Genomic DNA, 57176 nt, shown 5'->3' with positions numbered 1-57176 from the left:
ACGAGCACCGTGGCGCCCTCCTCGGCGCACCGGTCGCGGACACGGTCCAGGCGCATCGCGACACCGGGCGGCACCGCGACCTCACCCGTGTGCGGGATCTGCTCCAGCGCCGCGGCGACGTCGGCGGCGAACTCACCGGCCGCTCCCGTGTCGCCGACGAACACCGCCGCCGTCGGCGAGCTGCACATCTGCTGGCCGAGCGTCGTCATCGCGGTGGCCAGCGCCGAGGCGTACCCGGCGCGGTCGGTGGCCACCTCGTCCCCGCTGAGCAGGGCGACACCGCTCAGCGGCTCCATCGGCACCGCGACCGGGTGCCGGGGGTTGCGACCCAGCGCCGCGCACAGCTCGTCGAGTGCGTCGCCGCCGCCCCAGAAGTTGCCGACGGCGAACGGCCCGGTCGCCGCCAGGTGCTGCAACCGGCGGGCGTCGACGGGGTCGCGGTGGTCGAGGAAGAACGGGTGCACCTGGGCGACGAGCGTGCTCAGGACGGGGTCACCGGCGCCGTCGAGCAGCGCGAACACCCGTTCCAGCAGCGCGTGGTTGACCCGGGATCCCCGGAGCGCGACCGGGCAGCCCGCGAGCAGGGCCGTGGTCGTCGCCATGAGCGCCGGGACGAAGGAGTTGCCGCTGCCGACCAGCAGCACCGGCCCGGCCGGGGACAGGCTCACCCGCACGCCGCCGTCGACCGCGACGAACCCGCCGTCGAGGGCGTCGGGCCCGCCCGGCACCGACGCCGGGTTCGCGACGACGGCGTGCAGGTACCGCGCGGACAGCAGCTCGGGCAGCACCCCGACCTCGGCCCGCGCCGACGACGGCGGGTAGCCGCGGCCGGTCAGCGAGGCCACGAGGTCCCCGGCGTGCGCGGCGAGCACCCGGCCGCCGCGGTCCAGGGCGGCGATCTTCTCCGCCGTCGGGACGGTGGTCAGGACCCGGACCCCGGCGAGCAGCGCGTCCTCGAAGCCGAGCGGAGCGGGGTCGACGGTGGGGTCGTCGAGGGTCAGCGTCATCCTCCGCACCCCTCCCGGACCTGGAAGCCCTCCGCGGCGTCCGCGCGACGACGGTGCACGATGCCGTGCTGCGGCCAGTCCGGGCGCGGCACCCGTTCGACGAGGTCGCCGGACACGACCGCCTCCAGGTAGTCCACGCAGGCGAGGTCGGTGAAGAACAGCAGGCGCTCGGGGCCGAACTCGTCGTCGGGCACGACACGCAGCCGCGACGGGCTCTCCAGCGGGCCGACGTAGGTCAGCGGGTGCGGGCACTTGACCCAGGTGTCGGCGTCCTCGGGGTCCCCGGGACGGCCCGGGAACACCGACGTCGACTCGGTCAGCCCGAGCATGTCCCCCACCGGCGGCGCGACGAGCTCCCCGTCGCGTCGGGCACGGAACACCGTCCGGGCGGTGCGCAGCAGGTCGAGCACGGAGGCGAACCCGCGCAGGCCCTTGAGCCCGCCGCCGGTCAGCAGCATCCCGCCCTCGCCGAGGTCGAGGAAGTCCTCACCGGTCGGCGAGATCGCCCGCACCAGCTCCGGCTGCGAGGCCAGCGTCGCCAGCCCGGACGGCGTCGCCAGGAAGATCTTCGGTGCTCCCGGGGCCAGCAGGAACCGGCGGACCTCTTCCACGTCCGGCTCGATCCGCGTCCACGGGCTCGCCCCCGGCGGCCCGTCGCCGAGCCGTGCCCCGAAGAACACCGAGGCGCCAACGAGGGCGAACCCGGCCGGCACGGTGCCCGGCATCGCCATCACCGGCACCATCTCCGGCGCCGCCTGGATGACCATGTCCGCGCCCGCGGCGCGGCCCGGTCCGCCGAGCAGCCACTCGATGCTCCCGGCGATGGTGCGCACCGACAGCTCCGAGGTCAGGGCCGAGCGCAGGATCGTCACCGGGCCGTCGGTGTTCCGCGTGGTGCCGCTGGAGCCGTAGACGCGGGTGCCCGGGCCGTCGGCGGCGGCCCCGGGGACCAGACGGCGCCGCTGTCCGTCGGAACGCAGGTCGTCGGAGTGGATGCGCAGGGCGGCCAGGTCGGGCAGGCCGACGTCGGCCCGGACGCCGCCGGCGTCGTCGAGCAGGCCCTTGCGGGCGAACAGTCCACGGTGGTGCCCGCGCGCGGTGTCGTGGCGCAGGAAGAAGTCCAGGAACGGCACCAGGAGCTCGCGCTGGCGTGCCCGAGTGTCCTCCGGCGAGCCGGTGAACAATGACGGGTCGTCGAGATGGGTGGTCAGGAGCCGGACGTAGGGGTCGCCGCGCAACGCCTCCATCCCCTGCTCCGTCGTGCCCGGGCGTACCGCGACCTGCTCGACCATCACGTCTCCTCATCACCGGTCGGCCCCGAGCGTGGCGCAGGCCGGTACGGCTGCACGAGCGCTCTCGTCGAACGTGCCTAGACACTTCTGAGGAGGGCGCCCGGCGCGCGGCGTGCCCCGGGTGTGACCACACTCGACCTGCTGGGCGGTGTCCCCGACGGCTACGCTCCGGCTCCGGACCGACCAGAGGAGAGCATGTGAGCACCGAGGCGCCGGTCCACGGCCGCGGCCGGGTGATCGGCCAGGGACTGTCCTGGACGTCGCGCTGGAGCGTGCGGCTGCTGCTGACCGCGGCCGGAGCGACGCTGATCGGGCTGCTGATCGGGCAGCTGTGGTCGATCGTGTTCCCGGTCCTCATGGCGCTGCTCGTCGCGACCGTGCTGTGGCCGCCCGCGGCCTGGCTGCGTCGCCACAAGGTGCCACCCGCGCTGGCCTCGGCGCTCGTGCTGCTGCTCGGGCTCGGGGTCGTCGCCGGGCTGATCACCATCGTCGGCACGTCGGTGTCGGGCAGCGTCGGCCAGATCGCGGCGAGCGTGTCGGCCGGCATCGAGGCGATCGGCGCCTGGCTGACCGGGCCGCCGCTGAACCTCGGCCAGTCCCAGCTGGACACGGTCGTGCAGACCGGGATCGACCGGATCCAGTCCAGCGTCACCGCGATCGCGACCAACGTCCTGGCCACCGTCGGCTCGTTCGCCTCCGGCCTGGTCACGACCGTGCTGACGCTGGTGCTCGCGTTCCTGTTCGTCAAGGACGGCCCGAAGTTCCTGCCCTGGGTGCGCCGGGTCGCCGGCGCCGGGGCCGGCGGGCACGTCAGCGAGGTGATGCGCCGCATCTGGACGACGATCAGCGAGTTCATCCGGACCCAGGCGGTCGTCGCGTTCGTCGACGCCCTGTTCATCGGGATCGGCCTGCTGATCGTCGGGGTGCCGCTCGCGCTGCCGCTGGCGGTGATCACGTTCCTGGGCGGGTTCATCCCGATCGTCGGCGCGGTCGTCGCGGGCGCCCTGGCGGTGCTGGTCGCGCTGGTCAGCAACGGGTTCACCGCGGCGGTGATCGTCCTGCTGATCGTGCTGGCGGTGCAGCAGATCGAGGGCAACGTCCTGCAGCCGATCCTGCAGTCGCGCAGCCTCGGCCTGCACGCCGCCGTGGTCCTGCTGGCGGTGACCGCGGGCAGCACGCTCTACGGCATCGCCGGGGCGTTCCTGTCGGTGCCGGTGACGGCCGCCGCCGCGGTGGTCCTGCGCTACCTCGGCGAGCTGATCGACCAGCGCACCGGCGCGCATCCGTCGATGACCGACATCGACGACGACGGGCGGGCCGAGCACGCGGAGAACGGCGGGAACCAGGACGACAAGAGCGGGGACGACGGGAGCGGTGACCGGGACCGCTCCGGTGAGGACGCGACGACGGAGCGCGACGACACCCCGTCCGGTCCCCCGGCCGCCGCCGCACAACCGGACTGACGCCGCGGCGTCCTCCCCACCGCCGAAGAGCCCGCCCCCGTGGAACATCTGCCCACGGGGACGGGCTCTTCGGCGTCGTCGGGACGGTCAGGAGACCGACTGCACCGCCCGCCACACCGTCTGCGGGGTGAGCGGCATGTCGACGTGGCGCACGCCGAGGTGCGACAGGGCGTCGATCACCGCGTTGTGCACCGCCGGGGTCGAGCCGATCGTGCCGGACTCGCCGATGCCCTTGGCGCCGAGCGGGTTGAGGTGCGTCGGGGTCTCGGTGTTCGAGGCCTCGAACGAGCACAGGTCCGCCGCCGTCGGGATCGCGTACGACGCCAGGTTGCCGCTGGTCGGGTTGCCGTCGTCGTCGTAGGACACCAGCTCGAACAGGGCCTGCGAGATGCCCTGCGCGATCCCGCCGTGCTGCTGGCCCTCGACCAGCATCGGGTTGAGGATCTTGCCGCAGTCGTCGACGGCGACGTGGCGGCGCTGGGTCACGAAGCCGGTGTCGAGGTCGACCTCGACGACGGCGATGTGCGAACCGAACGGGAAGCTGGACTGGCCCTGCTTGAAGTCCAGCTCCTCGCGCAGCGCCGAGACCGTGCCGTCCGGGCTGCCGGTGCCGTCCTCCGCCGCGGCGGCGGCCTGGCTCCAGGACACGACCTTGCCCGCGACGCCCTTGACGCCCAGGCCCTCCTCGGTCAGCTCGACGTCGTCGACGCCGGCCTCGAGCAGGTGCGCGGCGATCTCCCGCGCCCGCTGGACCAGCTCACCGCTGGCGGTGTGGATCGCGCTGCCGCCGGTCTGCAGCGACCGCGACCCCAGCGTGCCCACGCCGCGCGGGACCTTGGCCGTGTCGGACTGCACGAGCGTGATCTTGTCCATCGGCACCTTGAGCACCGCGGACGCGACCTGCGCGAACGCCGTCGCGTGGCCCTGGCCGTGGGCGCTGGTGCCCGCCGAGATCGTGAACGAGCCGTCCGGGTGCGCCTGCGCCGAGCCCCACTCCCCGTCCAGCCCGAGCGGGGCGGTGACCTCGACGTAGCAGCCGACACCGATGCCCAGAGCGACCCGGTCGCCGCTCTCGCGGCGCTTGCGCTGCTCGGCGAGCAGGTCCTGGTACCCGGCCGCCTCGATGGCCGCGTCGAGGGTCTTGGCGTACTCGCCGTTGTCGTAGGGCGCGCCGGTCAGCGTGGTGAGCGGGAAGCTCTCCGGCGGGATGAAGTTCGACCGCCGCAGCTCCAGCGGGTCGATGTCGAGCTCGTCGGCGGCGATGTCGAGGATCCGCTCGAGCATCTGCGTCGCCTCGGGCCGTCCGGCCCCGCGGTAGGCACCGATCGGGGTCGTCGTCGTGGCGACGGCCTGCCAGTTGAACTGGATCTTCGGGATGTCGTAGACGCCCTGCGACATCAGCTGCGTCAGGCTCGGCAGGATCGAGCCGAGCATCGGGTAGCCGCCCGCGTCGCCGATCACGTCCGCCTTGAGCCCGACGATCTTCCCGGCCTTGGTCAGACCCAGCTCGACGTGCTGGACCTGGGCCCGGCCGTGGACCATCGAGAGCATGTTCTCCGAGCGCGTCTCGGTCCAGCGCACGGCGTGCCCGAGCAGCTGGGCGGCCTTGGCCACGACCGTCCACTCGATGTACTCGAACGCCTTCGGCCCGAACCCGCCACCGACCCGCGGGGCGATCACCCGGACCTGCGACGGGTCCAGGCCCAGGTCGCCGGCCAGCGCGCCCTGCGCACCGTGCGGGGTCTGGGTGGACAGCCACATCGTGATGCCGCCGTCGGGCTCGCCCGGCTGCGCGACGCACGCGTTCGGCTCCATCGGGACGCCGGCCACGCGCTGGTTGTGGAACGTCCCCTTCACGACCGTGTCGGCGCCGTCGAACAGGCCCTCGACCTCACCGGTGCCGCCGGCCGCCGCGATGTTCGAGCCGTTGTCGTCGAACAGCAGGGTGCCGCCCTCGGCGGCCGCCTCCTCCAGCCCGATCACCGCCGGCAGGGTGTCGATCTCGGCGAACACCGACTCCGCGGCGTCCTGCGCCTGGGCGGCGGACTCGGCGACGACGACGGCGACGATGTCGCCGACGAAGCGGACCTTGCCCTTGGCCAGGTGCGGGCGGGCCATCGCCTCCGGGACGACGCCGGGCAGGCCCTGCCGGGGCGCGAGGCCGATGTCGTCGTAGGTGTAGACGGCGACGACGCCGGGCAGGCCGCGCGCCTCCTCGGTCTCGATCGAGGTGATCGTCCCGTGCGCGAACGGCGAACGGACGAAGGCGACGTGGTACGCGCCCTCGACCGGGAGGTCCGCGGTGTAGTCGCCGGCTCCGGTGATCAGCTCCTGGTCCTCCGTGCGGAGTACACGGTTGCCCAGGAAGGAGCCCTGCGTGGTGAGGGTCATGGTGGTTGCGTCCTCTCTGACGCCGACGCTGACTTCGGGCGCGCGCGGGTACGCCGGCGCCACCGGGGTGTGCTCCCGGACACGCTAACCGGCTCCGACCGCCATCGGAACAGGTGATCTCCGGGGCGAAGTCCCTGGTCACGACTTCGCGGCGGGCCGTACGGACCGATCATGAACAGTGGACACGCACACCGGTGACCAGACACGTGAAACACCCGCATATGCGGATTCGAGGGTCGCCGTGGGACTCCCGGGTGCGGACGTCGGGACGCCGACGCTCCGCGTCCGGCACGGGACCGAGGGTGAGGCGGCGCGACGGTGGCTCCCACCCGTCCGGGGCCGTAGGAAGGGGCGATGCCGACCTCACCCGACGTCCTGACCGCCTACGTCGACGCGGCGGACACCGTCGTGGCGCTCGTCGAGCGGATCGGCCCTGTCGACGCCCGCTGGGACGGCCCCGGACTCGGTCACTGGACGCTGCGCGACCTCGTCGGGCACACCGGCCTGGCGCTGTCCAACGTCCTCACCTACGCCGACCGGCCGGCCGGCGTCGAGGACATCGGCTCGGCCGAGGCCTACTACGCGCTCGACGCGTCGCAGACCGGAGAGGGCGCCGACGACGCGGCGATCGACCGTCGTGCCCGCGACGCGGGCGTCGCCCTCGGCACCGATCCCCCGGCCGCGTTCCGTGCCCTCGCCCACCGCACCGTGGCCCGGGTCGACGGGGCCGACCCGGACGCGCTGGTCCGCTGCGTCGCCGGTGGGATCCGGCTCGGCGCCTACGTCGCGACCCGCACCGCCGAGCTGGTGCTGCACGGCTACGACATCGCCGCCGCCGTCGACGTGGCGGTCCTCTTCAGCGACCGGGCACTGGCCGAGACCGCGACGGTGCTGGCCCGCACCGGGGTCGCGCGCGGGACGGGACCCCGGCTCGTGCTCGCCCTGAGTGGCAGAGGGCGGCTGCCGGACGGCTACGGCGTCTTCTGACCACGTCGTCCCGCTCCGCGGAACGCCGGGTATGCGGAGAGGGGTGACGTGGATCACCGGTCCGGGTTAGCGTCGGGCCGGACCGCCACGTCGACCTCGGGCATTCGGCACCGGGGCGGTCGGACGAGCATCCCGGAATCAATGGAGATCAGATGCGCTTCGGAGTCTTCCTCGCACCGTTCCACGCCGAGCTCGGGCAGAACCCTGTCTCGGCCCTGGCCCGTGACGTCGAGCTGGTCAAGCACCTCGACCGCCTGGGCTTCGAGGAGGCCTGGATCGGTGAGCACCACTCGTGCGGCACCGAGATGATCGCCAGCCCGGAGATCTTCATCGCGAACGTCGCACCCCAGACGACGAGCATCAAGCTCGGCACCGGCGTCCTCTCGCTGCCGTACCACAACCCGCTGTGGGTGGCGGACCGCGCGATCCTGCTGGACTACCTGACCCGGGGCCGGTTCATGCTCGGGCTCGGCCCGGGTTCGCTGCCCACCGACGCCGCGATGATCGGCATCGACCCCGTCGAGCAGCGCAAGGCCCTCGAGGAGGACACCGACGTCCTCATGCAGCTGCTGCTCGGCGACGAGCCGGTGACGCACAAGAACTCCCGCTACAACCTCGTCGAGGCGCGCTGCCAGCTGCGGCCCTACACGCGCCCGCTGTTCGAGGTGGGCATCGCCGCCATCGCGTCGCCGTCCGGCCCGCGGATCGCCGGCAAGTACGGCGCCGGCCTGCTCTCCATCGGCGCGACCCTGACCGGCGACACCGACCTGCTGGCGCTGCACTGGGACGTCGCCACGCAGCGCGCCGAGCAGTTCGGCCAGACGATGGACCGGGAGGCCTGGCGCCTGGTCGGCCCGATGCACATCGCGGAGACCAAGGAGGAGGCCTACCGCCAGGTCGAGTACGGCATCGACTACTGGTTCGACTACCTGCAGCACACCGCGGCCGTGCCGCACTTCGAGCCGGCCGGGACGACGCTGCAGGAGCGGATCGACTGGGTCAACACCAGCGGCGTCGGCGTCATCGGCACGCCCGAGGACGCGGTCCGCCAGATCCGCACCCTGGAGGAGCAGTCCCAGGGCGGGTTCGGCGCCTACCTGATGATGGCGCACGAGTGGGCCAACCCGACCGACACCAAGCGCCACTACGAGCTGTTCGCCGAGTACGTGACCCCGCAGTTCCAGGGCAGCCTGGACCGGCTGGCATCGTCGAAGGCGGCCGCCCGCGGCAGCCGCGAGCACCTGTTCGGGCGCATGGGCAAGGCCCTCGAGGAGGCCCAGACCCGTCACCAGTCGGAGACCGCCGCGTCCACCGCGGGCTGAGACGTCCGTCCGCCGCGCCGCGGCCGGGGATCCGGTCGCGGCGCGGCGTCGGTCAGGCGCCGACGGCCGTGTCGCCCTCGCAACACATGCCGTTCCCCGTTCGGTCGCGATCGGGAGGACGATGGCAGGGTGACGACGGCGACGCACGACGGCGGCCCGACTCTCGACCTGCCCAGTACCGGGCCCGAGCCGCTGGAGTTCGACACGGCGCTCGCCGCGGTGCTCGGCTACGCCCGGGGACGGCGGCCGTTCCGGTTCCGCTCCCCGGACTTCCCGCGCGGGCACTGGGTGCAGCTGCCCGCGTTCGGCTGGTCGCGTTTCGACACCCGGCCGGTGACCTGGTCCGACGACGCCGCGATCCTGATCGGCGAGGGCCTGCACGGCCGGCTCAGCCGCCCCGGATGGACCGAGGTGCACGACGCGCTGGACCGGGTCCGCCCGCTGTTCGACGACGTCGTCGAGCACTCCGCGGGGCGCGCGTTCTGGGAGCTCAGCGACGAGGAGCTGTCGGTGCTGGGCGAGCCGCGCACGGTCGGGGCCGACCTGCGCGAGATCGGGCGCCGCGCCGGGCAGCACCCCGCACACGTGTTCGCGGCGCTGCACCACCGCCGTCCCGACCTCGTGCCGCACCTGACGCGCAGCACGCGGCGGGCGCTGCTCCCGCACACCGAGGAGGGCGACAGCGACGTCGGCGCCGTGATCCTGCGCGAGCTGCGCGCCAACGACACCGCCTTCGGCGTGCTGGAACGCACCGCGGCAGCCCTGCTGGGCGACGCGTCACCGACGCGGCTGCGCCTGCACGACATCCTGCTGTGGCTCACCACGACGCTGCGGATGACGCACGCCGTCGCCCTCGGCCGGGCGACGGAGGAGTGGCGGGTGCACTCCTCCGTCGTGGGCTCCCAGCGGTGAGACGCGGCGGGACTCAGTACCGGAGACCGGCCTCGCGCATCAGCGGCATGACGGCCTCGCCGAAGTAGTCGAGCTCCTCGTTGTAGTCGAGGAAGCCCATGATCATGCCCTCCATGCCGGCGTCGGAGAGCTCCTGGAAACCGTCGACGATCTGCTCGGGCGTCCCGACCAGCGGCATCCCGGCCCAGCCGGCGATGAACCGCTCCTGGAACTTCTCGATCTGCTCGTTGAACGACTGGCTCTCCATGCCGATGATCGACATCAGGTTGCGCGCACCGGGCCAGTCGCCCTTGTCGATGATGTCCTGGTGCACGCGCTTGGCCTCGGCCTCGGTGTCGCGGCAGACGACCAGGCCGTAGGTCATGGTGCTGATCCGGCGCTGGTACTCCTCGCGCGCCTTGGCCTTGATCGCCTTCGTGTAGTCACCCATCTTCTCGATGTCGAGCGAGGCGAAGTTGATGTCGCAGTACTTCGCGGAGAAGTCGGTGCCCGACGGCGAGTTGCCGGCGTTGATCAGCACCGGGCGCGGGTTCTGGAACGGCTTGGGCTCGGACTCGCAGTGCGTCGACTGGAAGTACTTGCCGTCGAAGTCGAACTCGCCCTCGGCGGTCCAGAGCCGCTCCACGAACTCCAGCCACTCGCCCCCGTAGACGTAGCGCTCGTCGTGCTCGAGCTGCTTGGGGTTGAACATCTGCATCTCGGGGGTGAACCAGCCCATGACCAGGTTCAGGCCGTAGCGGCCGGAGGCGATGTGGTCGTTGGTGACGGCCATGTTCGCCGCGACGATCGGGTGCACGGTCGGGATGTGCGTGGTGGTGAAGATGGTGATCTGCTCGGTCGCCTCGGCGAGGCCCGCGGCCCAGGTGAACGTCTCGAAGTTCGTGCCGTTGAAGTTGACGTTGCCGCCGAAGCCCTTCCAGCGTGCGACCGGGACCATCGCCTCCATGCCGAGCCGGTCGGCCTTCTGCGCGATCGACTTGGTGTGGTCCCAGGTGATCTCGTAGGTCGTCTCGGCCTCGGTCATGCACAGACCGCCCGAACAGTTCGAGCCGAACAGACCGAGCTTCATCTTCTGGTCGTTGAAGATCGACGGGCCGGTGCGGGTGTGCTCGAGCGGCAGCGTCTTCTCGCGGCCGTGGGTGACGGTCTGGACCATGGGATTACCTCCATCGGCGGTGACGGGGAGACGGCGCGCCCGCGGCCGGGCCGCCGGACGCCGTGATCGCCACCACGCTAGGAAGGCCGTCCGGCGACGACCATCCGCGACGCGCAGCCGTCTATCCGATCGGCGCACCGCGGCGGTGGTCTCCGGCGTTCGTCACGAGCGCAGCGTCTGCGACGGCAGCACGCCGAACTTGCGGCGGTACTGCTCGGAGAACCGGCTCAGGTGCACGAACCCCCAGGCCCCGGCCCGTTCGGTGACAGAGGTGTCGGCCGGGTTGCCCGCGACCAGGTCGGCGTGCACCCGGGTCAGGCGCACGTCGCGCAGGTACTCGCTCGGGGTCACGCCGAGGTGGCGGGCGAAGCTGATCTGCAGCGACCGGACCGACACCCCGGCGTGCCGGGCCAGCGCGGGCACGGTCAGCGGCTCGTCGGCGTGGGCCTCGATGTACTCGACGACGCGGCGCACCGCCGCGGGGTGCTCGCGCTCGGAGGGGGCGCGCAGGTCGTCGCTGTAGCGGTGCCCGACGCCGTGCAGAAGCGCCGTCATCACGTAGGTCTCGAGCTGCGCGCGGGCCAGCGGCGCCTCGGCGATCCCGCCCGGGCGGTCGATCTCGGTCCGCAGGAACCGCACCGCGGAGTGCAGCGCGGCGCCCGCTCCGGAGGTCATGTCGAAGGACACCGCGAAGTCGAGCGGGTCGGTGACCGGCTGCCCGATCAGCGCACCGAGATGCTCCTCCAGCGGCCCGCGCGGGAACTTCATCGCGTACTGGGTGGCCTCCGGGGTCCACGTGACCGTCGAGTCCTCGTGCGGCAGCAGCACCGCGCCGCTGCGCCCACCGGACGTGCTCGCCTCCTCTCGCCCGCCGCGGCGGGTGACCCGCGTGCGCCCGCTGAGGGTGAGGTTGACGTGGTAGCAGTGCTCCAGCGGCGGCAGCGTCAGCGCCGCGTTCGCGCCGTAGACGAGGTAGCCGAGCGTCAGCCGGGGCGAGGCGACGCAGTTGAGCCGGGCGTCGAGGGGGAGGCCGCCGGAGGAGTCCAGGTCGTGCGGGACGTAGACCTCGGTGACGACGTGCCTCGCCTCGTCGACGTCGTCGGTGTTCATGACCGCGTGCGCGCGCAGCGGCTCGTCCACGGGCTCCGTCGCCACACTCACCGAAACCTCCTCGGCCGGTTCCTCGCCAAGTGCGTGATCAGCGTGGCATGCGACGACCCACCGGTGCATCCGCTGCGACGGCCACCCCGCTCCCGGCGCCGGGCGGTGACCGGGGGGCGGCCGTGCGCAAACGGGCTGATCGGTTTCGCCTCGCGGATGTGGACCACCCGGGGTCGGGCCTAACCTCGCGGGTGGAACCACCTCACCACCGGAAGGACCCGTCACCGATGACGAGCGCACCGGCCGACGCCGGACCGCGGATCCTGGCCCTCGTCGGCTCCCCGACACCCGGGGGGAAGACGCTGACCGCCGCGCACGCCGTGCTGGCCGGGGCCCGCGACGCGGGTGCCCGGACCACGCTGCTCGACCTCGCCGGGGGCCCCTCGCCGGAGGCCGTGCAGGTCGCGCTGACCGACGCCGACGGCATCGTGTTCGCCTCCCCCACCCACCGCGCCCGCTGCAGCACGCTGATCAAGAGCGTGCTGGAGGGCACCCAGCGCGGGGCCGCCGGGGAGACGAGCTCGCCGCTGCTGGGCAAGGCGACCGCCGTCGTGCAGGTCGGCGCGAGCCTGCACCACTTCCTGGCCGTCGAGGACGTGCGCTCGATCCTGGCCGGGTTCTTCGCCGCGCAGGTGCTCTCCCCCGGGCTCTACCTGCACAGCGACGACTACACCGACGACCCGGCCGGCCCCGTGCCGACCGGCCCCGTGCTCACCACCGAGGCCGCCGCCGTGGCCGCCGCGTACGGCCGGGCACTGACCGAGTTCACCGCCGCGTTACGCGCCGCACCGGGCGTCCGCGCGCTCCGTCCCCAGATCTGACCCGACGAGTAGGAGACCCACCCATGGCCGATCTCGAGCAGTTCCGGATGCTGATCGGCGGCAAGGCCGTCGATGCGATCTCCGGGAAGACCTTCGAGTCCCAGAACCCCTACACCGCGCAGAACTGGGCGACGATCCCCGACGGCGGCCCCGAGGACGTCGACGCCGCCGTCGCCGCGGCCCGCTCCGCCCTGGACGGCGAGTGGGGGCAGATGACCGGCTTCGCCCGCGCCGCCTGCCTGCGCCGCCTCGGCGACCTGGTCACCGAGAACGCCGAGAAGCTGGCCCGCCAGGAGGTCAACGACTCCGGCAAGCTCTACCGCGAGATGATCGGCCAGCTCAACGGCCTCGGCGGCTGGTACCACTACTACGCCGGGCTGGCCGACAAGATCGAGGGACGCCAGATCCCGTCGCCCAACCCGAACTACCTCGTCTACACCCGCCGCGAGCCGGTCGGCGTCGTCGCCGCGATCACCCCGTGGAACTCGCCGCTGCTGCTGATGACGTGGAAGCTCGCCCCGGCCCTGGCCGCCGGCTGCACCATCGTGATCAAGCCCAGCGAGCACTCCCCCGGCTCGACGCTCGGCTTCGGCGAGCTGATCGAGAAGGCGGGCATCCCGGCCGGCGTGGTCAACATCGTGACCGGTCTGTCCCGCGAGACCGGGGAGCACCTGGCGAGCCACCCGGACATCGACAAGGTCGCGTTCACCGGCTCCACCGCGACCGGGCGCTCCGTCGCACACGCCGCCGCCGAGCGGCTCAACCCGGTCACCCTGGAACTGGGCGGCAAGTCCCCGCAGGTCGTCTTCCCCGACGCCGACCTGCAGGCAGCCGCGAACGGCCTGATCGCCGGCGTGTTCGCCGCGACCGGCCAGACCTGCATGGCCGGGTCGCGCCTGATCGTGCACGCCGACGTGCACGACGAGCTGGTCCGCCTCGTCGCCGAGCGCGCCGCGACGATCAAGCTCGGCGACCCGAACGCCGAGGACACCGAGATGGGCCCGGTCGCGAACAAGCCGCAGTACGAGAAGGTGCTGGGCTACCTGGAGACGGCGAAGTCCGAGGGCGCCACCGTCGCCTACGGTGGCGCGGCCGAGGACGCCCTGGGCGGCTACTTCGTCAAGCCCACCGTGCTCTCGGTGAAGCCGAGCGACACCGTCTTCCGCGAGGAGGTGTTCGGCCCGGTGCTCTCCGCCGTCACGTTCACCGACGAGGACGAGGCCGTGAAGCTGGCCAACGACACCCCCTACGGCCTGGCCGGCGCCGTCTGGACCAAGGACGTGCACCGGGCCCACCGGATGGCCGCGAAGATCAAGGCCGGCACGGTGTGGATCAACGCCTACCGCGTGGTCGCGCCGAGCGTTCCCTTCGGTGGGTTCAAGCAGTCCGGCCTCGGGCGGGAGAACGGCTCCGGGTCCCTCGACGCCTACCTCGAGGACAAGTCCGTGTGGGTCGAGCTGACCGGCGGCACCCGGGACCCCTTCACCCTGGGCTGACGCCGGTCCGGATTCACCCTTGACCGCAGAGCACAGGCAAGGCTAACTTTAGCGAGTCGCTTCGTGGTGGGAGCGGCGCGTCAGTTCGGGCAGACGGTGGGCCGGTCGCATGCGACCGGCCCACCGTCGCGTCGGGACCCGGAGATCCGCTCACGAGACGAGCTCGTCCGTTCACCGTCGTGCCGGGACTCCCGTGCTGCGGGGACGGCCGGGATCTCGCTCCGTCCCGTGTTCGGCCGATCGGCCATATCGGTACAACCGGGCGGAGGTGGCCCGAATGCGCCGACGAGGGACTTCAGCGGGTGACGACCGAGGCGTAGCGTCTCGGTGACGTTGTGGCACAGTGCGGCGACGCTCCGTAGGAGGTCGGTCGTGGGACTGCGCGAGGTCACCGGCTACATCGCCCACGCCCTGCTCGCCGGCTACTGGATCTGGGTCGTCTCCTCCACCGCCGCGCAGCTGCGTTCCACCTCCCGGAGCCCCCGCCTGCGCCTGCAGGTCGCCCTGGTCAAGACGGCCGGGATCGCCGTCACCGCCGTCGTCGTGGGCGTCATCCACTTCTGGGCCACGCACTGGTGGCACGTCGTCGTCACGCTCGTGGTGGCCGCGCCGGTCGGGGTCGGTCTGCGGCACGTCTACAAGCGCCTCGTCGTCGCCCCGCGTCACCGTCGCGCCCTGGTCCAGCGCGCCCAGGTCTACGACCTGATCCACCACGGCGACCGCAACGTCCGGATCAGCGGCCCGATCCCCTTCACGCCCCCGCGCGGCCTGCGCCAGCCCCACGCCGAACCGCGCCACCGCACCATCCCGCTTCCGCGCCCGAGCGCGGACCGGCCGTCGGCGAACGTCGAGCGCTGGTGGACCTCGAAGCACGAGCCGGCCGCGCAGCCCCCGCCGACCGAGGAGCGGCCCGGACCGGCCTCGGAGGGCTCCACCGCGCCCTGGTGAGGCCCGGCCGGTGAAGCCCGGCCCCGGTGACGCCCGGCCCCGGTGACGGCTCCGGTGGGTCGCGTCAGCGCAGCGCACCGACGAACGACGCCGTCGCCTCGACGATCTGCCGTTGCGCGTCCGCGCGGCCCGTCGTCGGCGTCCCGTCCCCGGCCTGCGTCCCGTAGTCGCCGAAGAACGCGTGCACCGCGCCCGCGACCACGACGAACCGCGTCCCGGCCGGGAGCTGCGCGCGCGACGCCGCGACACCGTCGGGCGCGATGACCGTGTCCCGATCCCCGGAGACCGACAGCGCGGAGACCGGTGCGCCCGAGACGTCATCGGCCGGGTACGACGCCCACAGGAACAGCCCCCGGACGCCCGCGATCCCCTGCGCCGCCGCCGACGACGCCGGGAGCCCGCCGAGCGAGTGCCCGCCGATCGCCCACCGCGTCACCTCCGGATGGGCCGCCACCGCGTCGCCGGCCGCGCCCGGAGCGAGCAGCGCCACGTCCAGGGGTGGCTTGACCACGACGACCAGATCGCCCCGCTCGGCCAGCGGACGCAGCAGCGCCAGGTAGGCGCGCGGGTCGACCAGCGCCCCGGGGTGGAACACGACACCGGTGCCGGTGGCCGCGGCGCGCGGGCGAAGCTCCCAGCTGCTCGCGGAGTCGACGACCTCGACCGCCGGCGACGACTCGGCCGCGGCGACCGCGACCGGCTCGGCCGCATACGGCCGCAGCCACACCACCACGGACAGCACCACGACCAGGCCCAGCCCGGCCGCCACCCGGCCGGCGGCGCGCACCCGTCCGCCGCGGATCGGGCGGGCGGCCCGGACCAGCAGGAACACCCCGACGAGCGCGACGAGAACGAGCAGGACCGGGTAGGCCGGGTGCCCCGCGAGCAGCGCCGACCACCGGGTGAGCAGCACCCACAGCACGACCGCGGCCGCGGCGGCCCCCAGCAGCACCCGCACGGTCACCGACGTGCGGTTGCGCGGCCGGCGGGACGGGGCGGACACCGGCGGGGCGGGTCGCGGCGGGGTCACGCCCCGCAGTATCGCCGTCCCCACCGCGCGGACGGTGATCGCCGCGCGTACGAATGACGGGTACACCCGCAGCCGGCGGAACAGAGGGGACCAGCACGATGTCCGAGGACACACCGCTCAACGGGGCACGGTCCCTTATCCACAGCCTCGTCGACGCCGGCGTGGACGTGTGCTTCACGAACCCCGGCACGTCGGAGATGCACTTCGTGCAGGCCCTGGACGCGGTCCCGGCGATGCGCGGGGTGCTGGCGATGTTCGAGGGCGTCGCGACGGGTGCCGCGGACGGCTGGGCCCGGGTCACCGGACGCCCGGCGGCGGTGCTGCTGCACCTGGGCCCCGGTCTCGGCAACGGCCTGGCGAACCTGCACAACGCCCGTCGCGCCCATTCCCCCGTGCTGTGCATCGTCGGCGCACACGCGACCGGGCACGTCCCCTACGACGCCCCGCTGCAGTCCGACATCGAGGGTCCCGCCCGGATGGCGTCGGGCTGGGTGCACACCAGCGGCACCTCCCGCGCCGTGGCCTCGGACGCCATGCGCGCCCTGGAGGCGACCGGACGCGACGGCGGCCAGGTCGCGACGCTCGTGCTGCCCGCGGACGTGTCCTGGTCCGACGGTGGTCGCCGGGCCCCGCGCCGTCCGGCCGTCGAGCCCCTCCCGATCGACAGGACCGTCGTCGACGAGGTCACGGGCGCGGTCGGCGACGGGTCGTCGACGATGCTGCTGCTCGGCGGCGCGGCGCTGACCGAGCGCGGTCTGCGGGCGGCGAGCCGGATCGCCGCCGCGACCGGTGCGCGGCTGCTGGCCGACCGGTTCGTGGCGCGGATGGAGCAGGGCGCGGGTGTACCGACGGTGCAGCGCCTGGCCTACCCCACCGAGAAGGTCCGCCCGCAGCTCGAGGGCGTGCGGCGTCTCGTCCTGGCCGGTGCCCCGTCGCCGGTGGCGTTCTTCGCCTACCCCGACCTGGAGAGCGACCACGTCCCGTCCGGCTGCGAGGTGATCGAGCTCGCCGACCGGTCCCAGGACGTGGAGACCGCGCTGGAGGAGATCGCCGGCCGCACCGCCGCCGGGACGGAGCCGGAGCTGCCCGACCTCGACGCGCCGGAGCCCGAGCCGGGCCCGCTGAGCGTGCGCAACCTGGGCACCGCGATCGCGGCGACGCTGCCGGAGAACGCCGTCGTCGTCGACGAGGGCCTCACCTCCAGCGCGGGCCTGCCGCCCGCGCTGGCGCACGCGCCCCGGCACACGCTGCTCACCCTGACCGGCGGCGCGATCGGGCAGGGCCTGCCGGTGGCGACCGGGGCCGCGGTCGGCGCCCCGGACCGTCCGGTGCTCTCGTTCCAGGCCGACGGCAGCGCGCTCTACACGATCCAGGCACTGTGGACGCAGGCCCGCGAGCGTCTGGACGTCACGACGGTGATCGTCAACAACTCCGCCTACGCGATCCTGCGCGGCGAGCTCGCCCGCACCGGCGCCGGGGAGGCGTCCGAGCGCGCGTCGCGGATGCTCGACCTGTCCGACCCGACGACGGACTTCGTCTCGATCGGCCAGGGTTTCGGCGTGCCGTCGCGGAAGGTGACGACGACCGAGGAGCTCGTCGCCGCGCTGCGCGAGGCCTACGCCGAGCCGGGCCCGCACCTGATCGAGGCGATCGTCCCGCCGGTGGCCTGACACGCGGGTCAGCGGGTCTCCGGCGACGGGTTCGGCGGCGTCGCCCCGGCCGGCGGCTGCGCCGTCGCGCCCCACAGGGTCCGGCGGCCGGTGACGACGTCGGGCGCCGCGGCGCCCGGCGTGTACGGCTCGACGAGACGGACCTGGCCCGGGTCGAAGCCCCAGGCACCGGGCAGGTACACCGGCAGGACCCGCTGCGCGGCGACGACGCTCATCCAGGCCAGCGGCCCACCGGTCGCGGGCTGCCCCCAGTCGTCGCCGACGTCGCGCATCTCGGTGTCGGCCAGGATCCGGTAGGCCGGGACCTCGGCGATCCCGTCGGTCACGTCGAAGCGACGCAGGCAGGGGCTGGTGAACGCGGTCGGCCAGTCCAGGTGCCCGGGCCGGTCGCCGGCCAGCGTGGTGAGCGGGGTGAGCCGCGGGACCCGCGGCGGGGTCACCGCGATCCAGGACTCGCGCGCGGTACCGCCGTCGACGGCGAGCACCCGGACACTGTCCGCGGCCGCCGCCGGGGTGCCGGTGAGGTGGAGCCGGACGTCGCGCCACCCGCGCCCGCCCGCCCCGCCGCCGGACGGGTCCGCGGTCGTGCTGACGGTGCCGGCCCCGCCGGGTGGTGAGATCTCGGCGACGACACGGCGCGCGGGGCCGTCACCGGTGGCGAACTGCAGCGTGACCTCGTTGCCGCCGCCGACCGTCCCGGCGATGCCGAGCACCAGCGGCGCCGAGCCGTCGCGGGCCGCGTCCGGCAGCCGGTACCAGCCCGACCGGTACTCACCCGTGCCGTCCGGTGCCGAGTAGCTGCCGAGGACGGGCCCGGCCTGCGGCCCGGCGCCGCGGATGTCGGCGACCCGGTCGCCCTGACCGTCGGCGTCCCGCAGGGAACCCGGCCCGGTCGGCGGCAGGCCGTCCACGGCGAACCCGGTCGAGCGGGGCGCGTCGTCCGGGCCAGAGGCTGGCACCGCGGGCAGCACCCCGGACGCCGGGTCGGTCTCCACCAGCAGCCGCCCGGCCAGGCCGCAGCGGGAGCCGGTCGGGTCGGTCACGACGTCCGCGCCGAGCGAATAGCTCCCGGCCTGCTTCTGCATCCCCTTGGCCATCGACGCGATCTGGAACAGCACCATCAGCGCGCACACCACCGCGATCGGCGCCGAGGCCAGGCGCATCGCGCGGCCCCGCGACGGGCGCGGGACGTCCGTGCGGAGGTACTCGGCCAGGGCGACGGCCAGTGACACCGTGGCCAGCACCAGCAGCAGCGACGTCGCCGAGACCCCGTCGATCGACGGCGGCTTGTCGAACCACGGGACGCCCCAGTTCGAGACGTACCACCAGGTGTTCGGCCCGGTGAACGCCAGCGCGGTCACCGCCAGCACGGCGGAGAGGAACAGCGCCTGGTTGCGGCGCGAGCGCAGCGCCCCGGTCGTCGTGGCCACCGCGGCGAGCGCGGCCATCCCGGCCCCGAGTGCCGCGAACGCGCCGAAGTGGTGCGTCCACTTCGTCGGGGTCAGCGCGAGCACCGCGAACGAGAGCACGGTGCTGGCGACCAGCCGCCGGGAGAACCCGAGCGCAGCGCCCGGGATCCGGCCGCGGCGCAGCAGCACCGACGCCGCGACGGCCGTGCAGAGCCCGAGCAGCAGCACCGGGAACCGGCGCATCAACGACCCGTTGCGGCTCTGCTCGAACAGCTCCTGGTAGCGCCGGATCTCCTCGTACCAGGCCAGGCTCGGACCGATGTCGGTCCGCACCCGGGTGGCCTCGACGACCGTGGCCCACGTCTGGTCGCCGAACACCGCGAGCAGCACGATCAGCCCGGCCGCCGCGAGCGGGGCCAGCGTCGTCGTCCACCCGGACCGGCGTCCGCGGTCGCGCAGCAGGCGCACCAACGGGCGTGCCGCGGCGAGGAACGGGGCGAGCGCGATCAGCCCGGTCGGGGTCGCGGCGACCGCGAACGCCGCCGCGGCCAGCGCGACCGCCACCGGGAACAGGCGGCGGGTGGCCAGCGCCCGCTCCAGCATCACGAACGACAGCAGCGCCGCGATCACCACGACGCTCTCCGGGCGCAGGCCGTTGTCGAACGGCAGCCAGAAGCACAGGAACACCCCGGCCGCGGCCCGCCCGGCACTGCGGCTGCGACGCACCCGGGCCCCCAGCCTCGGCAGCAGTGCCCGGCTGACGAGCAACCAGGACGCGACGCCCATCGCCAGGGCGGGCAACCGCAGCCACAGCACCGCCTCGGAGATCCCGCTCCACAGCGAGTACAGCTGGTAGAACCAGCCGAACGGCGCCTCCGGCACGTTGAGCCACCGGTAGTAGTTGCCGATGTAGCCGGCCGAGGCGTCCGCCCGGGAGATCGCCAGGATGTAGCCGTCGTCGGAGGTCATGCTGCCGATCACGGCCCACACCGCGAGCACGGCGACGACCAGGGCGTCGCGCAAAGGGTCACCTCCGCGCAGGCGACGCGACAGTCGCCTGCCGTCGTGCGGCACCCGGCGGCCGTCACGGTCGTCGATCCGGCGCAGCACGACGAGTGACCCGGCCAGCGCGAGGACCGCGAGCGCCCCGGCGACGATCTTCAGCGCGGTCGACGAGCTGTCGTAGCGGTTGTCCACCTCGATCCGGACGGCGGTGGGCCCGACCGGGTCGCGGGCGGCGTCGAGGTCGGAGTGCATGCCGACGACCTGGGGCCGCTGGTCCCCGGCGAGGGAGAACAGCGGCCGGTCCCCCAGCGACGCCGTCGTGGCGGTGGGGTCCGAGGCGATCGTCAGCGTGCAGTCCCCCGCGGGGAGCCCGGCCGTGGCGAGCCGCCGTCCGCGGTCGTCGACGGTGACCACACCGCCGGCGACCCGGACCCGCATCCCGACCGCACCGCCGTCCGGAGCGGTGACCGGGACGGTGGAGAACAGCGTGGCGTCGCCGGGGGTGCGGGCGTCGAGGCTGCGGATCCCGGCGCAGCCGAACGTCGCCTGCAGCGCCGCGGGACGCAGCGCGACCAACGGGACGTCGACGGGGGCGGTGCCGGTGGCCGTGCTCGGCCAGCGCACCTCGGCGGTGTCCTGGGTGACCGGCAGGAACGGGACGGCCAGCGCCAGCAGCGCCGAGACGACCCCGAGCACGGCGGCGAGCCACCGGTCCGCGGCCCGGGTCACCGCTCGACCGCCATGTCCAGCGTTCGCACGCCGGGCCCGATCGGGTCAGCTCCGGCGAGGATTCGCGCTCAGATCCTGGTGGCGTGCACCACGAGGTTGTCGGTGTAGCTGCGCGCACCCCGGTCGAACTCCCCGGCGCAGGTGACCAGGCGGAGCACGTCCTGCGGCGACGCGCCGAACACGGCGAACGTCGGGAAGCGGTCCTTCGGGACCTGCTCGGAGCGCCCGACGGCGTAGCGCGCGGTGGTGCCGTCGGAGAGCCCGACCTCGATCGCGTCCCCGGCCCGCAGGTCGCGCAGCCGGTAGAACACCGCGGGTCCGCTGCGCGAGTCGACGTGCCCGAGCAGCACCGTCGCGCGCGACCGGTCGAGCGTCGCGCCGTTGTCGAACCGGCCCACCCGGGCGTAGTCCTCCGGGACCTCGGCCGTCCCGTCGTCGGCGACGCCGAGGCGCAGCAGTTCCGGCTCCTCGACCCCGATCGCGTCGATCCGCAGCGACACCGCCACCGGGCGGTCCCCCGGTCCGGCCGCCCCGGGCCCGGCGGGGACGGGGGCGGCCGGCGCGACGGCCGCGGCGCACCCGGTCACCATCAGCAGGGCGAGAACGAGCGCGAGGGCGCCCGGGACTCCCCGTCCCGGACGCCCTCGGCGGAGCACGTCAGGAACCGGCACGGTTCCGGCGCACCGCCACGGCACCGACGCCCGCGGCCGCGAGCAGGCCCGCCGCCCCCAGCGCGACGGCCGCGGTGGTGTCGCCACCGGTGGCACCGGCGCCGGTCTCGACGCCGCCCATCGGCACCTCGGTCAGCTGGCCGCGCACGGCACCGGCGGTGTACTCGGCGGTGTGGGTGTCACCGAAGAACGCCGACGGGTCGGCCTCGATCTCCTTCAGCGAGAAACCGGTCCCGGTGTCCTGCCCGTCGGCCATGACGCCGGTGGTGAAGGGGCCCTGCAGGCAGCCGGAGCTGGTGCGGACGTCACCGTCACCGGTCGGGTTCGGGAACGCGATCCGCGGCGGGCCGGCCTGGCCCGGCTGCGCCTCGTGGATGTGCGTCGCGGTCTTCGCCGGGCTCTTGTAATCGCCCTGGATGCCGTTCAGCGTCAGGTCGTAGCAGATGATCTCCTGGTCGCTGTTGAGCCGGTAGTTGAACGTCCCGGTCGCGCCGGGCTGGCCGGGAACGGCCTGGTCGTCGTTGTTGATGATCGTGTCCGGCGTGGCCATGGCGGTGTACATGCTGGTGAACGAGGCGGGCTCGTCGACCTCGGTGTCCTGGGCCAGCGCGGTGCCCACGGACACCGCCGTGAAGGCGAAGGTCGCGGCGGTCAGGAGGGCGAGGCGAGGGGCGGTACGGCGCACGAGGCGTCCTTCCGTAGGGGGCGATTTGTCCCGATCACCCGTCTCTACGGACGCCCCCGGCGCGACGTTCAGCGAGAGCGAAGAAACTTCGCGCGACGGCGTTCGGCCGCCAGCGTGCGCAGCACGCGGGTCCCGTCGGCGAACGTGCGCAGGTTGGTCACGCCGTGCATCCGCGCCCGCTCGACCGAAGCCACCTCGGTCACCCGCAGGCCGGCCGCGGCGACTCGACAGTTCAGGATCGTCTCGATCTCGAACCCGTCGCCCCAGGCGATCGGCCCGCCGGTGTCGGCCGTCGCGGTCGGCGGCAGGTCGAGCGTCGCGACGACGTCGGTCCAGAACGCGTTGTAGCCGTAGCAGAGGTCGGAGAACGCGGTCCCGAACAGCCCGTTCGCGACGGCGTTGAGACCGGCGTTGCCGTACCGGCGCAGGGCGGTGATGTCGTCGCTGCCGCCACCGGGGGCGAACCGGCTGCCCTTGGCGACGTCGGCGCCGGCGACCAGGGCGGCGACGAAGGCCGGGATCTCCCCCGCGTCGGCGGAGCCGTCCGCGTCGAACATGACGATCACGTCACCGGTGACGGCGGCGAAACCGCAGGCCAGCGCGTTGCCCTTGCCGCGGCGGGTCTGGGTGACGAGCGTGGCATCCGGCATCACCCGCGCCGCGGTGTCGAGCGTGCCGTCCACCGAGTGGCCGTCGACGACCACGACCTCGGTCACCACGGGCTGCGCGGCGAGGGCCGGGAGCACGACCTCGAGGTTGCGGGCCTCGTTGCGGGCCGGCACCACGACCGACACGCGCGGGGTCGCGCTGCGCCGGGGATCCGGCCGGTCCGGCGAGGACCGCGACGACGGCTCCAGGGCCGGGGGCGACGACTGCGGCGACGACGGGCGTCGCGGCGACGGGACCTCGTGTCCGTGGACGTCGCGACGGGCGAGTCGCTTCGCCGCTCGGTCGGGCAGTTGGTCGCGCGCTGTCATAGCACCTCCGTGTCACCGGACCCGTCGGTCCTCTCCACGGAGGGTGATACGTGCGCCGCAGGGGGAAACGTTCACCCGGCGTGACGAGAGACTCGTGCGGCCGGCCCCGGCCGGCCGTGCGTCAGCGGGTCGTGGACGACGGCGCGGGCTCGACGACGACGGGGGTTCCCGGCTCGACCGCCTTCGGCGCCGCGGCCTGCTCGGCGGCGGCCTCGTCGTCCTTGAGGCCCTTCATCTCGCCCTTGAACACGCGGGCGGACTGCCCGACGGACCGGGCCATCTCCGGCAGCTTCTTCGCGCCGAACAGCAGCAGGAGCACGGCGAGGACGATCAGCCAGTGCGTCGGGCTCATGGCACCCATGGGTGTTCCACCTTCCGGTCCGCGGTCCCCGGTGGCTCCGGCCGCGGTCGTCGTGTCGGGGTCGAGCAGCGGAGGCGGGCGGCTCCGTCACCGCAGTGGTTCCGGAGCCGCCCGCCGCCGAGGGGAGGGACTCAGCCGTTGGCGTCGGAGGTGTTGACCTCGCCGTTGACGCCCGCCGGGAAGAAGCCGCCCTTCTTGACCTGCGCCGGGTTCAGGTACGCGATGTTCAGCACCTGGCCGGGGGTACGCGAGAACGCGATCGAGTTCTCGTCGGCCGGCACGATGTTCGCGTCGCCGAACTCGTCGGTGATGCCCTGGTCCAGGTCGGACGGGCCGTCGAGGGAGTCACGCGCGTCCGAGATCTTGTTGACGGTCTCGGCGGCGCCACCGATCAGCAGCAGCGTGCGGACCAGGCCCGCGTGGTAGGCCTCGACGGCCAGGATGCCGGCCGCGGCCTCCAGGAACGTCTTGTTCGCGATCAGCGGCGACGCGCCCTTGTAGGCGGTGACCCCGACGTCCTCGAAGATGAAGGCGCCCAGCAGGAAGCTGGTCTCGTCGGCGAACGGGTCGAACTTCTCGCCCTGCTTGATCACGCCGGCCGCGGTGGCGGCGGCGGTGAAGGCGTCCTGCAGGTCGATGGCCGGGCGGGCGACCTTCGCGTCACCCAGGGCCTTGCGCAGGAAGTCGACGTGGGCGTTCTCGTCCGCGGCGATCTCGGCGGCGTACTGCTTGCCCAGCTCGGTCTCGAACTTGACCTTGTAGCCGCCGGTGACCTCACCGAGGGTGCCGGCGCCGTCGATCTGGTTGTCCTTGAGGCCTTCGCCGGTCAGCGCGCGGAGGTAGAACTCGGCCTCGAGGTACTCCAGGTTCAGCGCGAAGTTCAGCACTGCGGCGTCCGACGGCCCGCCGGCGGCCTCCTCGTCGGTCGCGAACGCGGTGCCCGCGGTCGCGCCCAGGACGCCCAGGCCGGCCACACCGACGCCGGTCATGCCCGCGGCGCGCAGGAAGCGGCGGCGGTCGAGCTGGTTCTCCGCACTCCGGTCGATGGCGTTCTTGATGAACTTCTGGTTGAAGCCTTCGAACACTGGCGTCTCTCCGCTCGGTATCTCTCCGGATGGCCCGACCCCGTGCCCCCGAGCTCCCGGGCGGAGACGGCGGACGTCGGACACTGGCCGACGCCCCCCGATGGCGCGTCGCCTGCAGGTCTCAACGACACGCCCGCTCCGGGAGGTACGACCGGATCGAGTGAAAACCGGACATCGGGGTTTATCGATGGCGATGTCACCGAACAACGTCGCGACCGCTCTCGAACCGTCCGATACCGCGATCCGAATACCTGTTGATCGATAGCGAAGAATTGCACCGAGCGTTTTCCGTCGTATCGACGGGCGTATGCCGGCCGAACCGGATCCGGCCGGGGCGCGAATGACAGGCGTGCTGCGCGTGACGCCCCTCGACCCCGGCCGGACGGACCGGTGACCTCAGGCGGCGGCCTTCGTCACGACCTGGGGGCGGTAGCTCTCGATGATGTCCACGAACTCGGAGTGCTCCTGTGCGGGCACGCCCAGGAAGTTCAGCGTCGAGGCGATCTCCAGCTTGACCGCGTCGAACTGCTCCGGGGTGATCTCCATCGTCTCGTGGGCCTTGCTCATGTCCAGGCCCGGGTAGCACTTCGGCCCACCCGCCGCCTCGACCGACCAGGCCGTGACCAGGAACTTGTAGCCGGCCGCGTTCGCCGGGTCGCCGTGGTGCGCGTGCACCGCGGGGTTCGCGTTGACCGAGACGTTCGCGAACAGGCGGTCCACGAGGACGTCCACGGCACCTGCGATGGCGTAGATGCCACCCAGCCGGTCGTACAGGGTCTCGTCAGCCATCAGGATCGAGCTCCACTTCGTCGTGGTGGGAACGGTGGCGTTCGGGTCGCCGACCACGGGTGTGGTCCACACCACCTTCCCGATCAGGAGTGCGCAAGTCAATTGCGCACAACCAAGATGATCGGAACGGCCCGGTGACCGACGACCGCGACGACGAACTGGGACTCGACGAGCACCGCGAGCTGGTCGAGGCGCTCCCGGCCCGCCTGCTCCCCCTCATCGCGGCCGGGGTGATGACCTCCGACGAGGCCCGGGCCCATCTCCGGCAGGCCCGTCAGGCCCTCGACGCCCGCCAGCGCCGCCGCCGGTAGCCGAACGGCCGGTCACACGGCCCCCGGATGCCGATACCGTCGATCAGCGCGCGGACGTCGCCCGGGGAGGTCGCCGATGGCGGTATGGGACGTGGCCTCGCGGCCCGAGCCGGACCAGTTCGGCTACTGGCACGAGGTCATCTGCCGGGCCTTCGTGCCGCTCACCCCGCGCCGCACCACACCCGGCGCCGGTTTCGCCGCACGGGTCGAGACCCGGACCCTGCACGACGTCGAGCGGGCGCTGATCGCCTCGCAGCCGCAGGAGACCGCCCACGGCCCGCGGGAGGTGGCCCGCACCGACGGTGCCTTCTACTTCGTCAACCTGCAGGTGGAGGGCCATTGCCGCACCCGCCAGGGCGGAACCGAGTCGGTCGTCGGACCGGGCCGGTTCACGATCGTCGACACGACGGAGCCGTACTGGTTCGACTTCGACGGGCCCTGGCGGATGGTGTCCTACCGGCTCCCGCACGCGTTGCTCGACGCCCGGCTCGGCGGGGCCCGGCCGCAGGTGGGCCGGTGCTTCGAGGCCACCGGCGCGGGCGCCGTCGTCGCGTCCATGCTGTCGACCCTCTGGGAGGTCGACGGCTCCACCGGCCCGGCCGCGACCGCCGAGCTGGAGCAGGCGCTGGCGTCCGCGGTGACGGCCACGACGGCGGGCCGGGCCGTCGAGGACCCCCGCGAGACGCTGCGTGCCGAGATCCTGCGCGACGTACGGCGCCGTCTCGGCGACCCGTCACTGACCGTGGCCGGCGTCTGCCGCCGCTTCGGCATCTCCGCCCGGACCCTGCACGCGACGTTCGCCGGAGCCGAGCGGCCCTTCGCGGCCACGGTCCGCCGGATGCGGCTGGAGTGCTGCGCGGTGCTGCTCGCCGACCCCGTCACCCCCGGCACCGTCACCGCGATCGCGGCGTCGCTGGGGTTCGACGATCCGGCGTCGTTCAGCCGTGCGTTCCGGCGTGAGTTCGGGTGCACCCCGAGCGAGGTCCGCGACGGGGCGTCGCCGCGCGGAATGCACAGCTGAGCAGCACGCAGGGACAAGACGGCGCCCGCCGGAGGCGGAATCCTCGCCACCACCGATCCGGCCACCACGCCCGGACCCGGACCACGAGGAGCCCGCGTGACCGTCTCGTTCGACCTGTCCCCCGAGCAGGAGCAGCTCAAGCACGGTTCCCGCCAGTTCGCCGAGGCGCACCTGCGCGACCTCGCCGACGCGGTACGCGCCGAACCGGACCCGCTGCGCCGGGCACTGCTCGCCCGGCCGGCGTTCGAGAAGGCCGTCGAGGCCGGGTTCCTGAAGGGCTTCATCCCGGTCCCGTTCGGCGGCGCCGCCGGCAACGGCGTCGACGCGGCGATCCTGATCGAGGAGTGGGCCGCGCACAGCCCGGACTTCGTGATCTCCATGGCCGGGCCGCTGATCGCCCTGGCCCCGGTCTACGAGGCCGGCACGCCCGAGCAGATCGCGCGCTTCGTCGCACCGTTCCTGGCCGAGCGCGGCGCCCCCGTCGCGGCGATGGCCTACTCCGAGCCCGGTGGCTCGGCGAACTTCGACGCCGCTCCCCCGGCCGAGGGCACCCGCACCACCGCCGTCCCCGACGGCGACGAGTACGTGATCAACGGACGCAAGGCGTGGGCGTCACACCTGCCCGGCTGGGACGGCGACGGCCCGGACGTCATGACGATCGTCTGCCGCGCCCCCGGCGGCGTCTCGCTGGTCGTCGCCGAGCGCGAGCACCTCGCCGGGCACATCGAGGTCGAGGAGTACTACGACCTGCCCGGCCTGGCCGGCTGCATGACCGCCCGCGTCCGGCTCGTCGACGTGCGGGTGCCGAAGGCCAACCTCCTCGGCGAGGAGGGCCAGGGCGTCGCGCTGACCCGCAACGCGTTCGTCGGCAGCGGTGCGTCGATCGGCACGTTCGCGGTCGCGGCGATGCGCCAGGCGTTCGACATCGCCTTCCGGTTCGCCCGCACCGAGAAGCGCGGCGGCGACGTCGCGATCATCGAGCACCGGGCCGTCTCCGACGTCCTCGCCGACGCCAAGGGCAGGATCGAGGCCGTCCGGCTGCTGTCCTGGCGGGCCCTCGACGCGGCGCTGTCGCAGCACCCGGCCGGGCTGGAGATGGCACTGCACGCCAAGATCTTCGGCTCCGAGACCGGCGTCGAGGTGATCAACGACCTGATCAAGCTGGTCGGGGTCGAGGCCTACGACCGCAACTTCCCGATCCTGCGTCACCTGCACGAGGCGCTCGCCTACCCCGTCATCGAGGGCAGCAACATCGGCGTCCGCCGCCGTCAGCTCCACGACCTGTTCCGCACCGGGGGCTACGACCCGCTCTCCGCCTCGGGGATGGCCTGACGCCCGGCTCAGGACTCCGCGTTCAGGCGCTCGGTCGCCCTGCTGGTGCCCGAACGCAGGTGCTCGAGGCCCTCGGCGATGCGACGGGTGAAGATCTCCCGGCCGAGGAGGTCGCGGGTCACGCGCAGCTCGTAGGCGGTGGCGCCGACGTGGTCCATGTTCGACGCCCGCAGCGCCACCTCCTTGAGCACGGTGGTCAGCTCGGACCCGTGCTCGGCGATCTGCCCGGCCAGGCGCAGCGCACTCTCGCGCAGCGTCCCGACCGGGACGACCTCGTCGGCCAGCCCGCAGCGAACGGCCTCGTGGGCGTCGATCGGGTCGCCGGTGAAGAACATCCGCCGGGCGCGCTGGGTGTTCGTCTTGGCCAGCATGCCGTGGTAGAAGCCGTTCATCGCGTACTTGACCTGCGTCGACCCGAACGCGGCGTTCTCCGAGGCGATCGTGATGTCGCACATGTTGGCCAGGTCCATGCCGTAGCCGGGCGCGACGCCGGCGACCGCGGCGACGGTGGGCTTGCGGAAGTCGTAGATGGTGACCATCAGCTTGTGCGCGAGGTCGGTGAAGCGGGTGCGCTCCTCGCCGGAGGTCCCCTGCAGGACGTCGAGCGCCCAGCCGGAGCAGAAGTAGTCCTCGTTGCCGATCATCAGCACGGCGGCGACGTCGTCGTCGTAGGCCCACGCCTCGAACGCGGCGATGATCTGCTCGTGCAGCTCCCAGCCCAGCGCGTTGCGCTTGCGGGGGTGGTCGAGCTGCATGATCCCGACCCCGTTCTCGACGGAGGTGATCAGGTACTGCGGTGCGGTCATGGTGTTCCTCCGGAGGATGCGGCCGCGCAGGCCGCGGCGAGGGAGTCGGCCGTGGTGCGCGGGTGGTCGGCGGTGCGGTCGAAGCGGGCGATGTCGGGCCAGCGGGCGGCGACGGATCCCGGGCTGAGCTCGCCGGCCGGGAACCGGACGCCGGCGGAACGCTCCCAGCGCAGCAGCGACGCCCACCCGCCACCGGTCTCGACGACCTCCCCGGTCAGCGGGCAGGACGGGTGCGCCAGGGCGAGCACCACCGGCGAGACGGCCTCCGGGGCGAGAGTGGACGGCGGGCCGTCGCCGAAGACGTCGCGGGTCATGTCGGTCAGCGCCATCGGGGCGACGGCGTTGACGCGCACACCCTTGCGCTCGCCCTCGATCGCCAGCGACTTCGCCAGCCCGATCACCCCGGCCTTGGCCGCGGCGTAGCCGGCCTGGCCGAAGTTGCCGTGCAGGCCCGCCCCGGAGGTGGTGAGCACGATCGCGCCGGAACCCTGCCCGGTCAGGTGCGGCCACACCGCGGCGCAGGCGGCGTAGGCGCCACCGAGGTGGACGTCGAGGACCTCGGCCCAGTCCTCGGGCGTCGTCCTGGCGAACGACCGGTCACGGGTGATCCCGGCGTTGCACAGGAGGGCGTCGAGCCGCCCGAACTCCCGCAGCGCCACCGACGCGAGCACCTCCCCGTCGCGCGCGTCCGCGACCGCGGCGACGGCCTCACCGCCCGCCGCGCGGATCGCGGTGACGACCCCGCCGGCCGCATCGGACCGCCGGGCGTGCACGACCACCCGTGCCCCGGCCGCGCCGAGGTCGAGCGCGTAGCGCCGCCCCAGCCCGCGCCCGGCACCGGTGACGATCACGACCTGGCCGGTGAAGTCCAGGGTCACCGCTTCGCCAGCGACATCACGTACCCGCTCCCGGTCCGGGACCCGCGCGGCGGGATCGCGCCGAGCTGCTCGAGCATGCCGACGATGTCGTAGGCGCCGAGGTAGTGCGAGAGCTTCCCGTCGCGGAAGGCGAGGAAGATGTCGCAGCCGTGCGAGCGGAACCGGCGGTCGGTGCCGAAGGCGGCCGGGGCGCCGCCGGTCTGCTCGAACAGCACCAGGCCGCGGGTGGAGTCGGGGCTGAAGAACCGCTCGATCTCGGTCCACTCGACGTCCGGCATCGCCTGCCAGATCTTGTCCATGTAGGCGCGCAGGTCGCCCCGGCCGTGGATCACCTCGGGCCAGAACACCCGGTCGTCCCAGGTGATGTCGTCGGCGAGCAGCGCGAAGACCTGCTCGGTGTCGTGCGAGTTCCAGGCCGCCAGCCAGCGGTCGGCGAAGTCCTGCAGGAACGCGGTGGTCTGGACGGGACGGAGGTCGGTCATCACTTGTCCTTGATGCGGCGGTAGGCCTCGGTGATCCGCTCCACGACGTCCGGATGCCAGATCACCTCGCGGTAGGCGAGCGTCTCGTAGGTCAGGGCGCTGATCGGGTCCATCGCCGGCGAGCGACGCGCCATCTCCTTGTTGTTGACCGCCGACCGGGTGCCGGTCCCGGCGATCGACGTCGCGAGCGCCGTCGCCGCGTCGACCACGCCGTTCTCGGCGGAGAGCCGGTCGACCAGCCCGATCCGCAGCGCCTCGTCGGCGTCGATCCGGTCGCCGGAGAACGTCAGCAGCTTCGCCTGGCTCAGCCCGACGATCTTCCACAGCGGCGAGAAGTACGGGGTCAGACCGAACTTGATCTGCGCGTACCCGAGCACCGCGTTCGGTGCGGCGATCCGGATGTCGGCGAACACCGCGATGTCGAGTCCGCCGCCCAGGGCCGGGCCGCCGACGGCGGCGATCGTCGGCTTGCGGTAGTCGAGCAGGGCGCCGTAGGCGCGCAGGCACGCCTCGGAGTAGACCGCGCGGGTCTCCTCGGTGAACCCGGACTGCAGGTCCAGGTCCAGCCCGGCGCAGAACATGTCCTCGCCGCCGGTGATCACGACCGCGGCGACGGCGTCGTCGTGGGCCCAGGCGTCGAGGGCGTCGGACAGGTCGGTCAGCATCGCGACGCTCAGGGCGTTGCGCCGGTCCGGGCGGTCGAAGGTGATCGTGCCGACGCCCTCGTGCACCGTCGTGGTGATGTTCTCGCTCATGCGCTGGACCTCTCGTTCGTGCGGGTGGGCGCGGTGTCCCAGGACTCGATGTCGTCGAGCGCGGCGAGGCGGTGCTTCTGGATCTTGCCGCTGGCCGTCGCGGGGATCTCGGCGACGACGTGCCACTGCGTGGGGATCTTCTGTTTCGCGAGGCCGCGGGTGTGCAGGTGCTCGACGAGCGGTTCCGCGCCCCCGGCGCGGGTGGCGTCGTCGAGGACGACCCACGCGCCGACGGCCTCGCCGAGACGCTCCTCGGCGACGGCGGTGACGGCGACGCGGGCGACGCCGGGGTGGGAGGCGATCGCCATCTCGATATCCATCGTGGAGAACTTCTCGCCGCCGCGGTTCACGATGTCCTTCGTCCGCCCGACCATCTGGACCCAGCCGTCGGCGTCCACGCGGCCGGCGTCGCCGGGATAGAACCAGCCGTCGGCGTCGATCTGCTCGGCCGTCAGCGCCGGGTCGGTGTAGCCGGTGAGCATCTGCGGGCCGCGGATCCGGAACTGCCCGACCGTGCCGGGCGGGACGAGGTTGCGCTCGTCGTCGACGACCTGGATCTCCATCCCCCGCAGCAGCCGCCCGTCCCACGCCCTACGCCGTTCGAGGGGGTCACGCGACGACGCGGCGGCGCACACCCCGGCCGTCTCGGTCATGCCGTAGGCGCGGGCGACCTGCAGCCCGACCGCCGACGCCCGGTCGATCAGCTCGGGTGCGACCGCGGCACCGGCCGCGGCGTAGATGCCGAGGCGGTGCTCGCCGGGCGGGGCGGTCTCGTAGCGCGCCACCATGTCGGCGAGGAACACGGTCGCGCCCATCATCAGCGTGACCTTCTCGTCCTCGATCACCTGCATCGCCTCGTCCGGGCGCCAGCCGGGCATGATCACCGACCGGCCGCCGAGGAAGGCCGGGAACACCACGGCCGCGACGAACCCGCCGAGGTGCGACAACGGCGTCGCGGCCAGGGTGACGGTGTCCTCGCCCGCTCCGAGGATGTCCTTGAAGTTGACCATGTGCGCGAACACGGCACGGGCGCTGAGCAGCGCGCCCTTCGGCGCGGACGTCGTGCCGGAGGTGTAGAGCAGCAGCGCCGGCTCGTCGGGTGTGCCCGGCTCCGGCAGCGCGACGTCGGTGTCGGCCGCCTCCGGGACCGCGTCCCACCCGGGCCGCTCGCCGCCGACGACGTAGCGCACGAGCGGGCGCTGCCCGAGCTCGTCGAGCAGGGTGTCGATCTCCTCGGCCGGGGCGCGGTCGCCCATCGCGGCCACGGAGCAGACGACCGCGGGACGGGCGTCGGCGAGGATCTGGCGCATCTCGTGCTGCCGGTAGATCGGCACGACCGGGACGTCGACCGCCCCCGCGCGGAACGCCGCGACCTGCAGGACGAGTGCCTCCAGGCAGTTCGGGAGCTGGACCAGCACCCGGTCGCCGCGCCGCACGCCGCGGGTGACCAGGTCGGCCGCGACGGCGCGCGTCCAGCGGTCGAACTCGCCGTAGGACACGCGCCGGCCCTCGAACAGGAACAGCTCCCGGTCCGGGTGCCGGGCGGCGGCGCCGGGCACGAGCCCGGCCAGGGTGTCGTCGGTCCACAGTCCGGTGGCGCGGTAGCCGGCCCGGCGATAGAGCGTCGCCGGGTCGTGGGTACTCGGGTCCGTCGTCATCGACCAGCTCCCGGGGTTCGGAGGTCACCGGTGGTTCCGTCCCCCGGCGCGCCGTGACAGTATCTAGTGAATATTCACTAGGCAAGATGTTCCTGCCGCGGTCCGGCGGATACGGTGATCGTCGGCGGTTGGTCGGCGAGGGTTGGGGTGACGATGCGGAGCACCGGTTCGACCGGGCGCGAACGCACCCGCAAGCCCGCAGACGAGCGACGCCGCGAGCTCGCCGAGGCCGCCGCCGCGCACTTCCACCGGCTCGGCTTCCACGGCGTCTCGCTCGCCGACGTCGCGGCCGGGGTCGGCGTCACCGCACCGGCGGTCTACCGGCACTACCGCAACAAGAACGCCCTGCTCGACGGCGCGATCACCACCGGGCTCGACCACGTCGACGCCGCACTGTCCGACGCCCGGTCCCTGGCCGAGGCACTGGACCGCCTGGCCGAGGCCGCCTTGCGCCGCCGCGACGTCTGGGTGCTGCTGCAGCGCGAGATGCGCCACCTCGACGACGACGAGCGCGCCCCCGCGCTGGCCCGCTTCCGTGCCCTGGCCGCGGCGTTCGCCGGGCACGTCGCGGCCGCCCGCCCCGACCTCGACGACGGCCGGGTGCAGGTCCTGTCCACGGCCGCGTTCGCGGTGCTCGCGAGCCCGTCGACGCACCCGGTACCGCTGGCGCACGAGCGCTACCGCGACGCGCTGGTGCGGGCGTCCGCCGCGGTGTGCGCGGCCGATCTCGAGATCTCCGCCCCGCCCGGGCCCGTCCCCCGGCCCGTGCCCGCCACCGAGCCCGGCCGTGGCGACCAGCTGCTCGACACCGCGATCGGGCTGTTCCACCGGCACGGCTACGCCGCGGTCAGCGTCGACGACATCGGGGCCGCGGCGGGCATGGCCGGGCCGAGCATCTACCACCACTTCCCCACCAAGTCCGGGATGCTCGTCGCCGCCTACCGGCGCGCGCACTCCCGGCTCCCGGACGCCGGTGACATCGACACCCTGCTGCGCGACTACACCGCCCTCGCCGCCGCGGAGCGCGAGCTCTTCGGGGTCTACGCGACCGAGGACATCAACCTGCCCGCGGACGCCCGCCGGGAGAACGACGCCGCCGTCCGCACCGACGTCGCCCGCTGGTCGGCGGCACTGCAGGAGCGCCGCCCCGGCCTCGACGGGGTCCACACCGCGCTGCTCGTGCACGCCGCACACCAGATCGTGCATGACGTCGTCCGCGTCGGGCGCCTGCACACCCGCCCCGGCATCACCGCCGAGACCGTCGCCGCCGCCCGCGCGGTCCTGGACACCGACCTGACGTGACCCGCCGACGCTCCCGCCCGCCACGACCGCGGCCTTCGTCGCGCGTGACGCCACGAGAGTCACGGTCGTTCACGGGGAGCGGCGCCTACGGTCGCGGGTTCCCCATCCCGCGGGAGATCGCGCGGGCCGCGGCGCGGACGACCTGCTCGTAGGCCTGCGGGTTCGCCTCCCGCGCCGGGACGACGACCGAGACGGCCGCGGTGACCGCACCGGTGTGGTCGTGGACCGGCGCCGCGACCGAGGACACCGGCACCGGCCGGTCCCGGTCGAACACCGCCACACCCAGGCGGTGCACCTGCGCGAGCCGGAGCCGCAGGGTGTCCGCCGCGGGCGGGCCGAGCCGGTCGAGCTGCTCGTCGCGGACGTCCGCCTCCGCCCCGGCGAGGAGCACGAGCCCGACGCCGGTGTCGTGCAGCGGCATCCGGCCGCCGACCCGGTAGTCGATCTCGACCGCGCCGTGCGTGGACAGGCGCTCGACGAGCAGGGCCTCGCCGCCGTCGCGGACCGCGAGCAGGACGTGCTGGCGCGAGACCTCGTGCAGGTCCTCCAGGTAGGGCAGGGCCACCTCGCGCAGGCCGTGGCTGCGCGGGGCCAGCGACGCCACCTCGAACAGCCGCAGCCCGACCACGTACCGGCCGGTGCCGTCGCGTTCCAGGGCGCCCCACTCGACGAGCCGCGCCACCAGCCGCGCGACCGTGCTGCGTGGCATCCCGGTGCGCCGGCTCAGCTCCGCCGGGCCGAGCACGCGGTGCCCGGAGTCGAACGCGGCGAGCACGGACAGGGCGCGGGTGACCACCGGGTCTCCGCTCGGCGGACGCCGCCCACGGCGAGGCGGGTCGCCGGGTCCCACGGGCGCGTCCATGGCGGGGAGTCTGGCAGGCCCACTCAATGGACCACCGGCTGACACGGGCACCCGGGCGGACCATCCTGGGCGGGACCGCCCGTCGTCACCGGAGGACCACCATGACCGCAGAGTTCGCCACCCCCGGCGGCTCGCACTTCGCACTGCCCGGCAAGCCGGTCCCCTACTTCCTCTCCGCCGGGGAGGGCGAGCGCAGCCACCTGTTCGACCAGCTGTTCACGGTGCTGCTCAGCGGCGACGAGACCGACGGCCAGTTCGGCGTGTTCACCATGGAGGCCCCGCAGGGCGAGGCGATCCCGGTGCACTCGCACGCCGACGTCCACGAGATCTTCTTCGTGCTCGACGGCAAGGTCCGCGTGATCGTCGAGGACGCCGACGGACAGCGTCTCGACAGGCTGCTCACCCCCGGCGACTTCGGCTACGTCCCGGCCGGGCGCAGGCACACGTTCCGGGTCGAGTCGCACCGGGCGAAGGCGCTCGGGGTGAACACCGGCGGGTTCGAACGGTTCTTCTCCGCCGCCGGGGAGCGCACCGACTCCCGGGTCCCGCCGATCCCGCCCGTCGTCCCGGCCCCGGAGCGGCTCGGCGCCGCGGCGCGCGAGTACCGCAACGAGTTCCACTTCGATGTCCGCCTCGCCGACTAACGTCGTCCCGGCCGGGCCCGGCCCGGCACCGGTGCCCGCGCCCTCGACCGCGGACGACGGCTCCCGGACCTGGCGGGCCGTCGAGTACGCGGTCGTCCCGGGTCACCGCCCGCTCCTGCTGGACCTGCACCGGCCCGCGACCACCGGCCCGGTCCCGCTGGTGCTGTTCCTGCACGGCGGCGGCTGGCGCCTCGGCTCCCGCGGCTCGTTCGGGCCCGCCTACGCCGGGTGGGACCCGTCGCCGTTCGCGCGGCTGACCGCCGCCGGGCTCGCCGTCGCCTCGGTCGACTACCGGCTCAGCGGGGAGTCGACGTTCCCCGCGCAGCTCGACGACGTCGCCGCGGCGCTGTCCTGGCTGCACGAGGCGGCCGGGGAGTTCGGCCTCGACGCCGGTCGCACCGCGCTGTGGGGCGAGTCGGCGGGCGGGCACTTGGCGGCCCTGCTCGGGCTGACCTCGGCCGGCGTCGCGGAGGTGCCGGAACGGGCGCCGACCACCTGTGGCGCGACGACCCGCAGGCCGCCCGGGACGCTTTCGACCGCTCGCTCGCGTTCGTCCTCGAGCGACTCGGATAGGCCGGACTCAGGCGTCGAGGTCCTCGGCGAACGTGCGGAAGCCCTTCCGGTCGCGGTGCAGGCCCCACAGCGTCTCGGCGAGGACCTCCGGGTCCTTTCGCGGGTGACCGGGTTCGATCGCGCCGGGGATGATCAGCTGCGCGACGTGCACGCCGTCGGCGGCGACCTCGTCGTGCAGGATCTGCGCGTAGGCGGCCTGGCCGGCGAACGCGATCGACGTCCCGGTCACGCGCCCGGCCGGACGCACGGCGCTGCCGCCGTTGACGAACAGGATCGTCCCGGTGCCCAGGAACCGCATCCCCGGCAGCACCTGGTGCACGGCGGCGACCGGCCCGTAGATCGAGAACTCGACGGGGCCGACGAGATCGGCCGGCGTCGTCTCCAGCACCGGTCGCATGAAGTTCTTCTGCGGGATCGGGCTGTACTGCAGCACCTCGATCGGGCCGACGGTCTCGGCCACGGTCTCCAGCGTCGCGGTGAGCTCGTCCGGACGGCGGACGTCCGCGGCGAACCCGTGCGCGGAGACCCCCTCGGCACCGAGGTCCGCGGCTAGGTGTAGTGCCCATGACCGTTGTTGACGGCGTGGCGGCTTGAAACCAGGGAGACCTCCGGGCGAGGTGTGAGTTGTCGACGCTCATACCCAGCCACCCGGAGGTCTCCGTGGCCCACCGTAATGCCCGTCTGACCGTGCACGGACGCACCGTTCTGATCGAGCGTGTCCTGTCCGGGCGCCCGGTCGCCCACGTCGCCGCCGAGCTCGGGATCTCCCGCGCCACCGGCTACAAGTGGTGGGCCCGCTACCGCGCCGAAGGCCCGACCGGACTGATCGACCGGCCCAGCCACGCCCACCACATCCCGTCGCGGACCACCCCCGAGGCCGAAGCCCGAGTCCTGGCCCTGCGTCGCGAACGCAAACTGGGCCCGCACCGGATCGCGCCCCTGACCGGGCTACCGGCCTCGACCGTGCACGCCGTCCTGGTCCGGCACGGGCTATCGCGCCTGGCCTGGATGGACCGCCCCACCGGGCAACTCATCCGCCGCTACGAACGCGACCGCCCCGGCGAACTCGTCCACGTCGACGTCAAGAAACTCGGCCGGCTCCGCGACGGAGGCGGCTGGCGAGCCCACGGGCGCGACAGCATCGAACACCGCCGAGCCCGCTACGGAACCCGGGTCGGCTACGACTACATCCACGCCGCGATCGACGACCACACCCGCCTGGCCTACGCCGAGATCCATCCCGACGAACAAGCCACCACCTGCGCCGCGTTCCTGCGCCGCGCCACCACCTTCTTCCACGACCACGGCATCACCCACATCGAACGGGTCATGACCGACAACGCCCTGGCCTACCGCCGCTCGAGGGCCTGGCGCGAAGCACTCGCCGAGATCGGTGCACAGGCCCGGTTCACCCGCCGCTACCGACCCCAGACCAACGGCAAAGCCGAGCGGTTCAACCGGACCCTGGCCGAGGAATGGGCCTACCAACGACCCTTCACCAGCAACGACGACCGCGCCGCGGCACTACCGACCTGGCTACACACCTACAACCACCACCGCTGCCACACCGCCATCGGCGGCAACCCACCCATCACCCGCGTCAACAACGCTGCTGGGAGTTACAGCTAGGGCCTGCGCCCTCGCCTCGTTGCGCGAGATCAGCGCGACGTCGAACCCCTCGCGTCCGAACCGTCGTGCGACGGCGGCCCCGAGACCGCGCCCTGCTCCGATGACGGCGAGTGTCGTCATGACAGCACCTCCCTCTCCTCAGACCCTGTGCCCGTTCCCGATCATCCGTACGCATCCGGGGGGGTGACCGGCCCCGGCGCGGAGCCGATCGGCGAGGGAGAGCAGGTCGTACACAGCTCGTGCGGGGAGTCGACGACGAACGGCCGCAAGCGCACCTCGACCAGCCCGTCCAGGACCCGCCCGGTCGGGTCGAACCCGGCGGGCACGTCGAACGGCCGAGCAGCACGGCGGGCGCCTCGTCGTCGGTCAGCATCAGCGGCATTCCGGTAGCCGGGAGCGAGGCGATGACCGCCGTACCGGCCACGCTCGCGATCGGCCACCCCCGCACCGTCGGGGTGTTCGCGCCCGGAGCGGGCACGGGCCGGGGAGAACCGTTCGGTCGTCGTGGAGTTCCTCGTCGACGACGTGGACGAGACACACGCCCGCCTCGCCGGGGGGACCGACGTCGTCACGTCACCGACGACGATGCCGTGGGGCAATCGCTCGCTGATCGTCCGCGACCCCGACGGCACGCTCGTCAACTTCTTCACACCGGTCACGCCCGGCGCGGTGGCGAAGTTCGCACACCTCACCCGACGAACCGTTTCCTGACGCGAACGGGCCCCGGAATCCGCAGATCCCGGGGCCCGTTCGTGAGCAGAGGAAACCGATCAGCCGATCGAGTCGCCCGCACCCGAGGTCTGGCCGCAGTTGTCGGGCTGCGCGGTGACCGAGTCGCCGCTCTTGGCCTTGGCCTCGCCCAGGATGCCGAGCGCGCCGGTCAGGCCGTTGCCCGCGGCGGCGTCCTCGACCGGGACCTGCACGCCGGCGACGTTGACCGGGACGTTGTTGTTGCAGATCTGGATCGGGACGTTGACGTTGTTCCCGCTCAGGCCGCTGAGCAGCGCGCCCTTCGAGTCCTTGTCGATGACGTTCCCGGCGCCGTGGTGGCCGCCCTTGTCCGCGTGGCCACCCTCGCCCGCGAACGCGAGCGGGCTGACCGCCAGCAGGGACGCGAGGGCGCCGACGGCGACGATTCCGGCCTTCTTCATCACAGTGGATCTCCTGGGGGTCGCGAGTCCACCCGAAGGGGCCTCGTCCGTGACGGCACAATGGAAGGGGAGCCCGTGCCGACTGCGGACGAATTTATCCAGAACCGGGACCGCCGCCAAATCATCTACCACCATCGGGCGACGACATCACTATGCGTGAGGTTACGCCCCGATCGGGGGTTCTTCTCACTTATCACGAATTGCGGTGAATGGCCGTCACGCCGAATCGTAAAGGAATTCGGACTTCCCGGCACGTCCACGGAGAATCCGCGCGATCCCCGGCGCGGTCGTCAGGGGCGACCGGCACCCACGCGGCTCACGAGGTCGTCGGCGTTGTGGATCGACCAGCGACCACGGCGGGCCGCAACCGAACGCGGGTCCGGCCGTGGCACGTCGTCACAGGACGCGGGGATCTCACGGCTCACCACCTTCTGGGCGACGACGGCCAGGGACCCGTCGCCGAGGGCGCGTTCGTGCAGCCGCTCGAAGGCGTCCGCGCAGCTCAGGTCGAGCTCGGCCGCGATCATCCCGGTCGCCAGATGGACCGCGGGCGGCTCCCGGAGCTGGTCCTCGGTCAGGGACGGGGCGTGCTGGGGCATGGCTGACCCTCCGCGTGCTCGGTGGTGGTCGGGCAACGTGGGAAGACATTCGTATCCCGGCATGCGAACGGTTCGACCGGTAACGCCCGGTCCGACGGAGGCGAGGTCGTGGCGGGCGACGAAGGGCACCGCGATGGCGCACGACCTCAGCGATTTCGACGACGTCTCGTCGCTGCAGGACGTCGTCGACGTCCTCACCGTGATCCGCGACCGTTCGGCGGCGGACATCGAACGGCCGCAGCGGGACGGGATCTCCTGCTTCTCGCGGCTCTACCGACTCATCACGATCAACGTGCTGGAGACCGTCGCCGGGGAGAAGGACCGCACCTTCCGCGACCCGGACTTCCTCACCCTGCTGGACCTGGAGTTCGCCCGCCGCTACCTGGCGGCCATCCGTTCCTACGAGGGCCGCGACCTCAATCCCCCGACCTGCTGGAACGTCCTGTTCGACCGCCGGCGCGACGACGTCGAGCACGCCAACTTCGCCGCCGCCGGCGTCAACGCCCACGTCAACTTCGACCTGGCCTTCGCCCTGCTCGAGACGTGGAAGACCTACCCACCGACGCCCGACCGCCGGGCCGACTACGACCAGGTCAACGAGATCTTCGCCGAGGAGATGGACCTGCTCCGCGAGGACTTCGACGCCTTCCTCGCCGACGGCGACGACGGGGGCCCGGTGGACACGTTCGGCAACAGGGCGTCGAACCTGCTGGTCCGAGTGACCCGGAACCTGGCCTGGAAGGCCGCGGAACGCGTGTGGGAGCACTACGACCCCGACCTCGACGGTGGTGGCCCCGCCTACCGGGAGGCCTACGACGAGGAGCACGAACGCCTCGACGAGACCGCCCACCTCCTGGGCTGGATGATCCTGATGGCGCCGCGCCTCCCCTGACCCCGCCTCAGGCGGCCTGCAGGGACCGTCTCGACGGTCCCTGCAGGTCCGGGACTCAGACGGCGGCGCGGACCGCGTCGGCGAGCAGGGTCGCCGGGCGGCCGATCAACCGGGTGAGGTCGGCGTCGGAGGCGTCGAGGTCACCGCGGGCGGTGGCCTCGTCCAGGGCGGCGACGAAACCGGCCGTGCCCTCGTCCAGGCCGGCGCCCTGAAGGATCCCCACGAGCTCGGCGACGGTGACGTCGGAGTAGACGACCTCGGTACCGGTCGCCGCGGCGATCTCGGCGGCGAGCTCCTTGAGCGTGAACGGCGCACCGGCCAGCTCGTAGACCGCACCGGCGTGCCCGTCGCCGACCAGGGCCTCGACGGCCGCGGCGGCGTAGTCGGCCCGGGTGGCGGCGGCGACGCGCCCGTCCCCGGCGGCCCCGACGATCACTCCGCGGGAGAGGTACTCGCCGATCCGCCCGGTGTAGTTCTCGGTGTACCAGCCGTTGCGCAGGATCGTGAACGGGATCCCCGACGCGCGCAGCAGCTCCTCGGTGGCCTTGTGCTCGGGCGCGAGGACCAGCGGCGTGGTGTCGGCGCGCAGGACGGAGGTGTAGACGATCCGCCCGACCCCCGCGGCGACGGCGGCGTCGATCACCGCCCCGTGCTGGGCGACGCGCTGCCCGACCTCGCTGCCGGAGACCAGCAGCAGCACGTCGACGCCGGCCAGCGCCGCCGGCAGCGTCTCGGGGCGCGAGTAGTCGCCCTCCCGGACGGTCGCGCCGCGGGTGACGAGGGCCTCGGCCTTCGACGGCGTCCGCACGACGGCGACGACGTCCGCGGCCGGGACGCCGCGCTCGATCAGGTTCTCCACGACGAGGGCACCGAGGTGTCCGGTGGCTCCGGTGACGGCGTAGGTGGTCATGACGCGCTCCCCTGCTTCGACCTTGCTGGTTGCTGTCGGATAGCACTAACTATTACACAGCGCTTTGTGTTTCGTGGGTGCGGTACCGTGAGAGCGTGAGCACAGCACCGATCGGACCGGCCGCGGACGCCTGTGGCGACGTGACGGACGAGTGGGTCGCCTCGGTGTTCGCGCGCGACTGCCCGTCCCGGGCGACGCTGGAGGACGTCGGCAGCAAGTGGGGCATCCTGGCGCTGCTCGCGCTGCGCGAGAGCGACTTCCGGTTCAACGCGCTGCGCCGTCGTGTCGAGGGCGTCAGCGAGAAGATGCTGTCCCAGACGCTGCAGACCCTGGAGCGCGACGGCCTGGTGCTGCGCGAGGTGCACACGACGATCCCGCCCCGCGTCGAGTACTCCCTGACCGGGCTCGGCCAGCAGGTCGCGGACCGCCTGCACGGGCTGACCGAGCTGCTGGAGTCGTCGGTGGCCCGGGTGACCGAGGCCCGCCGGGCCTACGACGCCCGACGGGACTGACCCTCCGCACCGTTCTCAGACCGGTACGCCGGCCAGGCCCATCTCGGCGACGACGGTCTTGCCCTCGGGGCCGATCTCGTAGCTCCACACCGTCGCCAGACGGTCGACCATCTGCAGTCCCCGTCCTCGCATCGCGCCGGGATCGTGGGGCCGGAGGACCGGCTGCTCCCTCGACCCGTCGGTGACCTCGATCCGCAGACGGTCGGCGAGCAGCGAGACGGCGATCCGGAACGGCGTCCGGGCGTGCTCGATCGCGTTGCTCGCCAGCTCGTTCGCGACCAGCACCGCCGACTCGACCGTCTCCACGTCGAGGTGCATCTCGGACAGGAACGCGGTCACGTCGCGCCGGACGAGCCCGCAGGAGCCCGGCACCGGCTCGTAGGCACGGCACATGTCGCTCACGCCCCTCCCCGGTGGCTCGCAGTCGTCGGTCCGGTCCGCATGCTCATCGCGGGGCCCCGCCAAACACGGACGTCTCCGGGACTTCCCGGCACGGCTCGGGCTCACACGTTCCCGGCAGGACGTGGCGGTAGGCCAGGACGGCGACGTCGTCGTCGTGGCCGTCGGCGATCAACGCCTCGCCCAGGGCGTCGACGACGCCGGCGACGGGCCGGTGCCGGTGGGCGACGACCGTCGCGACGGCGCGGTCGATCCCGGCGTCGACGTCCTCCCCCCGGCGCTCGACGAGGCCGTCGGTGTAGAGCAGCAGGGTGGCCCCGGCTTCCAGCGACGTGACGGCCTCCGGCCGGTGCACGCCCTCGATCACCGCCAGCGGCACGGCGAGGGCGTCGTCGAGGAACCCGTGCGTCCCGTCGGCCGCGACGACGATCGCGGGCAGGTGCCCGGCGCTGGAGTAGCGCACGGTCCCCGACGACGGGTCGACGACCGCGCAGAACACCGTGCTGCACTTCGCCCCGTCGGTCAGGGACGCGAAGGCGTCCAGCGTGGTCAGCACCTCGCCGGGTCCGCGACCCTCCAGCAACAGGGCACGTCCGGCGCTGCGCAGCTGGCCCATGACGGCGGCGGCCCCGAGCCCGCGGCCGACGACGTCGCCGACGACGACTCCCAGCCGCCCGCCGGGCAGGCCGACCACGTCGTACCAGTCACCGCCGACCTCGAGGGTCCCCGCGGCCGGCTCGTAGCGCGCGGAGAACCCGTCCGGGAGCCGGATCGGACCCAGGATCGAGCGCTGCAGGGTCAGCGCGACCGTCGTCTGCTCGCGCAGCAGGCGGTCGCGTTCGACCACCGACGCCAGGGTCTCCACCATCTGGGACAGCACGGCGTCGTCGGCCGCGGTGAAGCACCGCCCCTCCGGTGCGGCGGCGCGCAGCTCGCCGATCACGACACCGGAACCGGACACGACGGGGAAGGTCCGCGGGGCGCACTCCGAGCCCCGCCCCGCGCTGCCGCGGTGCTCGTCCGACACCGACTCGACGGCGGCGCCCGCCTCGTCACGGAGCTCCACGACGACCCGCCGCGCCCCGGACAGGCGACGCGACGTGTCCGCGACCAGGGCGACGGCCGCCTCGGCGGTGGGTGCGTCGTAGGCCTCGACCGTGGCCTCCGCGAGGCTCCGCAGGCGTTCGGACTCCCCGGCCCGGGCGCGGGCCAGCGCCAGGTTCGTCCGCACCCGCGCCAGCAGCTCCGTTGCCGAGAACGGCTTCGCGAGGTAGTCGTCGGCACCGGCGTCGAGCCCCTCGACGGCCGCGTCGTCACCGGCCCGGGCCGAGAGCAGGATGACCGGCACCGTCGCCGTCGCGGGGTCGGCGCGCAGCGCGGACAGCAGGTCGAGGCCGTCGAGGCGGGGCATGACGACGTCAGCCAGGACCAGATCGGGCACCTCGGCCCGGACGTGCTCCAGGGCGGCGACGCCGTCGGGCACCGCGACCACCTCGTAGTGCGGTGCGAGCAGACCGGCGAGGTAGAGGCGCATGTCGTGGTTGTCGTCGGCGACGAGCACCGTCGGGCGCTCGGTCCCGGTCACCCGGTGGGCGCCGCCGTCCCGCTCCGCGGAGGGGGTGGCGGGGTCGCGCCCGGGGTCCTCGTCCGAGAGCGGCGTCCACTGCAGGGCCTCGTCGAGGAACCGGCCCACTGAACGTGGCCGGGCCGTGCGCGCCGGAGCCACGACCGCGTCGACCGGGACCCGCACCGTGAACGTGCTGCCCTCCCCCGGCTCGCTCGTGACGTCCGCGGCGCCGCCGTGCAGCGCCGCGAGCTCGGAGACCAGGGCGAGCCCGATCCCGCTGCCCTCGGCGGACCGGCCACCCGTCCCGCGCACCCGGTGGAACCGGCGGAACAGGTGCGGCAGCTCGTCGGCCGGGATGCCGATCCCGCTGTCGTCGACGCGCAGCTCCAGGACGCCGTCGGTGCGGGTGAGACGGACCGTCACGCCGCCGGCCACGGTGAACTTCACCGCGTTCGACAGCAGGTTCAGGACGATCTTCTCCCACATGTCCGGGTCCAGGCGCACCGCTCCGACGTCCGGGCTGTCGACGACCAGCCCCAGCCCCGCGCGGTGCACCGCCGGGGCGAAGGAACCGGCGACGTCCCGGGTCAGCTCCCCGGGGTCGACCACCGCCAGGTCCGGGGTCAGCCCGCCGTCCTCGATCCGGGCGAAGTCGAGCAGCGTGTCGACCAGACGGCTCAGCCGGCCGGTGTTGCGGTGCACCAGCTCCAGCCGCTGGCGGTGCGTCGGCGTCAGCGGCTCGCCGGTGTCGGCCAGGCTGTCCGCGGCGGGCCCGGCGATCAGCGCGAGCGGGGTGCGGAGCTCGTGGCTGACGCCGGTGAAGAAGTCGGTCCGGGCCCGTTCGAGGTCGGCCATCTGCTGCATCCGCCGCCGCTGGGCCTCGTAGGCCTCGGCGTCGGAGATCGCGGACGCGACCTGCCCGGCGACCAGGTCCAGGAACGAGCGGTAGGCGTCGTCGAGGAGCAGGTGCGGGCTCACGCCCAGGACGACGGTCCCGATCGGGTCGGGCCCGGACGCACCCAGCGGCAGCACGACCGCGTCCGGCCCGGCCGGCGTGTCGATGTCGGCGGCGAGGTGGGACGGCAGCGCCTCCCGCTCGTCGCCGAAACTCGCCGCCAGCGTCGCCCCGCCGGCCTCGTCGCGCAGGTAGATCGCCCCGAAGGGCAGGTCGGCGCGGAACAGGGCGAGGACGTCGGCGACCGAGTCGCACACCGGGCGTGCGCCACCGATCCGGGCCGCGGGGATCCGCGCGAGATCCTGCAGGGCCGCGAGCCGCCGGGCGGAGAGCACCTGTGCGGTGGTCTCGGTGGCCGTGTCGACGACGCCGCCGACGCTGCCGTCGGCGCGTAGGACCGGGTGGTAGCAGAACGTGAAGTAGGCCTCCTCCTCGAACCCGTTCCGTTGCATCATCAGCTGCAGGTTCTCGTGGTAGACGACCTCACCGCGTTCGACGACCGCGTCCACCATGTCCGCGATCACCGGCCACACGTCCGACCAGACCTCCGAGAGCGGACGCCCGAGCGCGGCCGGGTGCTTGTCCCCCAGCATCTGCGCGTAGGCGTCGTTGTAGATCATCGTCAGTTCCGGGCCCCAGACGAGCAGCATCCCGAAGCGGGAGTTCAGGCACAGCCCGGCCGTCGCCCGCAGGTCGGCGGGCCACTGCTCGGGCGGGCCCAGCGGGCCCGACGCCCAGTCGCAGGCCGCCATCAGCGCGTCCATCTCGCTGCCGGGCAGCCGGACCCTCAGGTCCGGCGGCAGCGTCGCGGCGCGTGCGGTCACCGGGCTGTCCACCACCCCACACCGTCCGTCCCGCTCGCGCGCCCCGAGTCACCACGTCGTTAGGGCCGACGCGGAGACGACCCCCTCATGAAACCGGGTCGGCCGCGCGACCGCCATCACCACCCATCTAACCGAAACGGGTGTGTCACAGGGGATCGTCCCCGTCACGACCACTTCAGCCTCCACCCACGGCCGGACGGCGCCGTCATCGGTCCCGCCGGAGCGCGGCGGACAGCTGATGACCGCTCCCGCCGCCGGGCACGAACTCGTCGTGCTCGTTCGTCGGGCCGGCCGCCGGGTGCACGGTCGGCGCGCGTGGCCGGGCCCCGTACTCCGGTGTGTCGGCGTCGGCGCGACGACGCTCGGACACGGCGTCGTGACCTCTGCGGACGAGCCGTTCGTGATCGTCCTGCACTCGGCGGCCCCGGAGTGCAGGGGCCGGTCGACGACCATCCCTCCGTCGCCCGAGCGCCGTGCCGACGGATCGGGGAGCGGGTGCGCCGAGTGGCCTCTGAGCTGCGACGACAGTCCTTGATACGAACATGCGTTCGAGTACGATGGAGGCATGTCCACCGGCCGGGTCGCCGCAGCGCACGACCGCCTCATCGAGGCCGTCGAAGAACTCCGCGCCGCCACCCTGGGCGCGAGTGACACCGAACAGATCACCGTCCTGATCGCCTGCGAGGCCGCCCGCCGGCGCCTCGACCACCTCTCCGTCGAGGTCCTCGCGAGTGCCGAGCGGCGCGACGTGTTCACCTCCCGCGGCTACAAGACCAGCTCCGCCGCCCTCGCCGACCTCCTCGGCTGGGAGCGGTTCGAGGCCCGCCGGCACGTGATGGCCGCGGAGAACGTGGTCGGCAAGACCGCCCTGGACGGCGCTCAGCTGCCGCCGCGTCTGCCCGCCACCGCGGAGGTGTTCGACGCCGGGCGAACGAGCCTGCGCCATGTCGAGGTCGTGGCGAAGGTCCTCGCGACCCGCGCCGCCGAGCGGCTCACCCCCGAGGTGTGGGCCGCTGCGGAAGTTCAGATCGGCGCGAAGACCTCCGAATACACGCCGAACGAGCTGCAGGTGTGGGCGACTGCCCTGGTCGAGAAGCTCGATCAAGACGGCCCGGAGCCCGACGACGACCGGCCGGAGCCCGAGGTCAACGAGTTGCGGATCGTCCGTCACCGGAACCGGCCCGGCGGCAAGATCACCGGGCGTTTCGACGACGCTGCCATGTTCGACACCATCGCCGCGGTGATCGACGCCAAGTCCAAGCCCACCTCCTCGGACGAGACCCGCGAGCCCGCTCAACGCCAGGCCGAGGCCCTGGCCGAGGTGTGCGCGTTCGCCCTGGCTCACGGGCCCGCAGGGCTGGTGCCCGAGACCGGTGGGCGTCGCCCGCAGATCTCGGTGATCATCGCGCTGGAGGACCTGGAGAAGCGCGCGAAGACCGGGATGCTCGACTTCGGCGGACGCACCTCCACAGAAACCCTGCGAATGATGGCCTGCGACTCGGCTGTCATCCCCATCGTGTTCGACGGGAAGGGTCAGCCCCTCGACGTCGGACGCGCCACCCGCACCATCCCCGACGGTCTCCGCCGCGCGGTCATCGCCCGCGACCGCGGCTGCGCCCACCCCGGATGCGACCGGCCGCCGTCATGGTGCGAGGTCCACCACGTCATCCCGTGGGAAGAACACGGCGACACGAAGATCGACAACCTGGTCATGCTCTGCCGGCAACACCATCGGCTGATCCACCATCCCGGATGGGACGTCCGCATCCGGGATGGACTACCCGAGTTCCTCCCACCGGCATGGATCGACCCCACCCGAACCCCACGACGGCGGCCGGCACCGATGATCGACATCCCGGCACCGCGACGCGACACACCACCTGGCGAGGTGACCCAATCCGGCGTGCGCATCGCGAACCTCGACGGCCTGTTCAGCACGCCTGCGGTCTGAACGCGCTCGATGGACGGCGGCAGACCGGCGGGAGGGCCGTGCCCGGCCGCCTACTCGGTCGCGGCGTCGCGCTCCACCGACGGCTCGTCACCGGGACCTCGCGGCGCGTCAGGATCGGGCCGTTCCTGCAGGGAGGGGATCTCGTCCGAGGGCAGCGGCGGCACCTCCGCCTCGGCGAGATCCGGGATCTCGTCGTCCGGCAGCTCCAGTGTGGTGCGCTGAGGCGGAAGAGGTGGGAGTTCCTCGTCCGGCTCCGGGTGCGGTGTCGCGTTCGCCTGAACTGCCATGGTGGCCTCCGCACGTCGTCTGCTCGTGCCGGGAGGGTACCGGTGGACCTCCGGTGGTGACGTCGTCACGACGGTGCACGGCCCTCCGGAAAGGCCGGACCGTCCGGGCCGTGGAGCCGCTACCGGTCCCGACCGATCCGACGGCGCCGGACTCCCCGGACGACCACGACGTCCGCGAGGCCTGGGGCACCTCCACCTCGCCCGACGATCCGGTCGAGGACCGCCGCGACGAAAATGCCTCACGAGACGTGCTTGTTCGTGAAGCATTGTCCGGAGAGAGGGGTCCGGCACGAGACGGAAGCCCGGTACGCGGCAACCGGCGGTCGAGACGGCCACCGGCGGAGGCGATCCGGCGATCCATCCCTGTCGGGTCCGTCTCGGCTGTGGAGAGACGGCTCCAGCCGCGGGCGCGACCGGAGCGACGGCGCGCGGCGCGGCACCGTACGGCACGGCACGTGGACCGGCGGGCGCCGTCGTGAGGGTCCGGAGCGGGACGTCCGGACCCGCGCTCAGCCGTGGGCGTGGGCGTCGATCACCGGAGACCCGTCGGCGGGCGGCCCGGTAGGCGCCCCGGCGGGCGCCCCTGCCGGTGCACCCGTGGCGGAGCGGGCGGCCCACTCGCGGGCCAGGAGCTCGTGGCTGCGGATCCGGTCGGAGTGCTCGGTCGTGATCGTGGTGATCAGGAGCTCGTCGGCGCCGGTCGCGCGGGCGAGGGTCTCCAGCTGGTCGGCGACGGTGGCGGGTGAGCCGACGAACTGGGTGCTGATCCGGTCGGCGACCCCCGCCCGCTCGGCGTCGGACCACTCACGGGCCCTCGCCTCCGACGGCGTGACGTACGGGCGTGCGCCGCGGCCGGTGCGGATGTCGAGCACCCACTGGCCGTAGGGGGCGGCGAGCTCCCGGGCGGTGTCGTCGTCCGGTGCGACGACGACGTCGGCGGAGATCAACACGTGCGGGCGCGGCACGCGGCCCGGGCGGAACGCGGCGCGGTAGGCCGCGACCGCGTCCAGGACGGCGTGCGGCACCGTGTGGTAGCTCGCGGCGAACGGCAGTCCCAGCTCGCCGGCGACGTTCGCGCTGGTCCCCGGGCTGGAGCCGAGCACGACGAACTCGACGTCGGCGCCCTCGGCCGGCAGGACGTGCAGCGGCTGCCCGTCCGGGCGCACCGCCGTGCCGTCGAAGTAGGACAGCACGTCGACGACCTGCTCGCGGTAGTCCGGCGGCGGGTCCTCGGCGTGGAAACCGAGCAGCGCACCGAGCGCGCCGAACAGGGAGAGGTCACCGGCGACACGGCCGGGCGAGGGCACCAGCAGCCCGTCGACCACCCGCGGGGCCGGGGTCTGCGGCGGCGGTCCGCCCCCGTCGGACGCGGCGGCGGCCCGGCCCTTCTCGATCAGGCGCAGGATCTTGTGCAGGTCGAACCGGCCGAGGCCGATGTCGACCCGTCCGGGGTGCACGGCGGCGACCGTGCCGAACTGCTCGGCGACCTGCAGCGGTCGCGTGTTCGGCATCTGCACCGCGCCGGACCCGACCCGGATCCGCTCGGTCGCGGCGGCGATCAGACCGACCAGCACGGGCGTCGACGACGACGCGACGCCGGTGTTCAGGTGGTGCTCGGCCACCCAGAACCGTTGGTAGCCGGACCGCTCCGCGGCGCGGGCGAGATCGATCGAGTTCCGCAGGGCGTCGCCCGGGGTGCCGCCGGCGGGCACCGGCGAGAGGTCCAGGACCGACAGCGGGATCGTCATCCGCCCACCACCTCCGACACCGCCGCCGTCGACACCGCCGCCCTCGACACCGCCGCCCTCGACACCGAGTGACCCCGACCGGCGATCGCGGCCAGCAGGTCGCGCGTGTACTCCTCGCGGGGGGCGTCGAACAGCTCTTCGGTGGGCCGCAGCTCGAGAAGCCTGCCGTCACGCATGACCCCGACGCGGTGCGCGATCCGCCGGACGACGGCCAGGTCGTGCGAGATGAACAGGTAGCTCAGCCCGCCCTGCGCCTGCAGCTCCCCGAGCAACGCCAGCACCTGGGCCTGCACCGACACGTCGAGCGCGGAGACCGGCTCGTCGCAGACCACGAGGTCCGGGGACAGGGCCAGCGCGCGGGCGATCGCGATCCGCTGGCGCTGCCCGCCGGAGAGCTCCACCGGCCGGCGTTGCAACACCGAGGACGGCAGCGCGACCCGCCCGACCAGCTCCGCGGCCCGTTCCCGCTGCTCGGCGTCCGAGCCGACACCGAACGCCTGCAGCGGCTCGGTGATCACCTGCTCGACGGTGAAGCGCGGGTCCAGCGAGGCGTACGGGTTCTGGTAGATCAGCTGCGCACGGCGGCGCAGCCTCCGCCAGGCGTCGCCCTTGACGCGGGTGATGTCGTCGCCGTCGAAGATCACCTCGCCGGAGGTGGGGTCGGCCAGGCGCAGCAGCAGCCGCGCGGTGGTCGACTTGCCCGACCCGGACTCCCCGACCAGCGCCAGGGTCTCCCCGCGCCCGATCGTGAACGAGACGTCGTCGACGGCGCGCAGCGTCGCGCGCCGCCCGGCGGCCCGGGGCAGGCGGAAGTCCTTGACCAGGTTCCGCACCTCGGCGATCGGCCCCGAGGGCGAGTCCGCGTCCGGTTCCTTCGGCGGTGGGGGCGGGACGGCCGCGGTCGCGGACAGTCCGGGCGCGGCCCCGATCAGGGCGCGGGTGTACGGGTCGCGGGCGCGGTGCAGGATCTCGTCGACCGGCCCCTGCTCCACGATGCGCCCGCCGGACATGACGACGATCCGGTCGGCTCGGTCGGCGGCGACGGCGAGGTCGTGGGTGATCAGCAGCAGCGCGCTGCCGGTCTCGGCGCGCAGGGCGTCGAGGTGGTCGAGGATGCGGCGCTGCACGGTGGCGTCGAGGGCGCTGGTGGGCTCGTCGGCGATCAGCAGGCCGGGGTCGGCGGCGATCGCGACGGCGATCAGCACGCGTTGCCGCATGCCGCCGGAGAGCTCGTGCGGGTACTGCCCGGCGCGTGTCGCCGGCTCCGGGAGCCCGGCGCGTTCGAGCAGCTCGACGGCCTTGATCCGCGCGCCGCGCCGGTCCGCGAGCCCGTGCACGCGCAGCGCCTCGGCGACCTGGGCGCCGATCTTCTGCACCGGGTTCAGCGAGACCGTCGGATCCTGCGGGATCAGCCCGACCTTCCGGCCGCGGACCGTCCGCAGCGCCTTCTCGGACAGGCCGGTGAGCTCGTCGCCGGCGAGCCGGATCGTCCCGGCGCCGACGGCACCGTTCACCGGCAGCAGACCGACGACGGCCTGGGCCAGCGTCGACTTGCCCGACCCCGACTCCCCCACCACGGCGACGACCTCGCCGGGCGCCACCTCCAGGTCGATCCCGCGCAGGGCGTGGATTCGCCCGCCGGTGGCCCGATAGGTCACCTCCAGGTCACTGACCTGCAGTATCGCCGTCGCGTTCTTCGGGGCACTCATGCCGACCTCGCCCACTCCCCGTCCAGGGCCCGGGAGATCCGGTTCACCGACAGCACGGTGGCCGCGATCACGAACCCGGGAATCGCGCACAGCCACCACGCTCCTGCCAGGTAGTTGCGGCCCTCGGCCACCAGCGAGCCCCATTCCGGGGTCGGCAGCGGCGCGCCGTAGCCGAGGAAGCTCAGCGACGACACGGCCAGGATCGCCAGGCCGAACTCCAGCACGGCCAGCACCAGGACCGGCCCGGCGGCGTTGGGCAGCACGTGCCGCCGCAGCGTCACGTACCAGCGGGTGCCGACCGAGCGGGCCGCCTCGACGTAGGTGGAGCGCCGGATCCGCAACGTCTCCGCGCGCATCACCCGGGCGAAGTTCGCGACGCTCGCGATGCCCACCGCGATCGCCACGTTGATCGTGCCGAAGCCGAGCGCGGTGATCAGCGCCAGCGACAGCAGGATCGCCGGGATGGCCAGCAGCACGTCGACGAACCGCATCAGCGTCTCGTCCACCCAGCGCCCGACGAACCCGGCCAGCAGGCCGATCAGACCGCCGACGACGAGCGCGACGGCGACCGCGATCACGGTGGCCTGCAACGACAGCGACGCGCCGTGCACGACCCGGGTCCAGACGTCCCGACCCAGGTAGTCGGTGCCGAGCAGGTGTCCGGCGGTGCCCGGGGGCAGCAGCTTGTCGCCGGGGACGCCGATCGTCGGGTCACCGGGGGCGAGCACCGACGGCGCGAACGCCGCGACCAGCACCAGCACCACGTACACGGCCGAGGCGACGAGCCCGGGACGGACGCGCAGGAACCGGCCCAGCCGGGCCGCCCGCTCGCGCGGGGTGGCCGGGACGGGCACGGCGACCGTCGTCCCGGGGGTGGTCCCGTCCGGCGGCGAGGTCTCACGAACCAAGAGTTCGGTCACAGTGCAGCTCCGGTCGCGATACGCGGGTCGAGCACGGGATAGATCAGGTCGACGGCGAGGTTGACCAGCACGAAGACGAACGCGGCGAACACGACGATGCCCTGCACGACCGGGATGTCCTGCACCCCGACCGAGGACACGGTCAACCGACCCAGGCCGGGACGGGTGAACACGGTCTCCACCACGACCGAGCCGGCGAGCAGGTTCCCGACGACGTAGCCGAACACCGTCAGCGCCGGGATCACGGCGTTGCCCAGGGCGTGCCGCAGGTGGACGCCGGCCTCACCGACGCCCTTGGCCCGCGCCGTCGTCACGTAGGGCTCGTCGAGGGCCTGGCTCATGGACTTGGCCAGCACCTGCGCGATCAGCGCGCCGGTGGGCAGGCCGAGGGTGATCGCCGGCAGCACCAGCGCCTCCGGCCCGCGGGCACCGACCGAGGGCAGCAGCCCCAGCCGGAACGAGAACAGCTGCACCAGCATCAGCCCGACCCAGAACACCGGCAGCGACACCGCCAGCGACGGCAGACCCATCAGGACCTGCCGCAGCCAGCGCGACCGGGTGTAGGTCGCGGTCAGTGCGACGGCGGAGCCGAACACGATCGCGACCAGCAGCCCGCACAGCGACATCTGCAGCGTCGACGGCAGCGCCTCGCCGATCGCCGAGCTCACGTCCTGCCCGGTCGCGAACGACCGGCCGAAGTCGCCCTGCAGCGCCGCCCAGAGCTTCGTCCCGTACTGCACGATCAGCGGCTGGTCGAGCCCGTACCGGGCGCGCAGCGCGTCCAGCTCGGCCGGGCTGACCGGCTCACCGTCCCCGCCGGCCGCCATGGTCGCGACGGGGTCGCCGGGCAGCAGGTAGAGCACCACGAACGACACCGTGTACGCCGCCCACAGGACGCCGACGGCGAGCGCGACGCGCCGCAGGAGATAGACCGCCATGGGTTACTCCGACTTCCAGGTGTCGTGGAGCTGGATCCGCGACGACGCGTCGAACGCCACGTCGTGCGCGGCCGGACCGACGCCGAGCGTCGTGGTCAGCTCGACCACCGGGACGTTGAGGCGCTGGGTGATCATCGACTTCTGCGCCTGGTCCACCAGTGCCGTGCGCTGCGCCGGGTCGGTGGCCGCGGCCTGACCGGTGAGCAGGGCGTCCAGCGGGCCGGGCTTCACCCGGTAGAAGTTCGTGCCCCCGGTCCAGTACTGGCTGCGCAGGATGTCCGGGTCGGCGCGGGTCAGGTTGCCCCAGAACGCCGTGAAGTCACCGCTCTGCTGGACCACCGGCGCGTCGGAGATCTGGATCTCCTTGAGCTGGGCGTCGATCCCGACGGCGCGCAGCTGCTGCTGGATCAGCTCCAGCGCGGGCTTCACGGTCGAGAGGTTGTTCGCGAACGTGATCGGCACGGTGAGCCTCTGCCCGTTCTTCACCCGGATCCCGTCCGGCCCGGCCCGCCATCCGGCGGCGTCGAGCACGGTGCCGGCGCGGGCGGCGTCGAACCCGAGCAGCGCGCTGTTGTCCACGTACTCCGGCGTGCTGGAGGCCAGGACGCTGGTTGCGGGCTTGGTCTGGGACGTGAACACCGCGCTCACGACCTCGGGCCGGTTGATCCCGAGCGAGACGGCCTCGCGCACCGCCGGGTCGCTGCCGAGCGGGCTCGCCTGGTTGAACGCGATCCCGAACGGCAGGCCGGGGTTGGCCCGGGCGGGCAGGTCGACCCCGGCCCCGCTCAACGGCGCCTCGTCCTGCGGGCCGATGCTCGCGATCGCGTCGACCTCACCGGACTGCAGGCTGCCGGTGCGCACGCCGGACTCGGGCACGACGCGGAACTCGGCCCGGTCGAGGTAGGCCTCGCCGGGGTGGGTGAACAGCGACGAGCCCCAGTCGTACCCGGCACGCTTGGTCAGGACCGTGGAGTCGTTCTTGGTGTAGCTCTCCAGCACGAACGGGCCGGACCCGATGACGCCGGTGCAGCGCTCGTCGTCGGTCTTCGCGACGCTCGACGGCGCCAGGATCCCGAGGCTGTACGTGGACGTGGCCTGCAGGAACTGCACGTTGGGCTGGGCGAACCGGACGGTGAACGTCGTCGGGCTCGTCACCGTGGTGCCCTGGTAGCCGGAGAGGTAGCCCTTGGGCAGGCTCCCCCGGGCCCCGATCTTCGGCACCCGGTCGAGGTTGGCCTTGACCGCGTTCGCGTCGAGCGTCGTCCCGTCGCTGAACGTGACGCCCGGGCGCAGCGTGAAGTCGTAGGACGTGGCGTCGGCGTTGACCTTCCAGCTGGTGGCCAGCCAGGGCTTGATGTCACCGGTGGCCGGGTCCTGGTCGGTCAGCGAGTCGACGATCTGGCGGACCGAGTAGACGGAGTCGTTGCTGGTCACCTGCTGCGGGTCGGCGCATCCCTGGTCGCTGGAGACGGCGAACGTCAGCGTCCCGCCGGGACGGGGCGGGCCCGCGTCGGCGCCCGCGCCCCCGCTGCCCGAGCCGCACGCGGACAGCGTCAGCGCGGCGGTCGTGGCGAGGGCCGCGACGGCGCATCCCCGCTTCACGACGCCACCGACGAGTCGTGCCGGCGAGGCTCGCCGAACCGCGCGGGTGGAGCGAGGCCGAGGTTGTCGCGCAGCGTGGCGCCGGCGTACTCCGAGCGGAACACCCCGCGGTCGACGAGCCGCGGCACGACCCGGTCGACGAACTCGTCGAGCCCGGACGGGCTCACGTGCGAGCCGACGATGAAGCCGTCGGTGGCCCCGTCGCGGACGTAGCGGTCGATCTCGTCGGCCACCGACTCCGGCGTCCCGACGAACACGGCGCGATCGAACACGTGCTTGACCACCTCTCGCAGGCTCAGGTTCTTCTCCCGGCCCAGCTCGCGCCAGGCGGCCGCGGTGGCGTGTGCGTCCTGGGTCAGCGGAGCACGCCCGCGGATCCACTTGGGCGCGTCCGGGGTGGGGTCGAGGTCGGGCACCGGGCCGTCCGGGTCGACGCGGGACAGGTCGCGGTTCCAGACCATCTCGGCCAGGACGATCGCGGTCTGCGGGTCCACCTGGCGGTGGTGGATCTCGGCGTGGCGGTCCCGGGCCTCGTCGAGGGTGTCGCCGAGGACGACCGCGGCCGACGGGAGGATCTTCACCTCGTCGGGGTTGCGGCCGGCCTTCGCGACGCGGGACTTGACGTCGTCGTAGAACGCCTTGGCCTCGTCGAACTTCTGGTAGCGGGAGAAGATCGCGTCCGAGTGCGCGGCGGCGAAGTCCCGGCCGGACGGCGACTCCCCGGCCTGCAGGATCACCGGGTGCCCCTGCGGGCTGCGCGGGGTGGTGAACCGGCCGGAGACGTCGAACTGCTCGCCGGAGAACGCGAAGTCCCCGACGTCGCCGTCGCGCAGGAACCGGGCGGCGTCCTTGTCGGCGACGACCGCGTCGGAACCCCAGGAGTCCCACAGCCGGCGGACGAGCTCGAGCGTCTCGCGGGCCCGGGAGTAGCGCTGGTGGTGCCCGAGGAACCCGCCGCGCCGGAAGTTCTCGCCGGTGTCGGCGTCCGAGCTGGTCACGACGTTCCAGGCGGCGCGGCCGCCGGAGAGCAGGTCCAGCGTCGCGAACTTGCGCGCCAGCTCGTAGGGCTCGTTGTAGGTGGAGTTGATCGTCCCGGCCAGGCCGATGTGCGAGGTGATCGCGGCCAGCGAGGCGAGCACGGTGAACGTGTCCGGACGCCCGACGACGTCCTGGTCGAAGATCGCGCCCCCGCGGTCGCGCAGGCGCAGGCCCTCGGCGAGGAACAGCAGGTCCAGCTTGCCGCGCTCGGCGGTGCGGGCCCAGTGCGCGAACGAGGCGAAGTCGATGTGGCTCCCGGAGGCGGGGTCGCTCCAGACGGTGTCGTGGTTCACGCCGGGGAAGTACGCCCCGAGGATGATCTGCTTGCGGGTCATGCGGTGCTCCCGGCGGTGGCGTAGCGACTGGCCGGGCGGGAGAGCCCGAACCGCTCGCGCAGGGTGGTGTCGTCGTAGGCGGTGCGGAACGCGCCGCGGCGCTGCAGCTCGGGGACGAGCGCGTCGGCGATTGCGTTCAGGTCGTCGGGGAGGACGCCCGGGCGCAGGCGGAAGCCGTCGAGGCCGGCCTCGTGCCAGGCGACCAGCAGGTCGGCCAGGTCGGACGGGGTGGTGGCGAGGATCGCGGCGTCGGAGCGCAGCGGGTCGCGGGCGTCGAGGCGGGCCAGGCGCTCCTGCGCCGCGGCCTGCGTGTGGTCGAGCAGGACCACCAGGTCGCCGAGGATCCGCAGCGGCTCCCCCTCTCGTCCGACCGCCGCTTCCGCGGCGCGCACGTCACCGATCACCGACGCGACGTCGTCCACGTCCTGCGGGGTCACGAACACGACGTCGGCGGAGCGGGCGGCGAGGCGGTAGGGCACCTCGCGGTGCGCGAGCACGGTGACCAGCGGATGCCCCTGCGGCGGGCGCGGGGTGATCGCGGGCCCGCGGACGTCGAAGTGGTCCCCGGAGAAGTCGATGTAGTGCAGCTTGTCCCGGTCGACGAAGCGGTTGGTGGCGTCGTCGCGGATCTCCGCGTCGTCCTCCCAGCTGTCCCAGAGCCGGCGCGCGACCTCGACGGCGTCCGCGGCCTCGTCGAAGAGCTCCTGCACGACCCGGGCGGTCTCCGGGGTGTCCAGGTGCTCGCGGCGGACGCCGGGCAGGGCGCGACGCCCGAGGTGGCGCGCCTCGTCGGCGCGGGCCGAGACCTGCACCCGCCACCCGGCGCGGCCGAGGCTGTCGTGGTCGAGCGTGGCGAGCGCGTTCGCGACGTGGAACGGCTCGGTGTGCGTCGTGGTGACGGTGGGGACGAGTCCGATCCTGCTGGTCAGGGGCGCGAGCAGGGCCGCGACGAGATGCGCGTCGAGCCGCCCGCGCACCTGGTCGGTGCGCCGGTCGGACTCCGCGAGGTGATCGGTCGACTGCAGTCCGAACCCGTCCTCGATCGTGATCAGGTCGAGCAGGCCGCGCTCGGCGATCGCCGCGAGGTCGGCCCAGTAACGGGCGGTGAACAGCTCACCGGGGCGGGCGTCGGCCTCGCGCCAGGCGGCGGGGTGCCATCCGGCGTCGCTCAGCGCGACGGCGAGACGAAGGTGGTCCGAAGTGGACATGGGTGGTGACC

At 73.3% G+C, this 57176-nt stretch carries 51 protein-coding genes and 2 pseudogenes; 19 read left to right on the top strand and 34 right to left on the bottom strand.

Annotated elements, in window-relative coordinates:
* Positions 1-1003: 1003 nt before the first annotated feature.
* Complete coding sequence (locus EV383_RS09290; RefSeq protein ID WP_165438172.1) at positions 1004-2299, bottom strand: hypothetical protein; 1296 nt, start codon at positions 2297-2299, stop codon at positions 1004-1006.
* A 197-nt stretch (positions 2300-2496) separates the two neighbouring features.
* Here EV383_RS09290 and EV383_RS09285 point away from each other — a divergent pair, with 197 nt between their 5' ends.
* On the top strand, positions 2497-3762 hold the full coding sequence (locus EV383_RS09285) for an AI-2E family transporter (protein ID WP_242622981.1): 1266 nt from the start codon (positions 2497-2499) through the stop codon (positions 3760-3762).
* A gap of 87 nt (positions 3763-3849) precedes the next feature.
* Here the strand turns inward: EV383_RS09285 and EV383_RS09280 are convergent, their stop codons facing one another.
* Positions 3850-6153 carry a xanthine dehydrogenase family protein molybdopterin-binding subunit gene (locus tag EV383_RS09280; RefSeq protein WP_130289545.1) on the bottom strand — a complete coding sequence of 768 codons (2304 nt, stop codon included), beginning with the start codon at positions 6151-6153 and terminating at the stop codon, positions 3850-3852.
* 354 nt (positions 6154-6507) lie between these two features.
* Here EV383_RS09280 and EV383_RS09275 point away from each other — a divergent pair, with 354 nt between their 5' ends.
* The 3 genes from EV383_RS09275 to EV383_RS09265 all read left to right on the top strand — a co-directional run bounded on the left by EV383_RS09275 (position 6508) and on the right by EV383_RS09265 (position 9374).
* A complete protein-coding gene (locus tag EV383_RS09275; RefSeq protein ID WP_130289544.1) occupies positions 6508-7140 on the top strand; it encodes a maleylpyruvate isomerase N-terminal domain-containing protein in 633 nt (210 codons plus the stop codon).
* A gap of 152 nt (positions 7141-7292) precedes the next feature.
* Positions 7293-8462 carry an LLM class flavin-dependent oxidoreductase gene (locus EV383_RS09270; protein ID WP_130289543.1) on the top strand — a complete coding sequence of 390 codons (1170 nt, stop codon included), beginning with the start codon at positions 7293-7295 and terminating at the stop codon, positions 8460-8462.
* A 129-nt stretch (positions 8463-8591) separates the two neighbouring features.
* Complete coding sequence (locus tag EV383_RS09265) at positions 8592-9374, top strand: hypothetical protein (protein WP_130289542.1); 783 nt, start codon at positions 8592-8594, stop codon at positions 9372-9374.
* A gap of 13 nt (positions 9375-9387) precedes the next feature.
* Here the strand turns inward: EV383_RS09265 and EV383_RS09260 are convergent, their stop codons facing one another.
* Both EV383_RS09260 and EV383_RS09255 read right to left on the bottom strand, forming a co-directional pair.
* The gene (locus EV383_RS09260) at positions 9388-10530 is read right to left on the bottom strand and encodes an LLM class flavin-dependent oxidoreductase (protein WP_130289541.1); all 1143 of its coding nucleotides are present in this window, start codon (positions 10528-10530) and stop codon (positions 9388-9390) included.
* A 162-nt stretch (positions 10531-10692) separates the two neighbouring features.
* The gene (locus tag EV383_RS09255) at positions 10693-11691 is read right to left on the bottom strand and encodes an AraC family transcriptional regulator (protein ID WP_165438287.1); all 999 of its coding nucleotides are present in this window, start codon (positions 11689-11691) and stop codon (positions 10693-10695) included.
* Between the two features lie 227 nt (positions 11692-11918).
* Here EV383_RS09255 and EV383_RS09250 point away from each other — a divergent pair, with 227 nt between their 5' ends.
* The 3 genes from EV383_RS09250 (at position 11919) to EV383_RS09240 (ending at position 14956) form a co-directional block, all read left to right on the top strand.
* Positions 11919-12512, top strand: coding sequence for an NADPH-dependent FMN reductase (locus tag EV383_RS09250; protein ID WP_130289539.1), 594 nt, complete (start codon positions 11919-11921; stop codon positions 12510-12512).
* A gap of 23 nt (positions 12513-12535) precedes the next feature.
* Positions 12536-14008 carry an aldehyde dehydrogenase gene (locus tag EV383_RS09245; protein ID WP_130289538.1) on the top strand — a complete coding sequence of 491 codons (1473 nt, stop codon included), beginning with the start codon at positions 12536-12538 and terminating at the stop codon, positions 14006-14008.
* Positions 14009-14380: 372 nt separating this feature from the next.
* A complete protein-coding gene (locus tag EV383_RS09240; protein ID WP_130289537.1) occupies positions 14381-14956 on the top strand; it encodes a hypothetical protein in 576 nt (191 codons plus the stop codon).
* A 64-nt stretch (positions 14957-15020) separates the two neighbouring features.
* Here EV383_RS09240 and EV383_RS09235 read toward each other — a convergent pair whose 3' ends face one another.
* Positions 15021-15986 (bottom strand): alpha/beta hydrolase, encoded by a 966-nt coding sequence (locus EV383_RS09235; protein ID WP_165438286.1) that lies wholly within the window; start codon positions 15984-15986, stop codon positions 15021-15023.
* Between the two features lie 98 nt (positions 15987-16084).
* Between EV383_RS09235 and EV383_RS09230 the strand changes: the two genes are divergently transcribed.
* Complete coding sequence (locus EV383_RS09230) at positions 16085-17656, top strand: acetolactate synthase large subunit (protein ID WP_130289535.1); 1572 nt, start codon at positions 16085-16087, stop codon at positions 17654-17656.
* Positions 17657-17664: 8 nt separating this feature from the next.
* On the opposite strand, the gene EV383_RS09225 is transcribed toward EV383_RS09230, so the two are convergent.
* From EV383_RS09225 to EV383_RS09195, 7 genes are all read right to left on the bottom strand, one after another.
* Positions 17665-20799: an arabinosyltransferase domain-containing protein gene (locus EV383_RS09225; RefSeq protein ID WP_130289534.1), complete on the bottom strand. Its 3135-nt coding sequence runs from the start codon at positions 20797-20799 to the stop codon at positions 17665-17667.
* Between the two features lie 68 nt (positions 20800-20867).
* On the bottom strand, positions 20868-21455 hold the full coding sequence (locus EV383_RS09220; RefSeq protein WP_165438285.1) for a class F sortase: 588 nt from the start codon (positions 21453-21455) through the stop codon (positions 20868-20870).
* A gap of 1 nt (position 21456) precedes the next feature.
* Positions 21457-22155: a CHRD domain-containing protein gene (locus EV383_RS09215; protein ID WP_130289532.1), complete on the bottom strand. Its 699-nt coding sequence runs from the start codon at positions 22153-22155 to the stop codon at positions 21457-21459.
* Positions 22156-22223: 68 nt separating this feature from the next.
* The gene (locus EV383_RS09210) at positions 22224-23132 is read right to left on the bottom strand and encodes a glycosyltransferase family 2 protein (protein WP_130289531.1); all 909 of its coding nucleotides are present in this window, start codon (positions 23130-23132) and stop codon (positions 22224-22226) included.
* Between the two features lie 121 nt (positions 23133-23253).
* Positions 23254-23493, bottom strand: coding sequence for a Sec-independent protein translocase subunit TatA (tatA, locus tag EV383_RS09205; protein ID WP_130289530.1), 240 nt, complete (start codon positions 23491-23493; stop codon positions 23254-23256).
* Between the two features lie 131 nt (positions 23494-23624).
* Complete coding sequence (locus EV383_RS09200; RefSeq protein WP_130289529.1) at positions 23625-24578, bottom strand: ferritin-like domain-containing protein; 954 nt, start codon at positions 24576-24578, stop codon at positions 23625-23627.
* A 396-nt stretch (positions 24579-24974) separates the two neighbouring features.
* Complete coding sequence (locus tag EV383_RS09195) at positions 24975-25439, bottom strand: group I truncated hemoglobin (protein WP_242622980.1); 465 nt, start codon at positions 25437-25439, stop codon at positions 24975-24977.
* Positions 25440-25501: 62 nt separating this feature from the next.
* Between EV383_RS09195 and EV383_RS31100 the strand changes: the two genes are divergently transcribed.
* From EV383_RS31100 to EV383_RS09185, 3 genes are all read left to right on the top strand, one after another.
* On the top strand, positions 25502-25678 hold the full coding sequence (locus EV383_RS31100; protein WP_165438284.1) for a hypothetical protein: 177 nt from the start codon (positions 25502-25504) through the stop codon (positions 25676-25678).
* A 76-nt stretch (positions 25679-25754) separates the two neighbouring features.
* A complete protein-coding gene (locus tag EV383_RS09190) occupies positions 25755-26699 on the top strand; it encodes an AraC-like ligand-binding domain-containing protein (RefSeq protein WP_130289528.1) in 945 nt (314 codons plus the stop codon).
* Between the two features lie 96 nt (positions 26700-26795).
* Entirely contained in the window at positions 26796-28031 is a 1236-nt protein-coding gene (locus tag EV383_RS09185; RefSeq protein ID WP_130289527.1) for an acyl-CoA dehydrogenase family protein, read from the top strand.
* An 8-nt stretch (positions 28032-28039) separates the two neighbouring features.
* On the opposite strand, the gene EV383_RS09180 is transcribed toward EV383_RS09185, so the two are convergent.
* The 5 genes from EV383_RS09180 to EV383_RS09160 are packed head-to-tail and all read right to left on the bottom strand — an operon-like array spanning position 28040 to position 32610.
* Positions 28040-28837, bottom strand: coding sequence for an enoyl-CoA hydratase/isomerase family protein (locus EV383_RS09180; RefSeq protein ID WP_130289526.1), 798 nt, complete (start codon positions 28835-28837; stop codon positions 28040-28042).
* Complete coding sequence (locus tag EV383_RS09175; protein ID WP_130289525.1) at positions 28834-29715, bottom strand: SDR family NAD(P)-dependent oxidoreductase; 882 nt, start codon at positions 29713-29715, stop codon at positions 28834-28836. Before EV383_RS09175 ends, EV383_RS09180 begins: the two co-directional genes overlap by 4 nt.
* Positions 29712-30197, bottom strand: a complete 486-nt coding sequence (locus EV383_RS09170; RefSeq protein WP_130289524.1) for a nuclear transport factor 2 family protein — start codon at positions 30195-30197, stop codon at positions 29712-29714. Before EV383_RS09170 ends, EV383_RS09175 begins: the two co-directional genes overlap by 4 nt.
* Positions 30197-30952, bottom strand: coding sequence for an enoyl-CoA hydratase/isomerase family protein (locus tag EV383_RS09165; protein WP_130289523.1), 756 nt, complete (start codon positions 30950-30952; stop codon positions 30197-30199). Before EV383_RS09165 ends, EV383_RS09170 begins: the two co-directional genes overlap by 1 nt.
* On the bottom strand, positions 30949-32610 hold the full coding sequence (locus tag EV383_RS09160; protein ID WP_130289522.1) for a class I adenylate-forming enzyme family protein: 1662 nt from the start codon (positions 32608-32610) through the stop codon (positions 30949-30951). The genes EV383_RS09165 and EV383_RS09160 overlap by 4 nt, the downstream gene beginning before the upstream one ends.
* Positions 32611-32763: 153 nt before the next feature.
* Here EV383_RS09160 and EV383_RS09155 point away from each other — a divergent pair, with 153 nt between their 5' ends.
* A complete protein-coding gene (locus EV383_RS09155) occupies positions 32764-33912 on the top strand; it encodes a TetR/AcrR family transcriptional regulator (protein ID WP_130289521.1) in 1149 nt (382 codons plus the stop codon).
* Positions 33913-33997: 85 nt separating this feature from the next.
* On the opposite strand, the gene EV383_RS09150 is transcribed toward EV383_RS09155, so the two are convergent.
* Positions 33998-34774, bottom strand: coding sequence for an IclR family transcriptional regulator (locus tag EV383_RS09150; RefSeq protein WP_130289520.1), 777 nt, complete (start codon positions 34772-34774; stop codon positions 33998-34000).
* Positions 34775-34875: 101 nt separating this feature from the next.
* Between EV383_RS09150 and EV383_RS09145 the strand changes: the two genes are divergently transcribed.
* A complete protein-coding gene (locus EV383_RS09145; protein WP_130289519.1) occupies positions 34876-35418 on the top strand; it encodes a quercetin 2,3-dioxygenase in 543 nt (180 codons plus the stop codon).
* Positions 35399-35866 (top strand): annotated as a pseudogene (locus EV383_RS33050) (alpha/beta hydrolase fold domain-containing protein); the annotation flags it as partial. The gene EV383_RS09145 and the pseudogene EV383_RS33050, both read left to right, overlap by 20 nt.
* Positions 35867-35998: 132 nt before the next feature.
* On the opposite strand, the pseudogene EV383_RS09135 reads toward EV383_RS33050, so the two are convergent.
* Positions 35999-36538: pseudogene (locus EV383_RS09135) on the bottom strand (SDR family NAD(P)-dependent oxidoreductase); the annotation flags it as partial.
* A 113-nt stretch (positions 36539-36651) separates the two neighbouring features.
* Between EV383_RS09135 and EV383_RS09130 the strand changes: the two are divergent.
* On the top strand, positions 36652-37620 hold the full coding sequence (locus EV383_RS09130; protein WP_130289518.1) for an IS481 family transposase: 969 nt from the start codon (positions 36652-36654) through the stop codon (positions 37618-37620).
* Here the strand turns inward: EV383_RS09130 and EV383_RS32865 are convergent.
* The gene (locus EV383_RS32865; protein WP_207223471.1) at positions 37528-37740 is read right to left on the bottom strand and encodes an SDR family NAD(P)-dependent oxidoreductase; all 213 of its coding nucleotides are present in this window, start codon (positions 37738-37740) and stop codon (positions 37528-37530) included. The genes EV383_RS09130 and EV383_RS32865 overlap by 93 nt on opposite strands.
* A gap of 405 nt (positions 37741-38145) precedes the next feature.
* Between EV383_RS32865 and EV383_RS32045 the strand changes: the two genes are divergently transcribed.
* The gene (locus EV383_RS32045; protein WP_242622979.1) at positions 38146-38331 is read left to right on the top strand and encodes a VOC family protein; all 186 of its coding nucleotides are present in this window, start codon (positions 38146-38148) and stop codon (positions 38329-38331) included.
* A gap of 59 nt (positions 38332-38390) precedes the next feature.
* On the opposite strand, the gene EV383_RS09115 is transcribed toward EV383_RS32045, so the two are convergent.
* Together EV383_RS09115 and EV383_RS09110 are read right to left on the bottom strand one after the other, a co-directional pair.
* Positions 38391-38771 (bottom strand): hypothetical protein, encoded by a 381-nt coding sequence (locus EV383_RS09115; protein ID WP_341273714.1) that lies wholly within the window; start codon positions 38769-38771, stop codon positions 38391-38393.
* A gap of 290 nt (positions 38772-39061) precedes the next feature.
* Positions 39062-39370: a hypothetical protein gene (locus EV383_RS09110; protein ID WP_130289516.1), complete on the bottom strand. Its 309-nt coding sequence runs from the start codon at positions 39368-39370 to the stop codon at positions 39062-39064.
* A 133-nt stretch (positions 39371-39503) separates the two neighbouring features.
* Between EV383_RS09110 and EV383_RS09105 the strand changes: the two genes are divergently transcribed.
* Entirely contained in the window at positions 39504-40262 is a 759-nt protein-coding gene (locus EV383_RS09105) for a DUF5995 family protein (protein WP_130289515.1), read from the top strand.
* A gap of 55 nt (positions 40263-40317) precedes the next feature.
* Here the strand turns inward: EV383_RS09105 and EV383_RS09100 are convergent, their stop codons facing one another.
* Positions 40318-41172: an SDR family oxidoreductase gene (locus EV383_RS09100; protein ID WP_130289514.1), complete on the bottom strand. Its 855-nt coding sequence runs from the start codon at positions 41170-41172 to the stop codon at positions 40318-40320.
* Positions 41173-41267: 95 nt separating this feature from the next.
* Here EV383_RS09100 and EV383_RS09095 point away from each other — a divergent pair, with 95 nt between their 5' ends.
* Positions 41268-41684: a winged helix-turn-helix transcriptional regulator gene (locus EV383_RS09095; protein ID WP_242622978.1), complete on the top strand. Its 417-nt coding sequence runs from the start codon at positions 41268-41270 to the stop codon at positions 41682-41684.
* Between the two features lie 15 nt (positions 41685-41699).
* On the opposite strand, the gene EV383_RS09090 is transcribed toward EV383_RS09095, so the two are convergent.
* From EV383_RS09090 to EV383_RS31095, 3 genes are all read right to left on the bottom strand, one after another.
* Positions 41700-42077, bottom strand: a complete 378-nt coding sequence (locus tag EV383_RS09090) for an ATP-binding protein (RefSeq protein ID WP_242623434.1) — start codon at positions 42075-42077, stop codon at positions 41700-41702.
* 52 nt (positions 42078-42129) lie between these two features.
* Positions 42130-45429, bottom strand: coding sequence for a SpoIIE family protein phosphatase (locus EV383_RS09085; RefSeq protein WP_130289512.1), 3300 nt, complete (start codon positions 45427-45429; stop codon positions 42130-42132).
* Positions 45430-45634: 205 nt separating this feature from the next.
* Complete coding sequence (locus EV383_RS31095; protein ID WP_165438283.1) at positions 45635-45799, bottom strand: hypothetical protein; 165 nt, start codon at positions 45797-45799, stop codon at positions 45635-45637.
* 195 nt (positions 45800-45994) lie between these two features.
* Here EV383_RS31095 and EV383_RS09080 point away from each other — a divergent pair, with 195 nt between their 5' ends.
* Positions 45995-47380, top strand: coding sequence for an HNH endonuclease signature motif containing protein (locus EV383_RS09080; RefSeq protein ID WP_130289511.1), 1386 nt, complete (start codon positions 45995-45997; stop codon positions 47378-47380).
* A gap of 50 nt (positions 47381-47430) precedes the next feature.
* On the opposite strand, the gene EV383_RS09075 is transcribed toward EV383_RS09080, so the two are convergent.
* The 8 genes from EV383_RS09075 to EV383_RS09040 all read right to left on the bottom strand — a co-directional run bounded on the left by EV383_RS09075 (position 47431) and on the right by EV383_RS09040 (position 57165).
* Positions 47431-47667, bottom strand: a complete 237-nt coding sequence (locus EV383_RS09075; protein WP_130289510.1) for a hypothetical protein — start codon at positions 47665-47667, stop codon at positions 47431-47433.
* A 509-nt stretch (positions 47668-48176) separates the two neighbouring features.
* Entirely contained in the window at positions 48177-49415 is a 1239-nt protein-coding gene (locus EV383_RS09070) for an LLM class flavin-dependent oxidoreductase (RefSeq protein ID WP_130289509.1), read from the bottom strand.
* Positions 49412-51124, bottom strand: a complete 1713-nt coding sequence (locus EV383_RS09065; protein WP_130289508.1) for a dipeptide ABC transporter ATP-binding protein — start codon at positions 51122-51124, stop codon at positions 49412-49414. Before EV383_RS09065 ends, EV383_RS09070 begins: the two co-directional genes overlap by 4 nt.
* Positions 51121-51939 (bottom strand): ABC transporter permease, encoded by an 819-nt coding sequence (locus EV383_RS09060; protein ID WP_207223769.1) that lies wholly within the window; start codon positions 51937-51939, stop codon positions 51121-51123. Before EV383_RS09060 ends, EV383_RS09065 begins: the two co-directional genes overlap by 4 nt.
* A 101-nt stretch (positions 51940-52040) precedes the next feature.
* A complete protein-coding gene (locus EV383_RS09055) occupies positions 52041-52982 on the bottom strand; it encodes an ABC transporter permease (protein ID WP_130289507.1) in 942 nt (313 codons plus the stop codon).
* Positions 52983-52985: 3 nt separating this feature from the next.
* Positions 52986-54584, bottom strand: coding sequence for an ABC transporter substrate-binding protein (locus tag EV383_RS09050; RefSeq protein WP_130289506.1), 1599 nt, complete (start codon positions 54582-54584; stop codon positions 52986-52988).
* Complete coding sequence (locus EV383_RS09045; protein ID WP_130289505.1) at positions 54581-55957, bottom strand: NtaA/DmoA family FMN-dependent monooxygenase; 1377 nt, start codon at positions 55955-55957, stop codon at positions 54581-54583. The genes EV383_RS09050 and EV383_RS09045 overlap by 4 nt, the downstream gene beginning before the upstream one ends.
* Positions 55954-57165 (bottom strand): LLM class flavin-dependent oxidoreductase, encoded by a 1212-nt coding sequence (locus EV383_RS09040; protein ID WP_130289504.1) that lies wholly within the window; start codon positions 57163-57165, stop codon positions 55954-55956. The genes EV383_RS09045 and EV383_RS09040 overlap by 4 nt, the downstream gene beginning before the upstream one ends.
* Positions 57166-57176 lie beyond the last annotated feature (11 nt).

The sequence above is a fragment of the Pseudonocardia sediminis genome (genome assembly GCF_004217185.1).
Classification (GTDB): Bacteria; Actinomycetota; Actinomycetes; order Mycobacteriales; family Pseudonocardiaceae; genus Pseudonocardia; species Pseudonocardia sediminis.
This window is presented reverse-complemented; position numbering and strand designations above follow the sequence as displayed.

Coding starts and splice junctions, on each gene's coding strand:
- tatA (WP_130289530.1), bottom strand. CDS start 23,493: ATGGGTGCCATGAGCCCGACGCACTGGCTGATCGTCCTCGCCGTGCTC.
- EV383_RS09260 (WP_130289541.1), bottom strand. CDS start 10,530: ATGGTCCAGACCGTCACCCACGGCCGCGAGAAGACGCTGCCGCTCGAG.
- EV383_RS09100 (WP_130289514.1), bottom strand. CDS start 41,172: ATGACCACCTACGCCGTCACCGGAGCCACCGGACACCTCGGTGCCCTC.
- EV383_RS09180 (WP_130289526.1), bottom strand. CDS start 28,837: ATGACCGCACCGCAGTACCTGATCACCTCCGTCGAGAACGGGGTCGGG.
- EV383_RS09160 (WP_130289522.1), bottom strand. CDS start 32,610: ATGACGACGGACCCGAGTACCCACGACCCGGCGACGCTCTATCGCCGG.
- EV383_RS09290 (WP_165438172.1), bottom strand. CDS start 2,299: ATGGTCGAGCAGGTCGCGGTACGCCCGGGCACGACGGAGCAGGGGATG.
- EV383_RS09040 (WP_130289504.1), bottom strand. CDS start 57,165: ATGTCCACTTCGGACCACCTTCGTCTCGCCGTCGCGCTGAGCGACGCC.
- EV383_RS09230 (WP_130289535.1), top strand. CDS start 16,085: ATGTCCGAGGACACACCGCTCAACGGGGCACGGTCCCTTATCCACAGC.
- EV383_RS09055 (WP_130289507.1), bottom strand. CDS start 52,982: ATGGCGGTCTATCTCCTGCGGCGCGTCGCGCTCGCCGTCGGCGTCCTG.
- EV383_RS32865 (WP_207223471.1), bottom strand. CDS start 37,740: ATGACGACACTCGCCGTCATCGGAGCAGGGCGCGGTCTCGGGGCCGCC.
- EV383_RS09045 (WP_130289505.1), bottom strand. CDS start 55,957: ATGACCCGCAAGCAGATCATCCTCGGGGCGTACTTCCCCGGCGTGAAC.
- EV383_RS09245 (WP_130289538.1), top strand. CDS start 12,536: ATGGCCGATCTCGAGCAGTTCCGGATGCTGATCGGCGGCAAGGCCGTC.
- EV383_RS09110 (WP_130289516.1), bottom strand. CDS start 39,370: ATGCCCCAGCACGCCCCGTCCCTGACCGAGGACCAGCTCCGGGAGCCG.
- EV383_RS09170 (WP_130289524.1), bottom strand. CDS start 30,197: ATGACCGACCTCCGTCCCGTCCAGACCACCGCGTTCCTGCAGGACTTC.
- EV383_RS09210 (WP_130289531.1), bottom strand. CDS start 23,132: ATGACAGCGCGCGACCAACTGCCCGACCGAGCGGCGAAGCGACTCGCC.
- EV383_RS09165 (WP_130289523.1), bottom strand. CDS start 30,952: ATGAGCGAGAACATCACCACGACGGTGCACGAGGGCGTCGGCACGATC.
- EV383_RS09070 (WP_130289509.1), bottom strand. CDS start 49,415: ATGACGATCCCGCTGTCGGTCCTGGACCTCTCGCCGGTGCCCGCCGGC.
- EV383_RS09080 (WP_130289511.1), top strand. CDS start 45,995: ATGTCCACCGGCCGGGTCGCCGCAGCGCACGACCGCCTCATCGAGGCC.
- EV383_RS09280 (WP_130289545.1), bottom strand. CDS start 6,153: ATGACCCTCACCACGCAGGGCTCCTTCCTGGGCAACCGTGTACTCCGC.
- EV383_RS09115 (WP_341273714.1), bottom strand. CDS start 38,771: ATGAAGAAGGCCGGAATCGTCGCCGTCGGCGCCCTCGCGTCCCTGCTG.
- EV383_RS09250 (WP_130289539.1), top strand. CDS start 11,919: ATGACGAGCGCACCGGCCGACGCCGGACCGCGGATCCTGGCCCTCGTC.
- EV383_RS09065 (WP_130289508.1), bottom strand. CDS start 51,124: ATGAGTGCCCCGAAGAACGCGACGGCGATACTGCAGGTCAGTGACCTG.
- EV383_RS09275 (WP_130289544.1), top strand. CDS start 6,508: ATGCCGACCTCACCCGACGTCCTGACCGCCTACGTCGACGCGGCGGAC.
- EV383_RS09145 (WP_130289519.1), top strand. CDS start 34,876: ATGACCGCAGAGTTCGCCACCCCCGGCGGCTCGCACTTCGCACTGCCC.
- EV383_RS09270 (WP_130289543.1), top strand. CDS start 7,293: ATGCGCTTCGGAGTCTTCCTCGCACCGTTCCACGCCGAGCTCGGGCAG.
- EV383_RS09105 (WP_130289515.1), top strand. CDS start 39,504: ATGGCGCACGACCTCAGCGATTTCGACGACGTCTCGTCGCTGCAGGAC.
- EV383_RS09190 (WP_130289528.1), top strand. CDS start 25,755: ATGGCGGTATGGGACGTGGCCTCGCGGCCCGAGCCGGACCAGTTCGGC.
- EV383_RS09090 (WP_242623434.1), bottom strand. CDS start 42,077: ATGTGCCGTGCCTACGAGCCGGTGCCGGGCTCCTGCGGGCTCGTCCGG.
- EV383_RS09075 (WP_130289510.1), bottom strand. CDS start 47,667: ATGGCAGTTCAGGCGAACGCGACACCGCACCCGGAGCCGGACGAGGAA.
- EV383_RS09155 (WP_130289521.1), top strand. CDS start 32,764: ATGCGGAGCACCGGTTCGACCGGGCGCGAACGCACCCGCAAGCCCGCA.
- EV383_RS09150 (WP_130289520.1), bottom strand. CDS start 34,774: ATGGACGCGCCCGTGGGACCCGGCGACCCGCCTCGCCGTGGGCGGCGT.